Source organism: Ectopseudomonas oleovorans (assembly GCF_029845265.1).
In the GTDB taxonomy this organism is placed as follows: domain Bacteria; phylum Pseudomonadota; class Gammaproteobacteria; order Pseudomonadales; family Pseudomonadaceae; genus Aquipseudomonas; species Aquipseudomonas oleovorans.
This window is the reverse complement of sequence record NZ_JAOCLK010000014.1, coordinates 1-57,671: the sequence shown is the minus strand read 5'-3', so window position 1 is coordinate 57,671 and position 57,671 is coordinate 1. Positions and strand designations below refer to the sequence as shown.

Genomic DNA, 57,671 nt, shown 5'->3' with positions numbered 1-57,671 from the left:
GAAAGGCCACTATGGCGTTGCCCTGCTCTCGCGTCAGGAGCCACTGAGCCTGCACAAGGGGTTTCCCGGCGATGGAGAAGACTCTCAACGCCGCTTCATCTACGGCACCTTCGCCGATGCGGGTGGCAACCCGGTCACCATCATGAACGGCTATTTCCCGCAAGGCGAAAGCCGTGACCACCCGGTGAAGTTCCCGGCCAAGCAGCGCTTCTACGCCCACCTGCATCAACTGCTGGTGGAGCACTTCGATCCGCAGCAGGCCCTAGTAGTGATGGGCGACATCAACATCAGCCCGGAAGATTGCGACATCGGCATCGGCGAGCCTAATCGCCTGCGCTGGCTGAAAACCGGCAAGTGCAGCTTTCTGCCGGAGGAGCGCGAATGGCTGGCGACGCTGAAGAGCTGGGGCCTGGTAGACAGCTTCCGCCACCTCAACCCCGAGGTGAATGATCGTTTCAGTTGGTTCGACTACCGCAGTCGCGGCTTTGAAGACGAGCCCAAGCGCGGCCTGCGCATCGACGTGATCCTCGCCAGCCAGCCGCTGCAGGCGCGCTTCAAGGATGCCGGCATCGATTACGAATTGCGCGGCATGGACAAGCCATCCGATCATGCGCCGATCTGGCTGGAGCTGGAGTGAAATACCAATGCGTGAAGAGCAGGCGCCCCGTCACAAGACTGCAACCTGACTGACTTAATCTGCGCGGCACCTTATCCCACCCACTAGAAGGTGCCTGCCGCATGCCGCGCGCCCTGTCCGCCGACCGCGACCTCTGGGGTCGTACTCTGTCCCTGCTGCTGATCGGTTTCATCTGCTACGCCCTCCCTCTTTCCGTCTTCGCCGCACTACCAGCCTCCGAGGGCAACCAACCGGTACTGCGCATCCAGGGCTCCAACACCATTGGTGCCAAGCTCGGCCCGGAGCTGGTCAAAGGGCTGTTCGAAGCTCAGGGCCTGCACGATATCCACAGCGAAGAAGGTGCCCGGGAAAACGAGCAGCGCCTGCTCGCACGACGGGCCGACGGCCGCCAGGTGATAGTCGAAGTCGCCGCTCACGGCTCTGGCACCGGTTTCACCTCGCTCAAGGACGGCAGCGCCGATCTGGCCGCCTCGTCGCGGCCGATCAAGGATGGCGAAGCCGCTACCCTGGCGCCCCTTGGCGATATGCGCAGTCCGCAGAGTGAACAGGTCATCGCCATCGATGGTCTGGCGATCATCGTCCATCCATCGAACCCGATTGGAACGCTGAGTGTGGAGCAGATCGCGCAGCTGTTTTCCGGCGAGATCGGAGACTGGGCTGCGCTGGGCGGCAAACCCGGCAAGGTTCGCCCCTACGCACGCGATGACAATTCCGGCACCTACGACACCTTCAAGGAGCTGGTGCTGGCTCCAGGCGGGCGCACACTCGCCGCCGGCGCGCAACGCTTCGAATCCAGCACCCAACTGTCCGACGCAGTGAGCAGTGATGCCAATGGCATCGGTTTCATTGGCCTGCCCTACATCCGCCAGGCCAAGGCTGTCGCCGTCGCTGCGGGCAATTCTCAGCCGATGCCACCGAGCACCACGCTGATCGCCACCGAGGACTATCCCCTGGCACGCCGCCTGTTTCTCTACAACGACCCGCAACTGGCCAATCCCTGGGTACGCGCGCTGATCGACTTCGCCCACAGCCCACGCGGCCAGGCCATTGTCGACAACAGCGGTTTCATCGCCCAGACCGTCCAGGCGGTCAAGGTCGCCGCAGATGCGCAAATGCCAGCGGAGTACCAGCAACTGGCAAAGCAGGCGCAGCGCCTGTCGGTGAACTTCCGCTTCCAGGAAGGCAGCGCAACGCTGGATAACAAAGCACATCGTGATTTGCAGCGGGTGCTGGACTATCTCAAGCAACACGACAAGCTGCAGGACAAGGTGGTGCTGGTTGGTTTCGGCGATCCGAAAAGCGACCCCGAGCGCGCCGAACTGCTGTCGAAACTGCGCGCCATGGCCGTGCGCCGCGAGCTGGCCAAACAAGGCGTACTGTTTCGTGAAATCATCGGGATGGGCAGCGAGCTACCGGTGGCGGCCAATGATCAGAACAATGGCCGTATCCGTAATCGCCGTGTCGAAGTCTGGGTCTACTGACGCCTGAAAATATTTCCTTACAAAGGGCTTGGCAGAGTAAGGGCTCGGCGCTAATCTTCGCCGCGCGTGACGCCGGGCCCCTCTGGCGGTGAGTTTTCTCACCGTGATGTCGGAGTCACTGAGTCGATTTCTTTCAACTCAGGCAGACATAAGGGAGGGCTCATGGACGCTCTACTTGCCTTTTTGACATCCCCCATTTTCGGTACCCCCGGCTGGTTCTGGCTGGCCTTCCTGGTACTGATCATCACCCTTCTGGTACTCGACCTCGGCGTGCTGCATCGCGATCAGCATGAAATCGAGATGCGCGAGAGCCTGCTGCTGTATTCCGGCTACTTCAGTGTCGGCGTCGCCTTCGGCGGCTGGATCTGGTGGCAGCTCGGCGGTACCAAGGCGATGGAGTACTACACCGGTTTCCTGGTGGAGCAATCGCTGTCGATGGACAACGTCTTCGTCATGGCGATGATCCTCGGCTACTTCAACATCCCGCGTAAGTACCAGCACCGCGTGCTGTTCTGGGGCATTCTCGGGGTGATCGTGCTGCGCGCGATCATGATTGGCCTGGGCACGGCGCTGGTGCAGCAGTTCGACTGGATTCTCTACATCTTTGGCGCCTTCCTGCTATTCAGCGGCGTCAAGATGCTGCGCAGCGGTGACGAAGAGTCGCATCCAGACCTGGCGCAGAATCCGGTGATCCGTTTCGTGCGCAAGCACATTCGCGTCACCGATGAGCTGCACGAAGGCAAGTTCCTGGTGCGTCTGAAGGATCAGGTCAGTGGCAAGCCGCTGCTCTATGCCACCCCGCTGCTGCTGGCGCTGGTGCTGATCGAACTGGCCGACCTGGTGTTCGCGGTGGACAGCGTGCCGGCGGTACTGGCCATCTCGCAGGACCCGTTCATCGTCTACACCTCGAACATCTTCGCCATTCTCGGCCTGCGCGCGCTGTATTTCGCCCTGGCCGCACTGATGCACCGCTTCATCTACCTGAAGTACGCCCTGGCGCTGGTGCTGATGTATATCGGCGGCAAGATCTTCCTGCACGACCTGATCAAGGTTCCCGCCCTGCTCTCGCTTGGCGTCACCCTGGGGCTGCTGGCAGGCGGGGTGATCCTGTCGCTGCTCAATACCCGCGACCAGAAAGCCCCGGAACACTGAGAAACGGCGTAGCCGGTCGACCGAGCAGCAAAGTCGACGACAGACAAACAAAGAGGCCCGCAAATGCGGGCCTCTTTGCTTTGGCTTGCGGGATCAGCGGCTGGCTTTCATCACGTCGCGCGGCACGTACTTGCCAATCTCAAACTTGCCGATGGCTGCGCGATGCACCTCGTCCGGGCCATCGGCCAGGCGCAGGGTGCGCTGCATGGCGTACCAGTAGGCCAGCGGGAAGTCGTTGGAGACGCCCGCGCCGCCGTGCATCTGGATCGCCCGGTCGATCACCTTGAGCGCCACGTTGGGCGCCACCACCTTGATCTGGGCGATTTCACTGGCGGCGATCTTGTTGCCCACGGTATCCATCATGTAGGCCGCGTTCAGGGTCAGCAGACGCGCCTGGTTGATCTCCATGCGCGAATCGGCGATGTGATCGATATTGCCACCCAGGCGCGCCAGCGGCTTGCCAAAGGCGGTGCGCGAAACGGCGCGCTTGCACATCAGCTCCAGGGCGCGCTCGGCCATGCCTATCGAACGCATGCAGTGGTGGATGCGGCCCGGGCCGAGGCGACCCTGGGCGATCTCGAAGCCACGCCCTTCACCAAGCAGTACGCTCTCGTAGGGCACGCGCACGTTCTCGAACAGCACTTCGGCATGGCCATGCGGCGCGTCGTCATAACCGAACACCGGCAGCGGGCGCAGTACGGTGACGCCTGGCGCATCCATCGGCACCAGGATCATCGAGTGCTGCTGGTGGCGCGGCGCGTCCGGATTGGTCAGCCCCATGAAGATCATCACCTTGCAGCGCGGGTCGCAGGCACCGGAGGTCCACCATTTGCGGCCGTTGATGACCCACTCATCGCCCTCGCGGCGAGCATTGGCCTGCATGTTGGTGGCGTCGCTCGAGGCCACGCCCGGCTCGGTCATGGCAAAGGCGGAACGAATCTCGCCGGACAGCAGCGGCTCCAGCCATTGCTGCTTTTGCGCCTCGTTGCCGTAACGCACCAGCACTTCCATGTTGCCGGTATCCGGCGCGGCGCAGTTGAACGGCTCGGGGCCGATCAGCGAGCGACCCATGATCTCCGCCAACGGTGCATATTCGGTGTTGGTCAGGCCCGCGCCATAGTCGGACTCGGGCAGGAACAGGTTCCACAAACCTTCGGCTTTGGCCTTGTTCTTCAGCTCCTCCATGATCGCGGTCGGCTGCCAACGATCACCTTCGGCCACCTGCTGCTCGAACACCGCTTCAGCCGGGTAGATGTGCGCCTCCATGAATGCACTGACGCGCTCACGCAGCTCTTGAACCTTCGGGGAATAGGCGAAATCCATGGAATTACCTGTTTGTAATAAAGGGTGAGAGGTTGTGGAAATGATGCTAGAACAGCGCTTAGGATTTATCTAACCTATTTTCAGCGTGTATGAACATTCATAACCTATATATGATCGATTGATATCGACGCCCCCTGGAGCACTGCCGGCATGAACCTGACCAAGGTGGATCTGAACCTCTTCATCGTCTTCGACGCCATCTACACCGAGGCCAACCTGACCCGTGCCGGGCAGATCGTCGGCATTACCCAGCCAGCGGTTTCCAACGCCCTCGCCCGTCTGCGCGAAACCTTCAACGACCCGCTGTTCGTGCGCACCGCCCAGGGCATGGTGCCCACGCCGATGGCGCAGAACATCATCGGCCCGGTACGCAACGCCCTGCAGTTGTTGCGCGTTTCCGTGCAGGAAAGCCGAACCTTCAACCCGCAGCAGGCCGGCAAGACCTACCGCATCAGCATGACCGACCTGTCGGAGCAGATCCTCCTGCCACCGCTGTTCCAGCGCCTGCGTCGCCTGGCGCCGAGCGTATGCATCGAGAGCTTCCTGGCCAAGCGCCGCGAAACCACCAAGGAGCTGGCCGCCGGCCGGCTCGATTTTGCCGTCGACGCGCCACTCAATACCGACCCGCAGGTTCGTCACGTCAAGCTGCTGGATGATCGCTATGTCTGCGCCATGCGCCCTGGCCACCCAATGGCCAAGGAAAAGATCAGCCTCGACGAATACCTGTCGCTGAGCCACATCCACATCTCCAGCCGCCGCAGTGGCTTAGGCTATGTGGATCTGGCCCTTGGCAAGATGGGCATCCAGCGCAAGATTGCCCTGCGCTCGCAACACTATCTGATGGCCAGTAGCGTGATACAGCAGACCGACATGGTGATGACCGTGCCGGAGCGTTTCGCCCGCCGCCACAACCTGCATCATGTGACCTTACCGGTCGGTGATGTGCCGGCGCTGGAAACGCACCTGTACTGGCATGAGAGTACCGATCAGGACCCGGCCAACCGCTGGATGCGCGAGCAGATGATCGAACTGGCGCAGCAGGTCATTGCGCAGGAAAAGAAAGCTGATCAGGCCGCTACCGCCTGATCGTTCAGCGCTTGATGCAAGAAGGCCCGCATGTGCGGGCCTTCTTGCTGGTACCTGAACGCAGGATGGTGATGCCGAAGCTGGCCTGGGTGGCGGTGATGTTCTTGATCAGGTTGTTCATTACAACCCTTCCTTCGTGTGTGGAGTTGATGGCGCACAGAATATCCAATGCACTCGATTAAAAAACAGCAAAACACCGGCAATTAATATCAAATAAATATCTACTTGGCCGTCAGACGCTGCCTTTACGGTTCGAGCAGATAGCGCTCACGGTCATAAGCAAGGTAGTACTTATTCACCGCATTCACATAACTCACCACGCCCATGCCCATCTGCTCCATGGCCACACGTTCGACCTGGAAGAACCACTGATTGGGATTGAGGCCACGCCTGCGAGCCTCGGCGCGCAGGCTCTGCACCCGCTGCGGCCCCAGGTTGTAGCCAGCCAGGACGAAGGCCATGCGCTCGCGCTCGTTGAGCTGCGGGCTGTTGAAGAAGTTGCGGCGGATCATCGCCAGGTACTTGCTGCTGGCCTGGACGTTACCGTCGAGGTTCTGAATGTTGCTCACCCCGACGCTACGCGCTGCCGCCGGGGTGATCTGCATCAGCCCGGTCGCGCCGCTGGCGCCGCGCGCCGATGGGTTCAACGTCGACTCCTTGAATGCTAGCGCAGCCAGCATCAGCCAATCGAAACCCTGCTGCTCGGCATGCTGCTGCAGCACCGGGCGCACCTTCTCCAGACGCTGTCGTTCAGTGCGCCCCAGCGGCGAATGCACCTTGTATAAGCGGCGATAGACACGTTGGAACGCCGCATCCTGGTCGGCCGGGCTCTGATAGCTACTGAAGAAACGGTCGATACTGGCTCGTAGCATCGGCGCATCGGGGCGCATGAACCATTTCATGTCGCCATCACGTGCCAGGACCAGATGCTTGTCGACGCGCAACTTGGGCATCACCTTGGCCCAACGTTCGGCGATCGGCAGCTCCACCGCAGTACGCTCGAAGATGCCGGCCTGGACCATTTCCAGTACATCTTCGACGGCCAGGCTGGGGTCGACCCACTCGACCACGATGGGCGGCAGTTTGCGCTCAGCCAGTTGCTGGTTGATCAACCGTAGCGCGTCACCCACGGCGCTACCCGCTGGCAATGAAAGACTACGCCCGGCCAGCTGTTCGAGGCTGCGGTAATGCCGGTTACCCTGCTTCGACACCAGCACCAGCGGTACTCCGCGGCGAATCGCCGTACTGGCACTGACATCATGCCCGGTGCGCACATTGAGCAGTTCGCCGGGCGCAACCAGATCGCCCTCGCCGCGCTGCAATGCGCCAAGCAACTGATCCTTGGCTTTGGGGATGATCTTCAGTCTGAGGCTGCGACCATCTCGGGCATTGCGGTTGAGGTACTGCTCGAACGCCCGTAGGCGGTGATATTCGACGCCAATGCTCTGGCCCTTGACCGAGCCCGAGCTGTTGCGGCTCTGATTGACCAGCACCCGTAGCTCACCACTGCTGCGAATCGTCGGCAGATCGCGCGCACTGCGGGCCTGACTGCCGACCTCCGGCGGGCCGGCCACGCGCGCACTGACCGACAACGGCAGCGCAGCCAGTAGGCACAGGATCAGCAGCAATCGCGACATCGACTCTCCAGGGAAGGCGGTAGACCGCCGAAGCCTCATCCGGTTGGTGGCTGCTGTACGCCAATACGCGACAGGCGGCTACTGACCGTATACCCGCCAAACAAGCTCCAAGGGCGGCAGGGGCGCGGAGATTGGCACAGCAGAGCGCTGCCGCGCCACCCCACAACCTTGCATCAACCTTAAAAACAGCGACCAACTTATTGTTTTAAATCGACTTCCTGACGAACGGATAGCATCTGCTATTCTGCCCCCTCGCGTTCAACAGGTGGCACCATGCAACTCATCGATATTGCCGTCAATCTCACCCACCCCAGCCTCGCGGTGCAGGCCGAGGCGCTGCTCGAACGCGCCTATGCAGCCGGGGTGTGTCAGTTGGTGCTGACCGGCACCAGTCTGAATGAAAGCGAGGCCAGCCTCGCACTTTGCCGACAGTTGGATAGCAGCGGCCAGCGCCTATTTAGCACCGCCGGGGTCCATCCGCACGACGCCAGCTCGTGGAACGGCGCCAGCAGCGCTACCCTCAAGGCGCTATTGGCGCAACCACCAGTACGCGCCGTGGGTGAATGCGGGCTGGACTTCGATCGCGATTTCTCGCCACGCCCGGCACAGGAAAAAGCCCTGGAAGAACAACTGGCGCTTGCCGTCGAATTGCAGATGCCGGTGTTTCTGCATGAACGCGAAGCCAGCCAGCGCCTGCTGGAAATCCTGCATGACTATCGTGACCGACTGCCAGCGGCCGTGGTGCACTGCTTTACTGGCGAACGCTCTGCACTCTATGCCTATCTCGATCTCGACCTGCATATCGGCATCACCGGCTGGGTCTGCGACGAACGTCGCGGTACGCACCTGCATCCGCTGCTCAAGGATATCCCCGGCGAGCGCCTGATGCTGGAGACCGATGCGCCCTTCCTGTTACCGCGCAGCCTGCGGCCAAAGCCCAAGAGCGGGCGTAACGAGCCTGCCTTTCTCGGCGAGGTGCTGCGCGAGGTGGCGTTGCACCGCGGGCAAAGCGAGGAAACCCTGGCGGCACAGACCACAGCCTGTGCGCGAGCGTTCTTCGATATGCCAGCCATAGTCGAAGACTAAGGCGCCAGAGTATTGATTGGCGTCAAGACCCTGGCTGTGTACCGATGCATACTGCTGGCACTTGGCCAATAGCGAACGCAGCGAGACGGATAACAACAGCATGGGCGCCTGGATCAGCGATCTTTCTCTGAAGTACAAATTCTGGGCGGTCAATGCCGTTGCCTTCGTCATCAGTCTGATGCTGGTGCTGTTCGCCCTGCATACCGAACAGCAGGCACGCAGCGCCGATGCCAAGCAGGCTGCAATCGCGCAGGCGCGCCTGCTCCAGCAGTGGCCGCAGCAGGCGGCACTGCCCAGTTCGAGCAACATCCAGGTGGGCAACGGCAGCCTGCCAGGTGCTCAAGGTGGCCCCGACGCCAGTGGCTGGCAGGCCGTGCAGCATGACGCCCGGTTAGGCGACTCGCCGGTGATCGGCGCGCAGCGCGTCACCCTCAGCGATGGACGCACCCTGGCGGTCATGGCGCGCGCGCCCAGCCTGCTCGACCTGTTCGCCCAGCACGCGCTGACCTATGCCGTCGCAGTTGCCGTGTTGATGCTGTTGCTGCTGGCTGCTTCGCAGCTGTTGATCCGCTTTCTGCTCAGCCATCTCAACACCCTCAAGGACGTGATACTGCAAGCCGAGCGCAGCGGCGACCTGTCCCTGCGCGTCCCTCTGAGCAGCCGTGACGAGGTCGGCCAGATGGCCGCCGCCTTCAACGCCATGCAAGCCGGCTATCAGCGCGTGGTCGGCACCGTCGGCCAGGTGGCTGACGAGCTGAACAGTGGCACCCGCGATATGGCCGAGCGCATGGGGGCGGTGCGTCAGGGCATGCTCAGCCAGCAAAGTGAAACCGATCAGGCTGCCACCGCGATCAACGAGATGTCGGCGACCGTGCAGCATATCGCCGATCACGCTGGTACCACCCGCGATCAGTCGCTCAATGCCGATCAGCTAGCGCGCGCAGGCCAGCAGGTGGTCGAACGGGTCGAGCAATCCATCGCAGCCCTGTCGCAGGGCGTACGCCAAAGCGCCGCCAGCATCGAGCGCCTGGCCGAAGACAGCCAGCACATCAGCCGCGTGGTCGGTGTGATTCACGGCATCGCCGAACAGACCAACCTGCTCGCCCTCAATGCCGCCATCGAGGCCGCCCGCGCCGGTGAAATGGGTCGCGGCTTCGCCGTGGTCGCCGACGAGGTGCGCAACCTGGCCAAGCGCGTGCAGGACTCCACCGACGAAATCACCCAGATGATCGGCAACCTGCAGGGCGGCACCCGCGACGCCGTGGAGTTCATGCGCGAAAGCTCGGAGAACGCCAACCATTGCGTACAACTGGCGCAAGAAGCCGGCGAGTCGCTGGCGGCGATCACCGCCGCCGTGGCGCTGATGCGCGACAGCAATACACAGATCGCCGTGGCCGCCACACAGCAGAGCCAGGTGGCCGAAGAAATGAGCCGCTCGGTGGTGGGCATTCGTGACGTCACCGAACAGACCGTTGGCCAGACCCTCGAATCGGCCGCCACCAGTCAGCAACTCGCCCAACTGGCAGGCGAGCTGAACAAGGCCATCGGCCAGTTGCGCCTGTAGAGGTGGCCCTTTAGGCATAAGCCTATCTGCGCCATAGCCAGGAGCAATTCGCTCTGCATGGGCGGCGATCCTAGACTCGTCTTATCGAGTCGAGGATCGTCCCATGAGCAAACGTCACCCCAACCTGCTGGCCTGGCAATGGCGTCATTACGCCAGCCAGCATCGGCATCCCACCAATCTGCTGCTGCACCTGATCGCCGTGCCACTGTTCCTGCTGTCGCTGATACTGCTGCTGATCGGCCTATGGCATCTGCGGTTCGTGCCGTTGGCACTGGGCAGCATCGGCCTGATCGCCTCCCTGGCGCTGCAAGCTCACGGCCACAGACTGGAGCAACAGCCTGCGGAACCCTTCGCCAGCAAGAGCGATGCGCTGAAGCGCCTGCTGTTGGAGCAGTGCGTGACGTTCCCGCGCTTTCTCTTCAGCGGCGCGTGGTGGCGCGCCTGGCGCCAACGCCGGCGCCACTGAATCAGGCAAATACGGTCACGGTCTGCCGGCTCAAGGCGATCAGCTCACCTGCAGGTGTCCACATCGCCGCCGCTACGTGCCCGTAACCATCGCGGGCATATTCGATGTCCGCGCGATACAGGCACCAGTCTTCGCTGCTGAGAGTGTGTAGCGGCTGAACGAACTCGATGGTCCAGGTCAGCGAGCTGCCCGGCGCCGGGCTTTTCAGATAGGGCAGCAGCGCAGGCGGCCAGGCATCGACCAGTGCCAGCACATGCGCCTCGCTGAGCGCCTGTGGCTCGCGCTCACCACGCAAACGCACCCAGCCGCCCATCTGCCGCGATGGCGTGTTGCTGAAAGGCATACCGCCAATTCCCCAGCGCATGGCCAGAAAGCGCGTGAACTCCGGCGTGACGTTGCGCACGTAGGGCAACTCCTGGCACTGCTCCACCGGCGTGATCTGCGGCGCGGCAAGCGCCTCCACGGCAATCGCCGAAGGGCGCGATGCGCCAAAGCTGCCCTGCACCACGGTCACCACCTGTCCGTCCTGAACCGCGCGTAGGAACATCTGGCTGACCGCCTTGCCCTCGCGCAGCACCTCGGCCTGGAAACTGACAGGAACATCCGGCGCCACCGGCCCGACGAAGGTGATGGCCAGCGAGCGCACCGGTCGGTCCTGCGGCACCTTGGCGCGCATCGCCTCGAACGCCAGAGCCGCCACCAGACCACCGAAACTGGCGCGCCCCTGCCCCCATTCGGCCGGAATCACCACGGCATCGGCATCGCGGCGCACCGCCTCAAGCATTTCGGAAAAGATCATACGCACCTCGGCATTCATCGATGGCGACGATCTTAGGGGATGGTGGCAACTGAACGATAGTCCGCAAGGATGCTTATTCGGTCATATTTGCGGCGAAAATGTCGCCTTATTCCACGCTGGGAAAATCGCCATACAGTGCCAGCAGGGCTCCATCAGCGCGTTGCTCGGCCGCCTGCTGAGCCTGCAGCCAGATTGCCCGGCAAGGGCCCAGCGACGCCAGCGCATCGGCCTGCGCCAGCCACTGCAGGTGGTCATGCCAGTCGCCAAGGGCGCTTTGCGCACGTTTGAGCCTGAGCTGCACCGCCTTGCTCAAACGACTTTGTGCCGGGTAGGTTTCAGCAGCGTAGCGCACGCGTTTGATCAGCAGGCGCAGGCGATGGCGGTCATGCGCCGGATCGCGTAAGGCGCGGGCCAGTTGTCGTTGCTGGCGCCGCAGGCGGCGCCGGATGCGCTTGTCCACATCGTTCAATTGGCCTTGCCTGGCAGCTTCACGCCAATTCGCCGGCCAGCCGTCGAGCAACAGCATCAGGTCGGCCAACTCGCCACTGCTGGCAATGGCAACGTAACCTGCGGCGCGCTGCGCCTCATCGGCAGGCGCCAGATGCACCAGGCCCAGACGAGTCAGCTCGGCCACCAACACCTCACGATCACGCAGCGGCCCACTGAGGCGGCCCAGCACTGCGGCTCCCTGCTCCAGAGCATCCACAGCCGGCAAACCGCGCAGCGGACGCAACAGGCTGCGCAATTGCCGCAGGGCGATGCGCAGGTCGTGCAAGGCCTCGGTGTCAGTGCAGTCAGCCAACCGCGCCTGGCAGGCATACAGCCGCACCTGCAGAGCCAGGACACGCCCCAAACAATGTTCGATGAAATCGCTCATGCTCGATCCTCCCAAACGACGATGCATCAAGCTAACAACCCGGCCCCCACTCAAACAAGTGACCAATGGTCGCTAACGCGACAGGCGCCAGGGTAATGCTCTGCGCAAATCACTCAATGCCTGCCGCAGGGCATCACGCGACGCGGGCCCGCCGGCATAGCGCTGCTGCTCGAAGCATCGGGCAAATGTCTCGATCTGCTCCGCCTGCTCGGGCAACTGCCGCGCCGCGCGCAACGCGAAGGAGCGTGCGCCCTCACCCGCTTCCCGGCGCACGTCATGGCGCGCCAACAGCCGCTCGAACTTGCGAAACGCCTGGCGTTGCGGATCAGGCCGCTGTTGCCAGGGCTTGAGCAACCACAGCGCCAGCAGGCCAATCAGAAGCGCTCCGGTGCCCACCAGAACGAGCGCCAGACGCTGCCAATCGAGGCTGCCGAACCAGTTCTGCAGCAGTTTCAGCTGCTGCTCGCCCTGGTACCCCAGCACCCAGCGCTGCCAGCCGTAATTGAGATTCTCCCAGCTCATGCGCAGCTGATTGAGCCAGGCCAGCTCGCGGTAGCGCAGTGGCGAGAAGGGTTGATCGTCGAGAAAACCATCCTCCTCGGCCAAGGCCTCTTCCAGCCCTTGCTCGATACGCTCCGGTGCTACCTGAAAAGTCGGATCGACGCTGCGCCAGCCACGGCCCGGCTGCCAGTACTCGACCCAGGCATGGGCGTCGAACTGACGGACCTGGATGTAGTTGCCATTGGGATTGAGCTCGCCGCCCTGATAACCGGCCACCACCCGCGCGGGAATACCCGCGGCACGCAGCACGAAGGTCATGGCGCCGGCATAGTGCGCGCAAAAACCACGCCGGGTGTTGAACAGGAAATCGTCGATGCTGTCGCTGCCCAGAGGCTGCGGGCGCAGTGTGTAGACGTAGGGTTCACGGTTAAAATGCTGCAGCACTGCCGCCACTAATGCGTCGCTCTGCGGATACTGCTCCTTCAGTTCAGCCGCCCAGGCGCGACTGCGCGGGTCGCCCTGCTCGGGTAATTGCAGCGCCTGCCGGATACCTGGCGGTTCGGCCTGCGCCTCCCGCATGGCCTCCGGCCAGGAACGCACCTGGTACAGCAGGGGCCGATCCACCGGACGCAGTCTCTGCCAACGGAAGTCGTTCATCATCCGCCCGCTGTCCTGCGCCATCTCGCCGACATCCAGCGCGTACAGCCAGCGCTTACCGCTGGGCTGCATGATGATGCTGTAATCGAGCGGTTCGCCGGCCTTGCTCCACTGCGGCGCGACGGGTACATCAGCGTAACCGGACTGCGACCAGCGCCGGCCATCGAAACGCTCCAGTGTCAGGGCGCGCCAGTACAGTTGTTCGCGCGGCGGCACGTCACCTTCGAAGCTGGCGCGAAAGGCCAAGGCCGGGGAGCGACTGAGTTCGGCGATATCGGCCGGTTCCATGCTGTCCGACAGGCCAGTGACGCCCTTGTCGCTGGGCATTGGCAGTGACCACAACGGCCCCAATCGCGGAAAGAACACGAACAGCAGAAGCATCAGCGGTATCGCTTGCAGGACCAGGCCACCCGCCAGGCGCAGGGGTGGCCAGGGGCGTTCGGCAAAACCACTGTGCTGCAATCCAACCAGGGCAGCCAGCAAGGCAGTGACCGGCAACAGACTGTAGAGCGCTGCGAGGATGCCGTCCTCGAACAGGTAGGCGGTCACCACGCAGAAGAAACCGAGGAAGATCAGTACCAGCGCATCACGTCGCGTGCGCATCTCCAGCAACTTCAGAACGAACGTGGCGATCAGCAGCACCACGGCGGCATCCAGCCCCACCAGTGTGCCGCGCGAAAGCAGGATGCCAGCCACCACCAGCAGCACCAGGCCGCCCTTGGCCCAGCCATTGGGATAGCGCGCACGCATGCGGAAAATCTGCACACGCCAACCGGCAGCACCAAGCCACAGCGCGATCATCCACAGCGGCAGATGCAGCAGATGCGGCAAGATCACCAGCACCTGGGCGACCAGCAACCAGGTCAGAGCGATCCTCGGAATACCCGGCAGGCTGCTCATGCGCGCGCTCCGAACAACGCCAGGGCGCGCAGGCAAGCATCGCGATGCCCCTCACCGTAATCCGGTGCGATCACCTGCCCAGGCAGTTGCAAGCCGAATGCCTGTTGCCGCTCGGTGAACTGCAGCACCCAGTAGCAGAGCAGCGACAAACGCATTTCGCTGTCGCCACCCAGGCTGTCGAAGTCCAGCCACAGGTCGCGGCCGCTGAGCATGGCGAAATCCTTGACCAGCAGGCCCTGGCCACGTGAATAGGCCTTCCAGTCCAGACGCCGTTTCGAATCGCCCGGCTGATACTCGCGCAGGCCCTGGAAATCATCGGCGCCCTGGCCGCGGGCGCGCATGCCCTCTTCCTCCTCCTCTTCGCCCAGGCCCGCCGACAACGGCAGCTCACCCTCCAACGGCCGCGGGTAGACCAGCACCGCCTGATCCAGATCGACCCAGCTCCAGGCCACCAGCAAGCCCAGCGGGAAACGGCTCTCCACCCGTAGACGCTCGGGCCGCAGCCAGCCACGCCGCACGGCTGGCTGGCTCAGATCCACCTCGGTCTGCCCCTGGCGCGGTACGTCGCGCAGCACCAGATCAGACGGTGGCCAGCCCAGCGCCACGGCCTGGCGTTCACGCTCAGGGCTCTCCAGGCGTACGCGAAAACGCGCATGTTCGCCGACGAACACCGCACCACCGCCACCGGCCTTGAGCACCAACCCGGCCAGGTTGCGGTAGGTATGCAGGATGGTGACGACGAACACCGATACCAGCAGGAAGGTCAGGCCATAGGCCAGGCTGTTCTGGTAATTGATGCCCACCAGCAGCATCAGTAGAAGTGCCACGGCAAACACAGCCCCCACCCGGCTGGGCAGAATGAAAATACGCCGCTGATTCAGGCGCACGCTGGCCGCTGGCGGAATACGCCTGGCCAACCAGCGCCGCCAGAGCGGCTTCAGCGCTGCACGCATCAGAGCGCCGGCACTTCGCGCAGCAACCATTGCACCAGACTGCCGCCACCATGACCGGTAGGGTCGGCGCGCTCGCGCAGACGGTGCCCCACCACTGATGGCAGCACCGCTTGCACATCTTCGGGAATCACGTAATCACGTTCGGCCAGCAGCGCCCAGGCCCGCGCTGCAGCCAACAACGCCAGACTGGCACGCGGTGACAAACCCCAGGCGAACTGCGGCTGACTGCGCGTCGCCTCGACCAGGCGCAGCACATAGTCGATCAGCGCATCACTGGCACGCACCTTGGGCACTTGCGCCTGCAGACGGGCCAATTCAGCGTGGTCGAGAATGGATTCCATGCGCGGCAACAGATCGCGCCGGGCATCACCCAGCAGCAACGCCCGTTCCGCAGCCTGCGCCGGGTAACCCAGCGACAGACGCATGAGAAAACGATCGAGTTGGGATTCGGGCAAGGCGAAGGTGCCGCCGCTGCTGACCGGGTTCTGCGTGGCGATGACGAAGAACGGCTCGGGCAGCGGCCGAGTAGCGCCCTCGATGGTCACCTGCCCTTCTTCCATGGCTTCGAGCAGCGCGCTCTGACTCTTCGGCGTGGCGCGGTTGATTTCATCGGCCAGCACCAACTCGGCAAAGATCGGTCCCGGATGAAAGACGAACTGCCCGCTGTCCTTGTCGAACACCGAGGTGCCAAGAATGTCGCCCGGCAACAGGTCGGAGGTGAACTGAATACGCTGGAAACTCAGCCCCAGCACGCGCGCCAGGGCATGGCTGAGAGTGGTCTTGCCCATGCCCGGCAGGTCTTCGATCAGCAGGTGACCACGCGCCAGCAGGCAGGTCAGGGCCAGGCGCACCTGCGCCTCTTTGCCCAGCAATACCTGATTGACCGAGTCGAGACAGGCATCGAGTTTGGTTCGCATCGTTGGCTCCTTATGCAGAACACCGATGCTACTGGGGCGCCGAGGCGTGGCATAGCGCTATGCAAAGTTTGCTCACGAAACTGTGAGGGCAGACGCTATGTCATGCGAAAGTGCCCTGCCATGCCCTGCAGCTCCCGCCCCAGCTCAGCCAACTGGATGCTCGACGCGGCGGTTTCGTCCATGGCCGTGGCTGACTGATCGGCAATATCGCGGATCGAGGTGACGCTGCGGTTGATTTCCTCGGCCACGGCAGTCTGCTGCTCGGCCGCGGCAGCGATCTGCTGATTCATCTCCGAGATCAGGCTCACCGCCTCGGCAATGGCCGCCAGGGCGCCTTCGGTCTGGTTGGCGTCGCCAACCGTGAGATTCACCAGGCTGGCGCTCTGCTCCATGTCCGTCACGGCGCGGCGGCTACCCTCGCGCAAGGCCGCGATCAGCGACTCGATTTCCGCCGTGGATTGCTGAGTGCGTTTTGCCAACGCCCGCACCTCATCGGCGACCACCGCGAAACCACGCCCCTGTTCTCCGGCGCGCGCCGCTTCGATGGCCGCGTTGAGCGCCAGCAGGTTGGTCTGCTCGGCCACGCTCTTGATCACCTCGAGTACGGCATCGATACGCTGAGTGTTCTGGCTCAGGCGCTGAATGCTCTCGGTAGTGGCGTCCATGGCGCGAGCCAATTGCTCGATGCGCTGCAGGGTCTGGCGCACCACCTGGCTACCGGCACCGACACGCTGGTCAGCCTGTTCAGTGGAAGCCGCTGCGGCCTCGGCATTGCGTGCCACCTCGTGCACCGTGGCCGTCATCTGGCTCATGGCGGTGGCGACCTGATCGGTCTCCAGCTTCTGACCATTGACGCCTTGGCGCGTCTGCTCGGCAGTTGTCGAGAGGGTCTGGGCGGAGCTGGAAATCTGCGTCACACCACCCTGCAGGCGGCCGACCATATCGCGCAGGTTGGCGGACATCCCTTGCATGGCAGCCAGCAGCTGCCCGATTTCATCGCGCCGATCCTGTTCGATACGTACGCTGAGGTCGCCACTGGCAATGGATTCGGCGAGGCCGATCACGCGCTTGAGCGGACGCACGATGGCCAGGCTGATCATGATCGCCGCGCCAAGACCGAAAAGCAGCGCCAGGGCCGCTGCCAGGATGATCAGACCGCTGCTGGCCTGACGCTCGGCATGCATGGCCTGGCGTTGCGTGTCCAGGGCCAGCTCGACCCGCTGCAGCAACTGCTCGACCTGAGCGACCAGTTGCCCGTATACCTGTTTTTGTTGCTGCAACTGGGTGGCGTATTCCTTCAGGCGCTCATTGAAGGAGTCGACGTTGACCACCACCTCGCCGAGCACCGCGGCATAACCGGGATCATCCAGCGCATCGCGCAACTCGGCAGCCAGGGCTTGCGCCTCGCCTGCCTGGGCAATTTCCGCCTGCTCACTGCTATCGCTGCGCCGGCTGGCCTCCAGGCGCTGGCGTGCCTGATCCAACGCCTGCAGCAGTAGTTGATGAATCTTGCCGACCTTGCCGGCCTGCAGGACCGAATCACCGCCCTGCTCGCCTTGGGAGCTCTTGAGCAGGTCGACGCCGTCTTCGGTCAGCCCTTCCTGCAGCAGATCCAGGCTGTTGGCCGCGCTGACCACCAGCCAGTCGGCGGCTTGCAAGGACAGCTGCATGTTGTCGGTGAGTTCAACGTAGCGGGCAAAAGCGCTGCGGTAGTCGGCCAGTGCAGGCTCGACCTGCGCCAGAATCGCGGCCGTGTCGCTATCGAGCTCACCTTGCAGTGCCTGCCCGGCCTGCAGAATCGCCTCGGCCTGTTCGGCCAGACGCGCGGCGTGCTGACTATCGCCACTCAGCGCGAACGCCTGCTCGCTCTGACGCATGCGCAGCACCTGCTCACCCAGCGCGCTCATGCGCTGCTGCAGCTCAGCGCCAGCACTGACTTCACGCAACGCCAGCAAACCGGTAACAGCCACCAGAGCGGTCAGAATCAATACCAGAGCAAAACCCAGCATCAACTTGCTGGCCGTGCTCAGACTGGCCAGCCGCTTGCACAATGAGCCACCCATGACATCCCCCTGCCTACTGCAGCTAGCCCAAACAGGCCGTTGAAAAACTACCTGCGTTTTTCAACGGCCTGACAATTCTGGAACATAGGAGCGCAGCGCTACTGGCGACAAGCCAGCAGACAGCAAGATGGCCGGGAGAGTTAACTGGACGTCGTTTTCAGAACGGGTTCAGGGCCGCTGCATCTGGAAAAGATCCCGTGTGCGGCAATAGGCGCTCCCACCGAGGCGACCCACCAGATCGAGTTTGAGCGGGTCGATGCGTCCCTGCTCGTTGAGCACCGCATCATCAATGTGCGCCAGCAACACTTCGGCGAAGATCAGATGACAATTGGGTTGCTGCGCCGGATAGGGCTGGATTTGCGTCACACGGCATTCGAAGGTCACCGGGGCACCGACGACGCGCGGCACGTCGATGCGCGCGCACGGCTGGCTGGCAATGGCGCAGTGGGCAAATTCGCTGACCTCATGCGGCAGGATCGCGGCACAGGCATTCATCGCCTCGGCCTGAGCGAAGCTGACCAATTGAATCGCCAGCTCGCCGCTGGCCTGGGCATTACGCAGACTGTCCTTGAGGCTACCATCGTCGCGGGTGTTGACGTTGACCAGCAAGGTCGGGGGGTTGTCACTGATCACCTGAAAGAAGCTGAACGGCGCCAGATTGGTCACGCCCTCGGCCGAACGGGTGGAGACCCAGGCAATAGGCCGCGGGGTGACACTGGAGGCCAGCCAGCGGTAGGCCTCAAGCGGGCTCAGATCGGCGAAATCGAGTTGCATCAACGCCCCGCTCGCGATTCGCGGATGTAAAAGCGCGCACGCTCGGCCTTGCTGGTGCAGCCTTCGTAGGCTTCGAACTGCTGCTGGGTCTTGGCAGCGGTAAGCAGCGAAAGCGCCTTGGAATAGCTCACCGTACCGGCGAAGCCCTCGGCCTCGGCGATGCTCAGCTCTTTCCAGGCGGCATCCAGTTGATTGGCACAGGTCTCACGGTAAACGGTCTTGCCGGCGCAGCCGGTGAGCACCAGCGCAAGCAGCGGTAAACAGATCCAGTGTTTCATCGACCACACTCCTCGAACGGATATGACTACGTATAACAGGCTGTTGAAAACGTAGGCGAGGCAGCCAGTGCAATACCGATGGCGGCCCCGCAAAAACAGGTGAAAAACGACCGGGGTCGTGTTCGACTTTACGAGCTATAAATGAGCATTTTGATCGGGCTCGCGCACGAGCCTGTTTTTAACGCAGCAATGGCAACGCAGGTAGTTTTCAACGGCCTGCTAGGGTCTGTTGCCGTTTCGACGCGAGCCGTGCGCGAAACGGCAACAGACCCTAGGCCCAGTCTATGACGCTACGGCAGAAGGAAAGTGCCCACCTCACCCGCCGTTTCGCTTACGCAGGTATTCCACCACAGCCTGCTGCTCCCCGGCGAATTCAATCCGCCCGGATTTGCTCTCGCGCTGGAACACGTACATAGGATCGTAGTACTCGACCAGCAAGGCCTCGATCCAGCCGCGATGGGTATCGACCTGGCCGTCGCGCGCCTGCTCCTCCAGCGCCTGGTCCATGATCGCCGCCAGGCGCTGATAACGCTCGCCGCCCAGGCGACGGGTGATATTGGCCAGGCTCTCGCGCAGGCGCGCGGCGAACGCGGTGAAGCCTGCCTCGGCACCCTGGGCTGCAACGAACTCGGCACACAACTCGACCACGTAGGCCTGCAGAATCCGCTCCACACGGTTAGCCACACTGTCCTCCAGCCACACCAGGGGATGATGCTGCATCGCCTGATACAGCGGTAATGGCAAGGAGCAGCGGCCGATCAGACGCGCCTCATCTTCCAGCACGAACTGCTGCTGTCCCGCGGCACGGCGCTTGAGCAGATCGATGGCCAGAGCATTTTCGAAATCGATCTGCTCGGGCTGGCCAGTGGCGCGCTTGCCAAAGCTGGAGCCTCGGTGATTGGCGTGCGCCTCCAGGTCCAGGCTGTTGCTCAGCTGGCTGATCACCTCGGTCTTGCCGGTGCCGGTCATCCCGCCCACCAGCACGAAATCGCACGCCTGTACCGCCTCGTCGGTGGCCTGCAGAAGGAAGGTGCGCATGGCCTTGTAACCACCGACCACGCGCGGATAGTCGATGCCCGCCTCGCTTTTCAGCCATTGCTGGACGATCTGCGAGCGCAGGCCACCGCGAAAGCAGTACAGGTAACCGTCAGGGTTGGCCTTGGCAAAGGCGGCCCAAGCCTCGATGCGCTCGGCCTTGGTCTGGCCGCTGACCAGTTGATGGCCCAGCTCGATGGCCGCCTGCTGGCCTTGCTGCTTGTAGCAGGTGCCGACCCTTTGCCGCTCGATATCGGTCATCAGCGGCAGATTGATCACGCCGGGGAACGCGCCTTTGTGGAATTCGACCGGTGCACGGGTATCCATCATCGCCCGGTCATGCAGGAACAGATCGCGGTAGTCGGTGCAGTTGTCGCGCATCAGAGCACCTCGACCGCGTAACGCTGTCGCTCGACCATCTCACCGATGGGCGCCAGATCCAGCCCCAGCTCGGCGGCCACGGCGAGGAACTCGGCCTCGCCCTCCGGCGCCACGGCAATCAGCAGGCCACCGCTGGTCTGCGGGTCACACAGCAGTAGCTTGGCCAGCTCGGGCAGCGGCGCGATCTTGTCGCCGTAACTGTCGAAATTGCGCAAGGTGCCACCCGGTACGCAGCCCTGCTCCAGATAGTGTTCGACACTCTCCAGACGCGGCACTCGGGCGAACTCGACACGGGCACTCAGACCGCTGCCATCGGCCATTTCCACCAGGTGGCCAAGCAGGCCGAAGCCGGTGACGTCGGTCATCGCGCGCACGCCGGCAAGCTTGCCAAAGCGGCTGCCGGGCTTGTTCAGGGTGCACATCCAGTCACGCGCCAGGCCAACGTCCGCATCGCGCAGCTTGGCCTTCTTCTCCGCCGTGGTGAGGATGCCGATGCCCAGCGGCTTGGTCAGGTACAGCTTGCAACCCGCCGTGGCGGTATCGTTGCGTTTCATGTTGGCCTTGCTCACCAGGCCGGTCACGGCCAGGCCGAAAATCGGTTCCGGCGCATCGATCGAGTGACCGCCCGCCAGCGGGATGCCGGCTTCATCGCACACGGCGCGGCCACCGCGGATCACTTCGCGTGCCACTTCCGGGGCCAGCAGGTTGACCGGCCAGCCGAGGATGGCGATGGCCATCAGCGGGTCACCGCCCATGGCGTAGATGTCGCTGATCGCATTGGTCGCGGCGATACGGCCGAAATCGTAGGGGTCGTCGACAATCGGCATGAAGAAGTCGGTCGTAGAGACCACGCCACGCTCTTCGTCGATGGCGTATACCGCCGCGTCATCACGCGAGGCATTGCCCACCCAGAGTCTGGGGTCGAGATTCTGCGCGCCGCTGCCAGCGAGAATCACCTCAAGCACCTTCGGCGAAATCTTGCAGCCGCAGCCGGCGCCGTGGCTGTACTGGGTCAAACGGATGGGTTCGCTCATGGTTCTTCTCTCACCGCGATAACTGGCGGCGGATTCTAGCAAAGACTGCCTTGGCTAAGCCCAATTGCGCGAGTAAGGTCGAAGCTTCACTGGGGGAGTCGGTCAATGAGCAAGAAAGTGGCGCTGGTATTGGGCTCGGGAGGTGCGCGCGGCTATGCGCATATCGGCGTGATCGATGAGCTGCAGGCGCGCGGCTATGAAATCGGCTGTATCGCCGGCTGTTCGATGGGTGCGGTGGTCGGTGGCATCTTCGCGGCGGGCAAGCTGCCGGAGTACCGCGAGTGGACGGAAAGCCTGGATTATCTCGACGTGCTGCGCCTGCTCGACGTCAGCTTCCACCTGGGCGCCATTCGCGGTGAGCGGGTGTTCGGGCGCATCCACGACATAGTCGGCGAGATCAACATCGAAGAGCTGGCGATCCCCTTCACCGCCGTCGCCACCGACCTCACCAACCAGCAGGAGATCTGGTTCCAGGAAGGCTGCCTGCACCAGGCCATGCGCGCCTCGGCGGCGATTCCCAGCCTGTTCACCCCGGTCATCCAGGGCAAGCGCATGCTGGTCGACGGCGGCTTGCTCAACCCGCTGCCAATCGTGCCGGTGGTCTCCAGCCACTGCGACCTGATCATCGCGGTCAACCTCAACGCCACCAACCAGAATCACTACCAGTTGCCGGTGATTGAGCGGCCGGCGGCGCTCAAGGGGCGCATCGACCAGTTGATGACCACGCTCGGCTCGCGCCTGCCAAGCTTCCGCCGCAAGAGCGAGGACGACGTCCTGCTGCTGGCCGAGGAGCAGCAGCGCGCCGATGCCGTCAGCCCGGCCGCGGCGCCGGACCGCAGCGCCGCCGGCGCCGCGCCGAAATCCGCCAGCGGCTCGCGGGTCGCCGAGTTCAGCGGCCCGGCCTCGCTGCTGGAGCTGGTCAACCAGAGCTTCGAGGTGATGCAGACCTCGCTGGCACAATACAAGATCGCCGGCTACCCGCCGGACATCCTGATCAACGTGCCCAAGAGCGTGTGCCGTTTCTTCGAGTTCTACAAGGCGCCGGAGCTGATCATGCTCGGCCGCCAGATCGCCCGCGACACCCTCGAGCGCTACGAGCGCGAGCGCTGATCACTCACGGATCTGCACCTGCTGCGCGGTGAAGGCCAGTTGCGCCAGGCGCGCCTTGGTCTCGGCCTGGTCGAGGTGCTCGAGCGAGGTCAGCTTGCGTTCGCCCAGGTGCTGCAGTCGGCGGTAATCACGCTGGTACAACTCGGCCTTGCGGCACAACTGCTCGCGCTCGCTGCGGCGTACCTCAAGACGCGCGCAGGCCTCCTCGACCCGCGCCAGGCGGTCGTCCTGGCGCAGACGCATGAGCACCTGGCCGACCTCGACCTGCTGGCCTGCGTCGACCAGCAGCTCGCTGACCTGGCCGCCGACATTGAACGACAGCCGCGAACGGCGACAGGATTTCAGGGTACCGGCGCGGGTATTGGCGACCAGGGTTTCCACCGGGCCGCGCTCCACCGCGATCATCAGTTGCACGGGCATCGGTTGGGGCCGCTGCCACCACCACACAACCGCCAATAAACCGGCAAAAACGAGGGGAACTGACAGGCTACGCACAAGCGACTATTTATTGACACCAAACCTCGACCTAGGTCAGCCTCTCCCCATCAACAACGCGGTACGCCCGCCATTGGTCTCTTGATAGAAGCTCTTAGTTTCAACGGTTGTTACGTCTCATGCTGTTTGTCTGGCGGCAACTGGTCGAGGGCTGCCTGGTTGTCCGGTGTCTTCTGCGCCACCCAGTCGCTGAGCAGGCTGTAGGCCACCGCCAGCAGGGTCGGGCCAAGGAACAGGCCCATAAAGCCGAAGGCCAGGATGCCGCCGAACACACCGAGCAGCACCACCACCAGCGGCAGGTTGCCGCCACGGCTGATCAGGTAGGGCTTAAGGATATTGTCCACCCCACTGATAATGAAGAAGCCCCAGATACCCAGGAAGATCGCCATGCCGATTTCCCCCTGCCATACCAGCCAAGCCACGGCGGGGCCCCAGATCAGCGGCGGGATCATGATGAAACTGCAGGCGAAGGTCAGCAGGCCCAGCACCAGGGCGCCCGGCACGCCGGCGATGACGAAACCGATGTAGGCCAGCACGGCCTGCGCGGCGGCGGTACCGATCACGCCGTTGACCACACGTTGCACGGTGCCGGCGACCAGTTCCAAGTAATGATCGGCACGCTCGCCAATCAGTCGCTCCAGCAGGCTGTGCACGAACACCGCCAGGCGCGGCCCGTCACGGTAGAAGAAGAACACCAGCACCAGGCTCAGGGCCAGTTCGACCATGCCCGCACCGATCTTCGCACTACGTGCCAACAGCCAGTTGCCGACCTGGCCCAGATAGGGCCGCAGCGTGTCGAAGAAAGCAGCGCCCTGCTGGTCGATGGTGCGCCACAGTTCCACCAGGCTATCACCGACCAGTGGAATGCTGGCCAGCCAGCTTGGAGCTGGCGGCAGGCCTTCGACCTGCAGATCCTTGACCAGGGCGTTGGCATCGTTGATGTGATCGGCCAAGTTGAAGCCCAGCCAGACCAACGGCACCGCCACCATGATCACCCAGACCACAGTCAGGATGCCCGCCGCCAGCGACAGGCGCCCATTGAGCAATTGCGTCAGCAGGCGCATCAGCGGCCAACTGGCAAAGGCCAACACGGCGGCCCAGAACAGCGCCGACCAGAATGGCGCCAGCACCCATAAGCTGGCAGCCAGCAGGCCGAGCAGAAGAATCTGCACCAGCAGACGATCATTAGTGGCCATCAAGCGAAACTCCCTTCGACGAAACGACAAAGCGCCCTTGCGGGCGCTCTGTTACAGGCGATTGCGAGTGCTAGCTTAACGCAACAAACGCACGCTCAGTGTTTCATCCGAGCTCTCACCCAACTCCAGGCGCGCTTCACGCACGCGCTGCTCGATCAACGCCTCGCGCCAGGCCTCGGCCTGGCTACCGGCGAGGCTGACGCGCAAGGTGCTGTCGAGGTTCAGGCTGCGCGCCAGCACCTCGACCCAGGCGCTGTCGGCCTTGGCTTCATCGGGCAGTTTCAGTTGCCCATCGGTACGCAACTGACGCAGCAAGGTCGCCGGCGTCGGCAGCAATACGCCTAGAGGGGCTTCGGCATCCAATTGCTCGGCATGCAGGTAAGCACGGCGATTCCCACGAGTGATGCTGTATAGCGCCAGCAGGCTCTGGTGATTCGGCTCGGCCAGGCGTAACAAGGCATAGGCCTGCTGGTCGTCAGGGCCATATAGCGTGGCATTGCCGAATATCGAGTTAGCCCATAGGCTACTCGCACCACACTCACGGCCCTGGCACCAGTAGAGCAATTCGGCGCCCTGCTGCAGCAGCGTTTCCCGTACGGTGGTGAATACCTGATCGGCACTGTGGGTGCGTGGCAGCTCGTAGGTCACCGCACTGTGCTTGCCCTGCACGAGAATCTCCCGCTCATAGCGCAACCGCCCGCTGATGCGGCGAATCGAGCCTTGCGGATAGATACGCTCGACATCGGGCGCTTCCTTAAACGCGACGATGTGACTGGCAGGAAACCGCGGCAGTACCTCGAGGTCGCGACTGCCAGGTAGATCGGCCGCCAGTACGGCACCGCTGCAGACCGCGGCAAGCACCGCAGAAAAAAACTGCACAGCCCCCTTCATAAGGTGGCAGTCCACTGAAAAAACGCGACGGGTGAGCTTGCTGTACAGCGAGTGGCGACTTTTAACGGGTCGATCATGCGATCCTCCATGGCAGACCACCACACCTTTCCCCACGGCCGCAGGCAAGTCAAGGCAAGCGCAGGAATGGATTGAAACAATCCGCTACGAGCTGCGCACCGGCTTCATCATCCAGATGCAGGTGATGCCCACCGGGCAGACGGTGTACCTCGAACGGCAGATCCTGCAGCAAGGTGCGCACGGCCGCCTGCGCCCTCATCATGCCCTGCTCCGCCAACACCAGGCTGACCGGGCATTGCAGCGCGCGAACGAACGCCTGGGCATGCGCCCAGCTCAGACGCAGCGGCGACGGCAGGGTCAGGCGGCTGTCGGTACGCCAGGTGTAGCCGCCCGGCACCGGCATCAACCCACGCTGGGCCAGCAATTCGGCCGCCTCACGGCTGACCGCGCCCACGCCTTTCATCCGCGCCTCGACCGCGCGCGCCATCTCCGCGTACACCGGCTTGCGCTTGTCAGTCAGCGCCTGCCTGGCGCGCAAGGCTTCACCCAGCTTCTGCGGCGCCTGCTCGGCTTCACCGGTGTAAGGCACCAGGCCGTCAATCAGGGCCAGGCGCGCGATCCGCTCCGGCATCGCTCCCGCCAGCAACACGGCGGTGATCGCGCCCATGGAATGACCGAGGATGGAGAAACGCGCCCAGCCAAACTGCTCGGCGACCTGCAGCACGTCAAAGGCATAGTCCCACAGCGCATAACCGGCGCCTGCCGAACGATGCTCGGAATGCCCATGACCGGCAAAATCAAGGGCGACGATGCGCATTCCCTCGAGTTTCGGCGCCAGCCGCGCAAAGCTCGCTGCGTTATCCAACCAGCCGTGCAGCGCCAGAACCGGCACACCATCCTCTGGACCGTAGAGATGAGCCGCCAACTCGATATGCGGCAGGCTCAGGCGTACTTCCTCGAAATCCATGCTCATGCTCATGCACGTTGCTCCTGGCTACCAGCCCAGCGGGTGAACAGTTGACGCAGCAGGTCGGCGGTAGCCTGCGGGCGCTCCAGCGGGAACATATGGCCGCCAGGCAGATTGTGATATTCCGCGCGCGGCATGCGCCGTAGCAGGCGCGCATGATGCGGCAACACCACCCGACTGTGGCGACCGCGCACCATGGCCAGCGGCACCGCCAGCTGCTGGGGTAGCCCCGGAGAGGTGTGCGGCACGCTGCGGTAGATACTGATCTCGGTGGCCGGATCGAATTTCAGGCGCAGCCCCTGCTCACCCGGTTGCAGGCCATGGCTGACATAGGCGTCCAGGCACTCGGGGTCGAAACGGCGAAACAGGCTCTTGCCGGCGAAGTAGTCTCGCGCCTCGACGAGATCGGCAAAGGCTTCACGGCGCCCAAGAGTACGGCCGGCCGGGGTGATGCGGTCGATGAAGCCGAAGCGCTTGGCGGCGCGAATCACCATGCGGTCGGCCAGGGTCAGCACTGGCGAGTCGAGCATCACCACGCCGCGATACAACTCCGGGCGAAGCAAGGCGGCGTGATAATGCAGCACGCCGCCGAGCGAATGGCCGACGCCCCAGACCGGCTCGGCGCCGCCCTCGAGGTGATGGATCAGCTCATCGACCAGATTCGACCAGTTGTCATTGACCGGAAAACGCGGGTCGTGGCCATGCTGTTCCAGATGCTGCACCTGAAAATCCGGCGCCAGCGCGGCGAACAGCTTGCCGTAGGTGGCCGACGGAAAACCGTTGGCATGAGCGAAGAAGATCGACTGCGGCATGCATCAAACTCGAGAAAACAAATATGCCCGGATTCTCCGGCAGCCACCGACGCACGGCAATGACCGTAACGGCCATTGATGGCGGCGCAATGGTCAGGGCTATAGCAGCAGACGTCCGACGATACTGGCCGCCACCAGCAGAAATACCAGGCCGCAAACGAAGTCGATGATCGGCGCCACCTGCAGCAGCCGCTGACGCATCAGCGGGCGGCTCAGGGTCAGCCCCAGCAGGCTGAACCAGAACAGGCTCAGGCCGAACAGCAGCGCCGCACAGGCCACCTTGCCGGGCAGCGACATATCGGCGGGTACCAGACTGCTGAGCAGTGCCAGGAAGAACACCAACGCCTTGGGATTGCCCAGGTTGGTGAGCACGCCGCGTAACCAGGGGCCGAACAGCGAAGGCGTCAGCTCGCCATCCAGCCGCCTCGGACCAGCACTGCCACGCCACCAGGCACGCACAGCGCCGATACCCAGCCAGCCCAGATAGAGTGCACCACCGACCTGCACCAGCTCGAACAGCCACTCGGTACGACTGAGCAGCAAGGCCACTCCGCTGAGCACCAGGGTGCCGTGCAGAAGAATGCCGCAGGCCAGGCCCAACGCACTGAGCAAGCCGGCACGCTGTCCCTGATGCAAGGCGGTGCGCACCACCAGCGCCACATCCGGGCCGGGGCTTACAAGGGCCACCGCGAACACGGCAGCCAGCGACAGCAAGGCGGACGCCTCCTGCATGGTGATCTCCAGAAAATTGAAACGATGACGTATGGACTGATGGTCGATGCAGCGGATCTGTAGGAGCGGCGCCCCGCCGCGAATCAGGACGCCTCCGACTCGCAAGGCTTCCCCCCGGGTCGGAGCTCCTACAAAAGGCTAGCTTCGCGGTCTTGCCTGGTAACCGCTGAATCAGCCCTGACGCAGGCGCGCCGGTGGCAGACCGTAGGTGCGGCGGAACAGCCGCGAGAAATGCGCCTGGTCGTAGAAGCCCAGGCGCAGGGCGATCTCGCTCAGAGGCTCACCCGCCAGCACCAGCGGCAACGCCCGCTGCAAGCGCAGTTGCGTCAGCCACTGATGCGGTGGCAAACCGGTGTGCTGGCGGAAACGCCGCAGCGCCTGCCACGGGCTCATGGCGCAGAAAGCAGCGATTTCCTCCAGCGTGGGCGGATCGCCCAGGCGGTTCTCCAGCCAATCGCGCAGCCGCTGCCAGGTCTGCTGATCGAAGACGCGATGTGGCTCGCTGACGCGCAACGTCGAGCCCATCTCCAGCAGGTGGGCCAGCGCCTGCCAGAGCGCCTCCTCCTGAGCCAGTCTCGAGCCGCCCAGCATCGCCGCATGAAAGCGCTGCAGGTGCTGTGACAGCCGCGGGTGACGCAGACTGCTGGTGGTCAAGCGTGGCGCGCCCTGACGACCGTCACTCAGGGTACGACTGGCTTCATCCAGCCAGGATGGATCGAAGGCCATCACCCGAATACGTTAACTCTGGCCATCCAGGCCGGCACCGTCATGAATCCCTTCCAGCGCCATCAGCAGCACGTCCCCCGCTCCGACATGCCGGTGCTCACCGCCATAGGCGTAGCGATGCTGACCCTGTATCAGCAGGCCGACGTGATATTCCAGGTGAAAGTGCCGGGGAAAGGCGAAGCGATGGTACTCGGCATCGATCAGGCGCACGCCGGGCAAGCTGCTTTGGATATGAGTGATCTGGTCCATGGCGCCTACTGTAGCGCCATGGACCGGGCAAATCTTGGATGAAATTGCAGGCAGAAACTTAAAGTTTCGGGGGCTGATCACCCAGGGGAACGATGGCCATGGTCAGCCGCGAGATACAGCTGGCCTTGCCGTCGTCGCCACTGAGGCGAATGTCCCAGACGTGGGTGGTACGGCCCAGATGCACCGGCCGCGCCACCGCATGCACACGCCCGCTGCGTAAACCGCGCAGATGGTTGGCGTTGACTTCCAGGCCGACGCAGTAGAAGCGGCTGCTGTCGATGCACAGGTAGCTGGCAGTGGAGCCTAGGGTTTCCGCCAGCACCACCGAGGCGCCACCGTGCAGCAGGCCATAGGGCTGGTGAGTACGCGAGTCGATCACCATGCTGGCGCTGAGCGATTCGTCGTCGAAGGTTTCGAAACGGATGTCCAGCACCTCACCGATGCTGTTTTTCAAGGTCGCGTTGAGTGCATCGATATCGGGCGTTCGTTGCCACAGTCCCATGAAGGCGTTCCTTGTGCGTTGAACACAGGGCCGGTGAACCCGGCCAATTCGGCTCAATCGTGCCAGAGCACGGCTTCGCTGCGCTGTTGCCACTCGGCGAAACGCTCGCCATAAGTGCCTTCGATCACCGCGCGTTTGATTTTCAGGGTCGGCGTCAGGAAACCATTCTCCACTGCCCAGACCTCCTTGACCAGTACCAGGCCTTGCAGCCGCTCATGATGATCGAGACGACCATTGACCTCGGCGAGCAAGGCCTTGAGGCTGTTCTCCAGCTCATCGCGGCTGTCATTGGCCGCCTCCTGACGCCCCACATCGGATAGCACGCACAGGGCTATCGGCTGCGGCAGGCCGTCGCCGACCACGCACACCTGCTCGATACGCGAGTGCTCGCCAATGCGGTTTTCGATCGGCGCAGGCGCGACATACTTGCCCTTGCTGGTCTTGAAGATTTCCTTGATGCGTCCGGTGAGGCGCAGGTTGCCTTCGGCGTCCTGCTCGCCCTTGTCGCCGGTGCGCAGGAAGCCATCGTCAGTCAGCGTCTCGGCGGTCTTGATCGGGTCCTTGTAGTAACCCTGCATGGTCGCGCCGCTGCGCACCAGGACTTCGCCATCCTCGCCGATACGTACCTCGACGCCTGGGTTGTTCTGGCCGATCCAGCCCTGCTTGAACTTGCCCGGCAGACACACGTGGGAATAACCACAGTTCTCGGTCATGCCATAGACCTCCTGGATCTCCATGCCCAGGCGGCGATACCAGTTGAGCAGCGCCTCGGGCACCGGCGCGGCGCCGGACAGCGCATAGCGAATGGCGTCCAAACCGAGGCCGGCCAGTACCTTGCGACCGATGAAGCGGCCGATGATCGGCAGCCGCAGCAGGCGGTCGAGCTTCTGCGCCGGCATCTTGCTGTACACGCCCATCTGGAACTTGGTCCAGATGCGCGGCACGCCGAACATCACGGTCGGCCGCGCGCGCTTGAGATCCTCCAGAAAGGTATCCAGGCTCTCGGCAAAGAAGATCGTCTGCCCGGCATAGATGGACGCCAGCTCGACGAACATGCGCTCGGCCACATGGCACAGCGGCAGGTAGGAGATCAGTCGATCATCTTCACCGACGCCAAACAGCTTGATGGCGTTGCTGGCGGCGAAACCGAAATTGGAGAAATTGTGCATCACGCCCTTGGGCGTACCGGTGGTGCCGGAGGTATAGATGATGGTGGCCAGCTGGTTGGCTGCGGGCTTGGGGTCGTCCTGAATCGGCGCGCTGCGCTGCAGATCATCCCAGCTGTAGTCGAAGCTGCCCTGCGGATGCAGCGGCAGGCTGACGGTCGGCAAGCCCGGCGGCAGGCCCGGTGCCATCGAGGCCCAGTCATCGAGCTTGCCGACAAAGGCCAGGGCTGCTTCGGAATGCTCCAGCACCTGCCCCATGGAGTCGGCGGTGAGGTTGGGATACAGCGGTACCGAAACGTGGCCCGCCATCCAGATCGCCAGATCGGCAACGATCCAGTGCGCGCAGTTCTTGGAGATGATGGCGATGCGGCTGCCCTGTGGCAGTTCGCGGCTACGCAACCAGCTGGCTGCACGGCGCGCCTGCTCGCCCACGTCGGCCCAACTCAGCTCCAGCAGCTGGCCGCCCCCCAGAGGTTGCACCATGTAGCGTTTGTTCGGGTGCCTTGCTTCACGTTCATAAAACAGCTCGAGCGGCAAACGGATTGCATCAGCCACAGGGCTTCCTCCTTTGTTGTTTTTGTAGGAATCAACCAAGCACTTGCTTGGTTGAATATTCCACGCAGACAAAAGAGGCGCAAGTTAAGAAATGTTTCTCGCCTGGAACATTTGCCCCCACGGGCAATAAGTCAGGCATGAGGCACCTGCGACGCCACAAGTGGCGACACAGGGCGAAAGGTCAACGGGGGTGGATAAGCGCCAACAGCTCCATCAGCCCGGCGGCCGGGATATCGCCTTCCAGCTCAGCCAGGCTGGCGGTGCGCATGGGCAGCGGCTCCTGGCGATGCCCGTGCACCAGCAGCCCGCCCAGCGCGCCGATCAGCGGTTGATGGCTGACCAGCAGCACCTCGGCACGCTCACGCTCATCGAGATACTTCAGGGCATCACGCGGATCACTGTCCGGCGTCAGCCAGGTCACGGTGTTTATCTTGCCGCTGAACCCCAGCTCGCTGCGTACCAGCTCGGCCGTCTGCTGGGCACGCACGTAGGGGCTGGCGACGATGGCGGTCAGGGGCCGACCGGCGAGCTGGGCGGCAGCCTGCTGCACTTCCTTGCGACCATGGGCGGTCAGCTCGCGGGCAGCATCAGTGGCTGCCTGCGGCTCGGCCTCACCATGGCGCAACAGCCATAACCTCACAGCTTGGGCTCCTCGTCACGCACCGGATGCGGCGCCGGCGGGATACTGTGCGCGGTCTCGCCTTCCGGCGCCCGCGGCGTCGGCCAATCGGCGAACGGCCAGGGTTTTTCATCGGTATTGAAGGTGCCGAAACGACCGATCTGCGCCAGATACTGGCTGAGGCTGTCGCCAAAACCCAGCAGGCTGGCATTGGGCGCACCGTAGAACAGGCGGTAACCCAGTTGCAGCAGCACCACGGTGCCGAGCAGCAATTCGGCCAGTTGCCAGACGATGACGAATATCACCATCCACATAATGCGCAGCAGAATCGACTCACGCTCCAACTCCTGCTTTTCATCACTCATGACTTACGCTCCTTGATTGGCTGCCTGGTTCAGAAGCCGGCAGTGGGGATGAAATCGACGTCGGTCTTGGGCTCACCGAGCATCAACAGTTCGATGACCTGCGCCAGCGTACGCCCCTCGAAGAGAATGGCATGCAGGCCAGCGACCAGCGGCATGTACACGTCCAGTTCTTCGGCACGGGCCTTGAGTACCTTGAGCGTATTGACCCCTTCGGCGACTTCGCCAAGGCGCTGCACCGCGTCTTCCAAGCTGAGGCCTTCACCCAGGGCGTAACCCACCTGATAATTGCGACTTTTCGGTGACGAACAGGTGACGATCAGATCGCCGACGCCGGCCAGGCCAAGGAAGGTCATGGGATTGGCACCAAGCTTGACCGCGAAACGAGTCATTTCCGCCAGGGCGCGGGTGATCAGCATGCTTTTGGTGTTCTCCCCCATGCCCAGCGCCGCCGCCATGCCGGACATGATGGCGTAGACGTTCTTCAACGCGCCGCCGAGCTCGACGCCGAAACGATCGGCGCTGGCGTAGACACGGAAGGTTCTGCCATGCAGAGCCTGCTGCACGCACAGGCACAGTTGTTCATCTTCACTGGCGATCACCGTGGCAGTCAGGGCGTGATCGGCCACTTCCTTGGCCAGATTCGGCCCGGACAGCACGCCGATACGCGCGTCGGGGGCGATCTCTTCGAGAATCTGGCTCATCAGCTTGAAGGTCTTGGCCTCGATGCCCTTGGTGGTGCTGATCAGCATCTTGCCCGCCAACTGCGCCGCCACCGGTTGCAGGGCATCGCGCAGGGCGTTGGAAGGCAATGCGACCAGCACCAGCTCGGCCTGCTGCAGCACGCCGCTCAGGTCACTGGTCGGCTCGATACCGCAATGCAGCTTGACGCCCTTCAGATAGCGCGGGTTCTCGCCGCTCTGACGCATCTGCTCGGCCTGCTCGGGATCACGCATCCACTGCAGGACGCGCTGGCCGTTCTCCGCCAGCAGGTTGGCCAGGGCGGTGCCGAAGCTGCCGCCGCCGAGTACGGCAATGGGTTGGAGCTGTGTCATAGGTCTTCCGAATGAGGCCATGCGTGATGGCGGTCTGCGGGCATTATACGGAGCCGAGAGTACCCGGTCAGGGCAAAAGTTCAGTGCAGACTATCCGCAGAGCGGGGCAAACGAGAATTACCGCAGAGTGCAGGCGCCTGACGCTGGCAAAGCGCGTCGGGTCGGTTAACATGCGGGATTGACCATAATTGCCAAGGACGATGCGCCTCTCGTCAGGCAGCAGCGCCGCTTTTCAGGGATGGTGGAGCCATGAACCAGCGTCGCGGCTAGAACATTCACACCTGCACTCAGTTGATCAGTGTCGGCCCGTCCCTGCTGCTGACCGGCTTTCTCACCCATCCGCCTGCAGGACCTGCGCCTGGAGCAAGGTCATATCGGCCACTGGAAAGCCTGCTGCGTGCCACCCTTGGCCCCCCCGACGTGCGTTTCGCTGAAGTGCGTGACCGCGACGACAACATTCTGGTGTACGTCGAGCGACCCAAGGAACAAGGCCATAGCACGCCGCAAGTCGAGGTATTCCAGGCACCGATTCGCCTGCAGGGCCAGCCTGCCCATACGCAAGCGCTGCCACCCTTGGGCAAGTCACTCGGCGACAGCTACCTGGGCCGGGTTGTGGTGGGCATGTCCAACGACACCTTAAATACGCGCCAGCAGGAGATACTGTTCAAGGCCGGCGTTCTCTCATTGTTTGCCCTGCTCCTGACCTTCCTGCTCGCCCGTACCCTGGCCGAGCGCATGGGCGGCACCCTGTGCGCGGAAAGCCAACTGGACACAGGCTCGGTGTTTACCCTGGAAATACCGCTGCCCTTTCTGGCCCACAACGAACCGGTACAAAGCAGTGACACTCAAAACCTGGGTAGCGGCGAGGGTCAGTCGGTGTTGCTGGTCGAGGACAACCCGGTCAACCAGACCGTGATCGAAGCCATGCTGCGCAGCCTGGGCTACCAGATCAGCCTGGTCGGCGACGGCCAACAGGCCGTACAGAACTGCCGCGCACAGGATTACGCCGCCCTCCTCATGGACTGCAGGCTACCGCTGATCGACGGTTACGAGGCAACGCGGCAAATTCGCCAGCTCGAGGCAGACAACAACTGCCCATCATCGCCCTCACCGCCAATGCCCTGCAGGGCGACCGCGAAGCCTGCCTGGCCGCCGGAATGAACGATTACCTGGCAAAACCATTCAAACGTGCCGACCTGCAACGTATCCTGCAGCGCTGGCTGCCATCGCGACCTTGGTCAACTGGCGCCCGTGACAAGCCGGCGTTACAAGGGGAAACTGCGGCAACTGTGACAACATGGAAGCAGCAGAGTACAACTGTACTCACTGCGCTGTGACTTTCACCACAACGCAACAGTCTATGACTAGGCTGCCGGCGCCCGGTCTGATTTTCCAGACGCGCCGGCCAGGACGATTCGCCCAGCCTTAGAAGCGTGGGGACAATTGAGGAGCTCGCATGACAAGACAAAACGCCTACACCCGGGAAGATCTGCTCGCCTGCAGCCGCGGCGAACTGTTCGGCCCGGGGAACGCGCAACTGCCCGCCCCAAATATGCTGATGATCGATCGCATCGCTCACATCAGCGAAACCGGCGGCAAGTACGGCAAGGGCGAAATCGTCGCTGAGCTCGATATCAATCCGGACCTGTGGTTCTTCGGCTGCCACTTCGAGGGTGATCCGGTCATGCCGGGCTGCCTCGGTCTCGACGCCATGTGGCAGTTGGTCGGCTTCTATCTCGGCTGGCAAGGCAACCCGGGGCGCGGCCGTGCCCTGGGTAGCGGCGAAGTGAAATTCTTCGGTCAGGTACTGCCGACCGCCAAGAAGGTCACCTACAACATTCACATCAAGCGCACCATCAGCCGCTCGCTGATCCTCGGCATCGCCGACGGCACCGTAGCCGTCGACGGTCGCGAAATTTACAGCGCCGAAGGCCTGCGCGTCGGCCTGTTCACCTCCACCGACAGTTTCTGAAGGACTTGCACATGCGTCGTGTAGTGATCACCGGTCTGGGCATCGTTTCCTGCCTGGGCAATGACAAAGAAACCGTTGCCGGCAGCCTTCGCGTGGGCAAATCAGGCATCCGTTTCAACCCCTCCTACGCCGAAATGGGCCTGCGTAGTCATGTCTCCGGTTCGGTCAACCTGAACCTGGAAGAGCTGATCGACCGCAAACTGTTCCGCTTCATGGGCGACGCTGCGGCTTACGCCTATCTGTCGATGGAACAGGCGATCAAGGACTCCGGCCTCAGCGAAGAGCAGGTTTCCAATCCGCGCACTGGCCTGATCGCCGGTTCCGGTGGCGCTTCCACCGTCAACCAGATGGAAGCCATCGATACCCTGCGCGAAAAAGGCGTCAAGCGCATCGGCCCATACCGCGTAACCCGCACCATGGGCAGCACCGTATCAGCGTGCCTGGCGACTCCGTTCAAGATCAAGGGCGTCAACTTCTCCATCTCCTCGGCCTGCGCCACCAGCGCGCATTGCATCGGCCAGGCCATGGAGCAGATCCAGCTGGGCAAACAGGACGTGGTCTTCGCCGGTGGCGGCGAAGAAGAGCACTGGAGCCAGAGCTGCCTGTTCGACGCCATGGGCGCCCTCTCCACCCAGTACAACGAAACCCCGGAGAAGGCCTCGCGTGCCTACGACGCCAAGCGTGACGGTTTCGTCATCGCCGGTGGTGGCGGCATGGTCGTAGTCGAGGAGCTGGAACACGCTCTGGCCCGCGGCGCCAAGATCTACGCGGAAATCGTCGGCTACGGCGCGACCTCCGATGGCTACGACATGGTCGCTCCGAGCGGCGAAGGCGCGATCCGCTGCATGCAGCAGGCGCTGGCCACCGTCGACACCCCGATCGACTACCTCAACACCCACGGCACCTCGACTCCGGTTGGCGACGTTGCGGAAATCAAAGGCGTGCGCGCCGTATTCGGCGACAAGGCCCCGGCCATCAGCTCGACCAAGAGCCTGTCCGGCCACAGCCTCGGCGCTGCCGGCGTGCAGGAAGCGATCTACTGCATGCTGATGATGGAAGGTAACTTCATCGCCGCGTCGGCCAACATCGACGAGCTCGACCCGGAAGTGGCCGACATGCCGATCCAGCTCAGCACCGTCGAGAACGCCAAGCTCGATACCGTGATGAGCAACAGCTTCGGCTTCGGTGGCACCAACGCCACCCTGGTGCTCAAGCGCTGGGCCGGCAAGTAACAGCTGCCACGGTAAAGAAAACGGCGCCTTCGGGCGCCGTTTTCGTTTGTGCTACTTTCCTCCCCCTCCCGCTGGCGGGAGGGGAAATGGCCGTGCCTCAGACCTTGAAGCGCGCTACCAGGTTGTTCAGGTCGATCGCCAGACGCGACAGCTCCTGGCTAGCCGCACTGGTCTGGTTGGCACCCGCCGAACTCTGCAGAGACAGATCGCGAATATTGACCAGATTGCGATCCACTTCCCTCGCCACCTGAGCCTGCTCTTCCGACGCACTGGCAATCACCAGGTTGCGCTCGTTGATCGAGGAGATCGCCTGAGTGATCAACTCCAGCGCCGTACCCGCAGCCTGGGCCACTTCAAGGGTGGAACGGGCGCGACTGTTGCTGCTCTGCATCGAACCGACCGCCTGATCGGTGCCGCTTTGAATGGCACCGATCATCTGCTCGATCTCCTGCGTGGATTGCTGAGTGCGATGCGCCAGCGCACGCACCTCGTCAGCCACTACAGCGAAGCCTCGTCCCGCATCACCGGCCCGCGCCGCCTCGATGGCAGCGTTGAGCGCCAACAGGTTGGTCTGCTCGGCGATGGAGCGGATCACGTCAAGCACCTTGCTGATCTCACGGACCCGCTCGGCCAACTTCTCGACCTCACCCGCGGTGCCATTTACATCATCGGCCAGCTGACTGATCGAGCTCACGGTCTGGCGCACCTGCTCGCGCCCCTGCTGCGCCGTAGCATTGGATTCGCGCGATGCCTCGGAGGTGCTCACAGCATTACGCGCGACCTCTTCGACCGCGGCAGTCATCTCGTTGACTGCCGTAGCAGCCTGTTCGATCTCGGCGTTCTGCTGATGCAGGGCGCGAGTCGAATCTTCGGTCACCGCATGCAATTCTTCGGATGCCGATGCCAGTTGATTGGACGAGTCGGCGATGCTCTGAATGGTGTTACGCAGGCTCTGCTGCATGCTTTTCAGGGCGTTTAGCAGCCGTGCCGGCTCGTCACGGCCCTCGACGTGGATGCTCTGGGTCAGATCACCCGACGCCACTACCTCGGCAAGACGTACCGCCTCGGTCAGCGGCGCGACGATGCTACGGGTCAGCAGCAGTGCCAGGCCCACGGTAGCCAGCGCCGCCAGTGCCATCATCACCACTACCCAGGTACGCGCCGAATCGAACACCTGCCCAGCCTTGCGAGCTGCCTCCATAGCGCCCTTGCGGTTCAGCTCGGAAAGATCAGTTAGAGCACGCGCCATATCATCGGCATGTTGATTAAGCGTGCCACGGGTCACGGCAATGGCATCGTCGAAGTTACCTTGGCGAATGAAGGCAACGATCTTGCCCTGCTCCTGCAAGTAGGCCGCTTCGGCTCGGCGAAAAACCTCGTAAAGGCTACGCTCCTCACTACCGGAGATAAGCTTTTGATACGAAGAGTCAGCCGCACTCAACTCAGTACGCAGTTCATCGGCAAGGCGCAGGTTCCTCTGAAGCTCATCAGGCTCACGACTGAGCATCAGCCGCAGCGTCACGGCACGCAGACGCAGGATGTCCTGGCTGACCTCCCCCAGCGCCATCATACTTGGCAGCCAATGCTGATCGACTGCCTCGGACTGCTTGCGCATCTCGCTCATCTGCAACAGCGAAAAAGCCCCAAGCAGCAACACCAGCAAAGCCACTAGACCGAATCCCAAAGCAGCCGTGGTGCGATAGAAAGATTACGCAGCGACATTTTTGCCACTCCCATTGCGCGCAGAAATCGAGACATCCTTCGCCGCACTTGGCAAAAGACCTTCAGAGATTGTACTAGGGTCTGTTGCCGTTTCGACGCGAGCCGTGCGCGAAACGGCAACAGACCCTAATCCCTTCGTTCTTATCGACGTGATTCAGTCGCTCTTGATAAGGACATAAAGAAATTTCTAACGACGCAGAGCCTTGGCCATCGCCTGGTCGACGTGGTGTCGCCATTCGTCATCGCGCCACTGCTCCTCCCGACGCGCCTGCCAGTCATCGATGCGCTGCACGTCTTCGCATTGGCGGAAGCCATCCTCCCAGCCGCGGGCATACAGCGGCTCGGCCATGTAACGTGGCACGTCCTTGTCGAACTGACCGAGCGGGCCAACAGCCGAACGCCCACTGCTGCAACCGTCCTCGAAGCCGTCGACGAAGGTTGGCGGATAGTTCTCTGCCAGCATCTGCTCGCGCAGGCTCTGACACCCCAGCAAGACCAGCAACGACAGGCCACAGATCAGCAAACGCGCGACCTTCATGACTTCATACCCCCTCGATTACGCCGAGCAGCCGATCCTTTAGCGCGCACAGCGCCCATGCGCTGGTGCTACAGGCGCCTGTGGCCAATGCTGAACGCAACGCCGGAATGTCGGCGTCGCGCAGGTAGCGCTCGGCGTCGCCCATACGCTCTTCGCCGCCAAAACCGCCACCGCGCATTTCTGCCAATGCCTGTTCCTTGCTCCAGTTCTGGTAGATCACCCGGTACAGGGCGGCGATCAGCCCGGTACGGTTTTGCCCATGCTTGCAATGAATCAGTACCGTGCCGCGACTCTGCGCCTGGCGGATGCTGCGCAGTACCTCTATGACATCGGCGTCATCGATACGATCAGTGCGCAACGGCAGGTGTACCTGATGAACGCGCGGATCACCCAACCATTGCTCGTCGCCGCGCTGATAGAAGTTGATCACCGTGGTGATGCCGAGCGCCTGCAGTTGCGGCCAGTCCCGCGCCGCAGGCAATGCGCTGCGGTACAGATCAGGCGTCATGCGATACAGGTTGATGCGGGTGTCCAGTGGCTGTGCCCAGCTGGCCGGGCGCACGCCTTGCACGGGCGCCGCCGACGTCGTCGCGCCCCACGCCATGCTCAGGGGCAGCGCCAACAGCGCACTGACGAAAACCACGGTGGCCAACGCCAGGCGCAAGCCCTGTTGGAGTCTGTTCATCGGCAGGTTTCTCCCCAGACCACCTGATTCCCTGCGTTTTGTGCGACAGGCGCTCGGTAAAGCAGCCAGCGGTAGGTCAGCACGCAGATCACCCAGTTGATCAGCAGCGTCCACAGGTTGTGCGAGAGAAAGTGCGCGCCCTGCAACATCCGCCCCAGGGAAAACAGCGAACCCAGCCCCAACGCCACCACCAGCGCGATTCGCGCGGCACGTGGGCGGCGGTCGCGCAAGACGAAGAACAGTGCCAGCAGCGAGAACCCCGCCGAGGCATGGCCGCCCGGCCAGCAGCGGCCGGGATTGGCGGTCGGTGCGCGCTCGGCCAGCAGCGGCGTGAATTGCTCCTGGCCACCAAACTCGCTCAGGCTCCAGGGGCAGTGCATGCCGGTGAGCGTTTTCAACGGGGTGACCAGCGAAGTCGACAGCCCCAGCGCCAGCACCAGATAGCCAAGCTGTCGGCGCCATTGGCGTAGTCGCGTGGGCAGCAGGCTGAGCGCGAAGCCTGCGATAGCCAGCACACCGAGCAGGATCAGCGCCTGCTTGGCGCGGTCATGCAGGATGTCCTCGAGCCAGAAGCTGCTACGCCCGATGAAACCTTGTCCGGGTTCGTAGAACAGCCGCGCCAGGGCGAAATCCACCGGGCTGGGGTCGAACGCCAGCAGCAGCGCCATGAGCAGTACCGGTATGCCGAGCGCCAGACGAAAGTCGAAATAACGGGATGACATTTCCACTCCTTAGCGCTCACTGAGTTGCTGGCTGGATTGGCTATCTGGATGCCAGGCCATCAGATGTTTACTGAAGGCATGGCTGGCGCCCTGGTAGTAAGCGATGTCGCGACGCAGCAGCGGATCGTCGCCATCGCTGCGCGACTCATGGCTCAGCCCCAGGGCATCGTCATGGCGGCGCATGCCCCGGCGCGGGCTGAGAATCGCCAAATCCTTGCCGTCGAACAGCCCCAGGTGCTGGTAGTTGCCCAGCAGCGCACGGCCTGCTGGATGATCCGCGCGCAGCAGGTTGCGGCCGAAGAAGGTGGAGACGTAATCCAGGTTGAGCAGGCCGAGCAGCGTCGGCGCCACGTCGATCTGGCTGGCCACGTCGCGGTACTCGCCCGGCTCGATGTAGCTGGGGGCATAGATGAATAAGGGGATGTGGTAGTTGGCCACCGGCAGGTCCTCACGCCCGGCACTGCCGGCGGTATGGTCGGCGACGAAGACAAACAGCGTGTTGTCGAACCAGGGCTTGCTGCGCGCCTCGGCGAGGAACTGGCCGATGGCGTAATCGGTGTACTTCACCGCCCCTTCGCGCCCGTCGCCGGAGGCAATGTCGATGCGCCCGTCCGGGTAGGTGTAGGGACGGTGGTTGGAGGTAGTCATCAGTTGCAGGAGGAACGGCTTGCCGGCGGCGTGATCGGCATCGGCCACCTTGATCGCCTGGCGATAGAGGTCCTCGTCGGCCATGCCCCAGGCGTTCTGAAAGCTCATCTCGGCCTCGTCGACGCTGCTCTGATCGACGATGCGATAACCATTGCCGCCGAAGAAGGCGTTCATGTTGTCGAAGTATCCGCGCCCGCCATAGACGAAGACGCTGTCGTAGCCCTGCGCGCCCAACTGCTGGCCCAGGCTGGCATAGCCGGACTCGCGGCCGATGCGCTTGACGATGGAGCGCCCCGGGGTCGGCGGTACCGACAGGGTCAGCGCCTCCAGACCGCGGTCGGTGCGCGTACCCGTGGCATAGAAATTGGTGAACACCAGGCTGTGCTTGCGCAGCTCGTCCAGGTTCGGGGTCAACCCACGGGTATCGCCAAAACTGCCCAGATACTTGGCACTCAAGCTCTCGATGGTGACCAGCACCACGTTGAGCTTGCGCGCCTGGCCGGGGTTGTCGATCACCCGGCGAATGTCCTGCGGGTCACTGCCGATGAAGCGCGCATTGGGCTCGGCCACTTCGGCGCGCAACTGCTCGGCCACCGCAGCATCGGGCAAGGTGGCGTAGAACTGCTGATAGTCCAGCTCGTTGTTACGAAACGCAGCGAAGAACTGGTACGGGCCATTGCTCGCCAGCTCACGCTGGTAGGTATTGCCACCCAGGCTACGCGGCGCGTCCTGCCCCACCAGGCCGCTGCACAGCCAGACCAACAATGCCAGCATCACCAGTGCATAGACCGCACGCAGCCGTGGCAAACGTGGCGCCTGCAACGCCGCGCGCAGCGGCCGGCGCAGCGCTACGGTCAAGCCGATGGCCAAGACTGCCAACAGCGCCAGCAGCGGATAGATCGGGTAGGACTCGAGAATGTTGTCGACGACCTCTTTGGAGTACACGAGGTAGTCCACGGCAATGAAGTTGAAGCGCACGCCGAACTCGTCCCAGAACAGCCATTCGGCCACCGCGGTGAAGAACATCGCGAACAGGCTGAAGGCCGCCAGGGCGATCAACAGACGCTGGTGCCAACGGCGCTGCCACAACCAGGCAGGACACAGCAGCAGGTAAAGCGCCAGCGGCGCGGCGGCGTAGACCAGGAAGCTCAGGTCATAGATCAGACCGACGCCATACAGGCCAAGCAGGTTCGGCAGGGTGACACCGGCATCGCCCAGATGCGCAATCAGCAGCACGCTACGAGTGAGGAAGAAAACCGCCAGCCAAGCCAGCAGAATGATCGACAGATAACGAAGTTGCGCGTAATGGAGACGTGGCATCGTATGATCCTTGCAGGATGAACGAGCCGCAGTCTGCGAGGCGAGCTGTGAGCCTCTCGTCAAAGCCGTGTGAAAAAATCGTCAAACCCAGGAATAACCCGCGATGCGCATTCTGGTCATCGAAGACAACCGAGACATCCTCGCCAACGTGCTCGACTATTTGCAGCTCAAGGGCTTTTCTGTCGACTGCGCGCAGGACGGCCTGAGCGGCCTGCACCTGGCCAGCAGCGGCCACTACGACCTGATCGTGCTGGACATCATGCTGCCGGGCATCGACGGTTATCAGGTGTGCAAGCGCCTGCGCGAGGATGGTCGCAGCGAAGTCCCCATCCTCATGCTGACCGCGCGCGATGCGCTGGATGATCGCCTGCAGGGGCTCAATGCCGGCGCCGATGACTATCTGATCAAGCCTTTCGCCCTGTCCGAGCTGGTGGCGCGCATCGAAGCGATCCTGCGCCGTAGCCGCGGCAGCCGCAAACGCCAGCTGCAGGTCGCCGATCTCAGCTACGACCTCGATACCCTGCAGGTCAGTCGCGCCGGCCAACTGCTCAAGCTCAACCCGTTGGGCCTCAAGCTGCTGGCCATCCTCATGCAACGCAGCCCAGCGGTGGTACGCCGTGAAGCGCTGGAAGAAGCCCTGTGGGGCGACGATTGCCCGGACAGTGACAGCCTGCGCAGCCATGTCCATCAACTACGCCAGGTACTCGACAAGCCCTTTCCCACACCACTGCTGCACACCATCCACGGCGTCGGCTATCGCCTGGCGGAGAACCCCGATGCCGTCTAAGCAGCAGTTCGAACGGCGGATTCTGATCGCCTTCGTGCTGATGACGGTGATGGTCAGCGGCCTGTTCTCGTTGAGCATCGTCGGTGTGGTGCATTTCATCGAGGAGCATCTGGTTTCCCAGGAGATGAGTCGCGAGCTGGGTGAAACACTGAACGAGGACATCCGCCAGGGGCGCCCACCGCGCCTGGACTCCAGCACCCGCTTCTTCTCGTCGAATAATCCCGACTATGCCATCCCGCCCGAATATGACGGCCTGCGGGAAGGGTTCAACGAGGTCGTCAGCGGCAACGAGGCGTTTTACGTCTACGTACAGAAGATCAACGGCGAGACCTACATGCTGGTGCAGGAGCAACAGGAATTCGAAGCCCGCGAGAATGCGCTGTTCAATGTGGTGCTGGCGGGCTTTCTGCTGACGGTGATCGCCGCCTGGGGCCTGGGCTTGATGATGGCGCGCAAGGTCATGGCGCCGATCAGCCGGCTGGCGCAGCAGGTGCGTCATCGCGACCAGCTGCATCCGCTGGCGCCACCATTGGCACCGGATTACCCCGACGACGAAATCGGCCAGTTGGCCGCTGCCTTCGACAGCACGCTGGGCCAGGTGCGTCAGTCCCTGGAGCGCGAGCGTCTGTTCACCAGCGATGTCAGCCACGAACTGCGTACACCGCTGATGGTCATCGCCACTTCCTGCGAGCTGCTTGCCGAGGCGCCCCTGGGCCCGCGCGAGAAGGAACAGGTGGCGCGCATCGCCCGCGCCAGTGAGGAAATGCGCGAACTGGTGCAGACATTCCTGCAGCTGGCGCGCGACAAGAGCAACGAAGCCGCGTTCGTCGGCGACCGTACCCTGGCTGCCGTCGCCGATGAGCAAGCCAGTCGCTGGGGCGCGCTGATGAAAGAGAAAGGCCTGGACTTCCAGTTGATCGAGGAAGGCCAGGACGACGGCCGCTACAACGCCACGTTCCTCGGTACGGTGATGGCCAACCTGCTACGCAATGCCCTGCACTACACCGAGAGCGGCAGTGTGCGCCTGATCCTCGAAGCGGGCGCGTTTCGCATCGAGGACAGTGGTGCCGGCATTCCTGCCGAGCAGCACGAGCGGATCTTCCAGCCGTTCGTACGCGGCGCCCAGGCCCGCGGCGAGGGCCTCGGTCTTGGCCTTTCGCTGGTCAAGCGCATCTGCGCCAAACAGGGCTGGCAGGTCAGCCTGGAGAGTGAACCGGGCCATACGCATTTTCGCGTGACACTCAACAATGGCGCTTGACGAAATTTTCACGTCCCTTTGACGGGACCTTGATGCGCGGCTCTCTAAGGTGGCGAACGTAGCCATCAAGGGACGTTCATCATGCCCAAGCCAAGCCCCATCGAACTGGATTTTTCCCGCAAGTACGATTTCGAGCACGCCCAGCAATACCTGCACAAGCATCAGGACGGCCTGTTTCGGCGCCTGTCCCACTGGCGCGACGTGCAGGTGGCGCGCCGTGCGCTGCAGATGGCCGATCAGCCGAACCTGGTGCTCGACCTGCCCTGCGGCGCCGGCCGTTTCTGGCCGATGCTCTGTGAGCAGCCAAACCGGGTGATCCTCGCCGCTGACAATTCCGCCGATATGCTCGCCACCGCGCGTGCCGCACAGGCCCCCGAGGTGGTGGCGCGAGTCAACAGCTTCCGCACCTCGGCCTTCGCGATCGACCTGGGTGACAACGCGGTGGACTGCATCTTCTGCATCCGCTTGCTGCATCACATCGAGTCGGCCGAGCACCGTCTGGCCATCCTTCGCGAGTTCCACCGCGTCAGCCGCGACACGGTGATCGTCTCGCTGTGGGTCGATGGCAACTACAAGGCCTGGAAACGCCGGCGCCTGGAGGCCCGGCGCGCCGCTCAGGGCCGTGCGGCGCAGAACCAGAACCGCTTCGTCGTCCCTCGCAAGACCGTTGAGGATGAGTTCCACCAGGCCGGCTTCGCCATACTCGGCCACCTGGACTTCCTGCCCGGCTATGCCATGTGGCGCACCTACGTACTGCGCAAGGAGGCCTGAAATGGGCGTTCTCAGCGAACAAGCACTGGCCGCCCTGCCCTCTACCGAGTTCGATCGCTGGTGGCACAGCCCTGGTCAATGGGTCGAGCCGGCCAACCAGCGGCGCGGCGGCGAAAGTGGCGTGCGCCTGCTGCAGCACTGGGACGGCAGCAGGCCGCTGCTCTACTGCAAACGCCAGAACGGGCACATCTACCGCTCGCTACGCCATCCTTTGGGCAGGCCTACCATTCTCCGTGAGCTACAGGCCTATCGCGCCTTCGCCCGCCTCGGTATTCGCACACCGAACATCGTTTACTGCTCAGCGCGCAAACAGGCCGGGCAATGGCAGGCACTGCTGGTCACCGAGGCTTTACCGGGTTTCGTCAGCCTGGAGCAGTGGTACAGCGAGCCCCATGTGGCGCAGCTCAATGAGGTCATGCTGCGACGCCTGGCGGTAACACTCGCACGCCTGCACCTGGGCGGCTGGCAACACGGCTGCTGCTATGCCAAGCACCTGTTCGTCAAAGCCCGTAGCGATGGTGACGTGGATATCGCCCTGCTGGATCTGGAAAAAAGCCGGCGACGTTGGCGCGTCGCCAGCGCCTCGCGGCGCGACCTGGGCCAGCTGGACCGGCATCGTGGCGCCATGCCCGACGCCGACATGAGTTACCTGCACCAGGCCTACCAGCAGGCCCTGAACGATCCCTGGGGTGGGCTGCAACCATGAACGACAGTTCCGATCTGGACGCCCTGTCCTTCAAGGGGAGCCGCGGCCTGGCGCGCATCCTCAATGCCACCGGCTATTCGCTGGCCGGGCTGCGTGCGGCCTATCAGGGTGAAGCCGCGTTCCGTCAACTGGTCTGGCTGAATCTGCTCCTGCTGCCGCTGGCCTGCCTGGTCGATGTCGGCCGCGCCGAGCGCGCGTTGCTGATGCTGGTGCCGCTATTGGCGCTGGTGGTGGAACTGCTCAATTCCGCCATCGAGGCGGTGGTCGACCGCATCTCGCTGAACCTGCACCCGCTGTCCAAACAGGCCAAGGACATGGGCAGCGCGGCGCAAATGGTCGCGCTGCTGATGATCGCCCTGACCTGGGCGATCATCCTGCTCTGATCAGCGCACCATGAAACGCTGTTCGGCCAGCTTGCGATCGCCCTGATAGACGATGAAATGCCATTCGCCGGGCACCACTTCATGATGCTCGGTGAATTCGAAGGCCATCACGTCCTGCGGTGCACCGACCACCAGCTTCTGCTGCACTTCGAACTTGTCATGACGCTGACCATCCGGCGTGACAACGCCTGGCGTGAGGTACAACAACGTCAGGGGTGGTTCGCCCTCACGCTTGCCGGCCAGGCTGTAACGCATGCCGAACTTGGTGCCTAGCTTGGCGGGAATCTGCTCGGTACGCTCGATTTCCTGGTTGCTGCGGGTCAGTACCCGCTCGCCGGGCTGGTAGTCCTGATACTGGCTGCTGAAGATGCCGTATTCCACCAGCCCTTCGACACGGACGTCAGCCTGGCTCAGACCTGCCCAGGCGAATAGACCGGCCATCACGGCCACTCGGGTGTAATGCATGGTGCGCTCCTCGTTGAGATGAGCGCGAGCCTATGACGTGTGAATGACAGGTTGATGACATATTGCCCTTACCGCCCTTGCTTGTAAGACTGCACCGCACGGTTTAAAGGACATTACCGAGGGAACCTGATGCCGTCGCTCACGCCCCCAAGCAGCCTTACCCCGCATCACGCCAAATATTTCGCCTGGGAGCTCACGCGCCGTCGCGCTGCCAGCGAAGAGGATCGGCTCTCCCAATCGTTATTCGATGCCAGTGTCGATCTCAATCCACACCAGATAGACGCAGCCCTTTTCGCCTTGCACAACCCACTCAGCAAAGGGGTGATGCTGGCGGATGAGGTAGGCCTCGGCAAAACCATCGAAGCCGCGCTCGTCCTGTGCCAGATGTGGGCAGAACGCCGCCGTCGTTTGCTCGTCATCTGCCCGGCAGCGCTGCGCAAACAGTGGGCACAGGAGCTCTCCGACAAATTCAACCTACCGACCCAGGTGCTGGACGCACGAACCTGGAAATTGCTCCGCGAGCAAGGCATCTACGACCCATTGGATCGCGACGTCATCAGCATCATGTCGCTGAACTTTGCAGCCCGGATGGAGGAGCAGCTTGGCAACATTCCCTGGGATTTGGTCGCCATCGATGAAGCCCACAAACTGCGCAACGCCCATCGCAAAAGCAATGAAACCGGCCAGTCGCTCAAGCGTTCATTGGCTGGACGGCGCAAGCTTCTGCTGACCGCCACCCCTCTGCAGAACTCATTGATGGAGCTGTATGGTCTCAGCTCCTTGATAGACGAAGACATCTTCGGCGATGAGCGCAGCTTCCGTGCCCAGCACAGCAACATCGACGCGGACCTGGCTGCGCTACGTCGCCGCCTGCATGCATTCATCAAGCGCACACTGCGTAAAGACGTCCTTGAGTACGTGCCCTATACGCAGCGTCACGCACTGACTACGCCGTTCACCCCCAGCGATGATGAACAGCGCCTCTACGATCTCATTTCCGCCTACTTGCATCGCGACTTCAGCTACGGCTTTCCACAGCGGCAAAAGCATCTCGTCGCACTCATCCTGCGCAAGCTCCTGGCCTCTTCGACAGAAGCCGTTCTGGCTACCCTGCAAGCCATCAAAGCGCGTCTACAGAAGCTACTGGATCGCCAGAGTATTGATGAGCAATGGTTCGAGCATCTGATCGAAGAGAACGAACTCGAAGAAGACCTTCTGGAAGCCGCAGAAGCGGCAGCTAGCTACGAAGCCCAAGACTCTGCAAGCAAGATCGACTTCGAGCTGCTGAGCAAGGAAATCACCGAGCTCGATACCTACATCGAGATTGCCCACAGCATTCGCGAAGACCAGAAATCATTCGCCTTGCTCAATGCGCTGGAGCAAGGCTTTGCACGCATGTCCGGCATGGGCGCCCAACGCAAGGCCGTCATTTTCACCGAGTCACGCCGGACTCAAGAGTACCTGGCCCGTTTTCTAGAAGCCCACGGCCACCTTGGCAAAGTCGTCACCTTCAGTGGTGGCAACCAGGGTGAGGCCGCTACCGGCATCTATCAACGCTGGCTGACTCGCTACCAGGGTAGTGACCGTGTAACCGGCTCGCCAGCTATCGATCGCCGCACAGCGCTTATCGATCACTTCCGTGATACGGCCGAAATTCTGATTGCGACCGAGGCTGCCGCCGAAGGTGTAAACCTGCAGTTCTGCTCTTTGGTCGTGAACTATGACCTGCCGTGGAACCCGCAACGGGTAGAACAGCGCATTGGGCGTTGCCACCGCTATGGCCAACGGTTTGACGTGGTCGTCATCAACTTCCTCAACCAGCGCAATGCCGCAGATCGACGAGTCCTGGAACTCCTCCAGGACAAGTTCCATTTGTTCGAGGGCGTTTTTGGTGCGTCCGACCAGGTGCTCGGCAGGATCGAAGCCGGCATTGACTTCGAGAAGCGCATTGCCGAGATCTACGACTGCTGCCGCACCCCACAAGAGATCGACGCAGCGTTCACCCGCTTGCGCGCCGAACTGGACGCCGACATCCAGGCAAGAATGCTGGAAACCGAAAAGCTCCTGCTGGAAAACTTCGACGCGGACATTCACAGCCTGCTCAAGACCCACAAAGAGCGCGCCGAAAGCCAGCTAGACCGTATAACCCGCCTGTTCTGGAAGCTGACTCAGTACATCCTGGCTGAGCACGCTAAATTCGACAGCCAGAACCTGGCTTTCGATCTCCAGCTGCCACCTCTCCCACAGGTGGTCACAGGGCATTATCAGCTCATCCGCAAAGGCGAACAGGCCAAGCAGATCCAGCCTGAAAACACCCGCATCTACCGGCTTACACACCCCCTTGGTGAATACGTTCTCGATCAAGGCCGCAGCGCTCAGGCGCCCAGCGCAACGCTGCACTTCAGTTATGCGCAATGGCTTGAAGCCCGTAACCCACGTATCAGCGTGATCGAGCAACTGCTGGGTAAACAGGGCTGGCTTCAGCTCAACCTGCTGGAACTCGATAGTTTTCAGCGCGAAGAGCACTTGGTTTTCACCGCCATGACCGATAGCGGCGAGCTACTCGATCAAGAAACCTGCGAGAAGCTCTTCCAGCTTTGCGCAAATGTAGAGCCAACGCAGATCAGCCCGCCTGATGATCTGCATGGCAATGCCCGTCGCCAGATCGATGCCGCATTGAGCCAAGCACTGGAACACAATGACAAGTTCTTCCAGCAAGAACGCGACAAGCTGGATGCCTGGGCCGAAGACCGCATTCTCGCTGCCGAGCAAGCCCTACAAGACACCAAGCTCAAGCTCAAAGGACTGAAACGTCAAGCGCGAGTTTCCCAAAGCATGGACGAGGCCCGCCGCCTGCAGGATGACATTCGCAAGGTAGAGGGAGAACAGCGGCGTCAACGACAGGAAATCTTCTCCGTGGAGGACGAAATCGAGGCTCGCCGCGATGCACTCATAGAAGCCCTGGAGAAACGCCTGCATCGCGCCAGCCGTACCCAAACACTCTTCACCGTGCGCTGGGCCGTGATTTGACACGTCGCCGAAAGAGCATTTCGAGAACACGAAGAGCACACATGTCGCTACCAACGACATGAACGCAAAACGTGTCGCCGAAATCTAATAATAGCGACACGTCGCGCATACATGTTTACACTGCAACCACGAAAGGGCGCTCACCAGAGCGCCCTTGCCACTAGCAGGCCGTTGAAAAACGTAAGCGAGGCAACCAGTGCAAGGCAAAAGCAGGCGAAAAAGCGGAGTTTACGAGCTGTAAATGAGCATTTTGATCGGACTCGCGCACGAGCCTGTTTTTAACGCAGCAATGGCAACGCAGATAGTTTTTCAACGGCCTGTTAGATGGATACTAAGGATTAGGACTGCATCCATGACTGCATCCCCCCTGCCCTGGCAGGCTGACAAGCCTTATAACCAACTTCCGCCATTGCCGCCCACGGCAGAGCTGGAGACCCGTGCAGTGCTCAAGCGCTGCATCGAGGCCCGCACAGCCCTGGCGGAATTGAAGCAGGCAGCCGAGCTGATTCCGAACCAAACGGTATTGATCAACACCATCCCGTTGCTGGAAGCCAAGGACAGCTCGGAAATCGAAAGCATCGTCACTACCACGGATTTGCTCTTCCAGCATGCACAGGATGGCGACAATCACGCCGACCCGGCCACCAAGGAAGCCCTGCGTTATCGCAAAGCCCTACACCAGGGCTATCAGTCCTTAAAGGCGCGCCCACTATCGACCGTCACGGCAGTCGAGATCTGCCGCACGCTCAAGGGCGTGAATATGGATATTCGTCGGGTGCCGGGTACCCAGTTGGCCAACGACCGCACCGGCGAGATCATCTACACACCACCGGAAGGTGAAGACCATTTGCGCGACCTGCTCGCCAACTGGGAGCGCTTCCTGCACAACGAAACCGACCTCGACCCGCTGGTACGCATGGCCGTTGGGCATTACCAGTTCGAGGCCATCCATCCATTCACCGATGGCAACGGCCGCACCGGGCGCGTGCTCAACACCCTGTACCTGATTCAGGAAGGTCTGCTGAGTCTGCCGATTCTCTACCTCAGCCGTTACATCATCGCCCACCGCGCTGATTACTACCGCCTGCTGCTGGATGTCACCCGCGACCAGGCCTGGGAACCTTGGCTGCTGTACATGCTCAGCGCCGTGGAAGAAACCGCCCGCTGGACCACCGCCAAGATCGCCGCCATCCGCAGCCTCTCGGAGCACACCACCGAGTTCGTGCGCGAACGCCTGCCGAAAACCTATTCCCGTGAGCTGGTCGACGTGATTTTCGAACAGCCCTACTGCCGTATCAGCAATCTGGTCGACAAGCAGATCGCGCAGCGGCAGGCCGCCTCCCGCTACCTGAAAGAGCTGGTCGGCATCGACGTGCTGCGCGAAGTGCAGGTCGGCAAGGAAAAACTCTTCATTCATCCCAAGCTGATGCAGCTTCTGACGCGCGACAGCAACGAATTCCAGGCCTACGCCTGACCTTTATCGAGACGTACCCATGAACAAGCAAAAAGACCAATTCATCGCCCTGCTGGGCGAACTGTTCCAGCTCAACCAACCCGAGCTCGACTTTGGCCTGTACCGCATCCTTCACGCCCGTAGCGCCCAGATAAAGGCCTTTATCGATACCGAACTGGGCAGCGAGATCGATGCCCACTTTGCCGAGCAATCGCAAAGCAACGCCCACGACTCGCTCGAAGCCGCTCGGGTCAAGGTCGCTGAAACACTCGGCGAAGATGCCTTCCTGCCCACGGGTGAACTGAAACCCGAGTATCGCGGTACCAAGGTCGGCAAGGAATTCGAACTCGCCCAACAGCAAGCCCGCGACGGCGGCGGCGTGTTGGCGGACGATGCCCAGGTCTACGAGCACCTGTACCGTTTCTTCAGCCGCTACTACGACAAGGGCGACTTCATGTCCAAGCGCTACTTCGTCGCCGAGAACGACAGTCGCGCCGCACCCTATGCCGTGCCTTATGACGGCCGTGAGGTCATGCTGCACTGGGCCAACAAAGACCAGTACTACATCAAATCGAGCGAAGCGCTGAGCAACTTCACCTTCGACCTCAGCACGGCACAGGCCAAGGAACAAGGCCAGCAAAGCGGATTCGACTTCCAACCCGCACAGGCTAGCCCGCTGAAGGTGCACTTCCGCCTGGCTGCTGCCGCAGAAGGCGAGCACAACAACGTCAAAGAAAGCCAGGAGCGTTTCTTTATCATCCACGACTCGCAAGCCCTGCAGCTTGAAGTCAACGACCAGGGCCAAACGGAGCTCGTCGTCCAGTTCGACTACCGCCCCGATACTGAGAAATCCGGCCAGGCCGGCACCTGGCAGCAAAAGCGCCTGGCAGAAGCCGAACGGGTGGTAGCCGAGCAGCTAGAAAACCTGCTGTTCGCTCATCCCGAGCTTCGCCCATTCCAGGAGCTGCTGTTCGCCCTCGCGCCGACCGATAAACAGCCCAACCGTACGCTGCTGGGTAAATACCTGGGGCAGTTCACCGCCCGCAATACCATGGACTACTTTATCCATAAGAACTTGGGTGGTTTCCTGCGTCGTGAACTGGATTTCTATATCAAGAACGAGATTATCCGCCTCGACGATATCGAAGCCGCCGATGCCCCACGGGTGGATGAATACCTGAAGAAGCTGCGTGTACTGCGCAAGATTGCCCGACGCATTATCGACTTTCTCGCCCAGCTCGAAGACTTTCAGAAAAAGCTTTGGCTCAAGAAAAAATTCGTTGTCGAGACTCAGTATTGCATCACTCTGGATCGTATCCCGGAGACCTTTTATCCAGAGATTCTAGCCAACAAAAAACAACAGGAAGAATGGCTTGAACTTTTCTCAATCAATGAAATTATCACCCAAAACGAGAAAGAAAGTTTTAGCGCCTCGCTAGACATCGAATTTCTAAAAAAGAATAAAACACTTATATTAGACACCAAATGGTTTGACCCCTCATTCAAAGATCGCCTAGTTGCAGAGCTAGAAAATATTGACATTGAGTGCACAGGCCTGCTGGTTAATTCCGAAAACTACCAAGCCCTTAATCTGCTAAGAAACCAACTAGAATCACAAGTAGACTGCATATATATAGACCCACCCTACAACACAGGAAAGGATGGCTTTCCTTACAAAGATGGGTATCGCACATCCTCATGGCTGTCCATGATAAATGACAGAATATCAGAGGCTAAAAAAACACTTAAACCTACTGCAGGTTTATTTGTTAGCTGCGATGAGAACGAGCACACAAGGCTTTCGATTAGCTTAGATAGAATATTCGGAACCGAAAACTCTCTTGCCGACTTCATCTGGAAAACAGACGGAAATTTTGACAACCAAGCAAAAGTAAAAATAGCTCACGAGCATATTTTGGCGTATGCAAAATGCGAACAGAAATTCGCATCACCACCTGTCATTGAGCCTGGACTGAGCAAGGACAGCAAGGTTTTCAATTCTGAAATAGTCAATACCATAGTAAAAAATGGTCCTAAGAATCCTATTGGCACAATAAAAATACCAGCAGGCTTTCCATGCTCATTCGAATCTGGCGTTATAAGCGCCAAAAGATCAGGCAGATCCAGCTGGCCGATTTTTGACCGAGATGTCGTCGTAGAAAACTTCAGAACTCTCGAAGCCGTATGCGCCAGTAGCGGCTGGAGCTCTAAAGCTCAATGTGAAGAGTTCATCGACAATGACATGCAACCCGTTCTAGATCAGAAAGGTCAGAAAACCCGATTCCGTCTTACCGCTACTGGAGCTATAGAGTCGGTAAAAGAGCGAGCTGCAGATGGTGGATATGTCACATCTATAATTCACTCTGTTGGCACGACACAATCTACAAGCGCCCTATTGGAAGATGCAGGCCTAGATTACCCCTTCTTCCCCAAACCCGTAGAGCTCATTAAATATCTTGTATCAATGGTCAAGGATGGCAGAGTAATACTTGATTTCTTTGGCGGATCAGGTACAACCGCTCACGCCGCAATAGATCTTTTTCGCGAAGACAAGGTTGAAAGAAAATATATACTTGTAGAACAGGCAGTCCATTTCGACACAGTACTACTTCCACGAATCAAGAAAAATATCTATTCCACCAGCTGGCAAGAGGGAAAACCGATAGCTAGAGACAGCATAAGCCACTCTCTAAAGTATATTCGTCTCGAATCATTTGAGGACACACTAAACAATCTGCAACTACCAGGCAGTCCCCGTTTGAATGTCAGCGCGACCGACTCCAGTGAGATGGCCCGCGACTATTTGCTCAAATACTGGCTGGAATTCGAAACGGCTGGCAGCCCGAGCCTACTCAATGTTAGCGAATTTAGTGACCCGACTGCCTACAAGCTCAAGGTCAAACAGCCAGGCAGCGATGCTCAGGTGGAGAAAACCATTGACCTGGTGGAAACCTTCAACTGGCTGATTGGCCTGCATGTCGCCCACCTCGATCAGCCGCGCCGCTATGCCATCGAGCTGGTGCGCGAAACCGATCCCGAGCTGCCGCAGGATCAGGACACGCGCTGGCGCGCCACCTCCATCAAGGAGCGTGAAGACGGCGAGTTCTGGTTCCGCGCCGTGGAGGGCCATGTGCTGCGTGTACCGGGTGATGAACTGTCACGCGAGCGCGTGCTGGTGATCTGGCGCAAGCTCACCGGCAACTCCGGTCGCGACCAGGCGGCGCTGGAGGCCTGGCTGGGCAAACGTGGCATCAACCCACGGGAGAGCGAGTTCGCCACCATTTACGTCAATGGCAACCATGCGCTGCCCAGCGATGGGGAAGCGGCCATGCGCGTGCGCTTGATCGAAGAAACCTTCGCTCAGCGCATGTGGGAGGACGCCTGAGATGGCTCGTGCTCCACGTAAAGGCAAAGCTCAGCCGCCCTTGGTGGCCAGCCATTTCCAAGAGGCGTTGGTGCTCAATCAGTACCTGATCAGCCTGTTTGGCATCGACCCGCTGGTCACGCACAAGGACGGCACTCACAACGTTCGCCCGCTGGAGATCATCGCCAAAAGTCTGCGCGGCGCTACGGCGGGCATCGACAAGAATGGCAGGCATCATTTCCTCACCGCCCTGCTCTCGCACTTACCGCCCCATGCCGCATTGACCCCGGCCCAGTTGGAGCGCTACGACGCCAATCTGGTGGCCCATACGCGCACCATCAATGCGCGGCGCAAGCACAAAGGTGAAATTGCCTGGAAGTACTTCCAGTGGCTGACGCTGCTGTTTGTCGAAATCTACCTCGACCGCTATTTCAACGACCGCCAGGGGCTTTGTGTTGCTCTCAATGCCTTTATTGAGCGCTTCAACCAGCACCACCTCACGCAGGGGCGCGAAACCGGCATCGGCGCTTACGCCGTCGAAGACCTCAACAAGCTCTGCCTGCAGAACGCCACAGGCAGCGGTAAAACGCTGCTGATGCACATCAACCTGCTGCAGTTTGCCCACCATGCGCGGACAACCGGCCAGGCCGATGATTACAGCCGGGTGATCGTGCTCTCGCCGAATGAGCGCTTATCCGAGCAACACGAGCGTGAGCTGCGTGAGAACGGCTTCTACCCCGAGCCGCTGCGCCAGGAAAGTGACCTGATCTCGCGCGGGCAAAATGCCCTGGATGTGCCGCTGCTGACCGAAATCACCAAGCTGGCGGACGAGCAAAAGGTCAAGCAGATGGCGGTCGACAGCTTCGGCGATGCCAACCTGCTGCTGGTGGATGAAGGCCATCGCGGCATGAGCGGCAGCGACTGGAAGAGCAAGCGCGACAAGCTGGCCGCCAAGGGCTTTACCTTCGAGTACTCCGCCACCTTCAAACAGGCCGTCAAGGCAGCCAATGATCGCGCCCTGGCTGAAAGCTACGCCAAGGCCGTGCTGTTCGATTACAGCTACCGCTACTTTTATGCAGACGGTTACGGCAAGGACTACCGTATTTTCAACCTGCCCAAGGATGAGCTGGCGCACAAGGACACCTACCTCACCGCCGCCCTGCTGGCGTTCTACCAGCAACTACGCATGTACACGGAAGCCGGCAAGCGTTACGCCGGCTACAACCTGGAAAAACCACTATGGGTCTTCGTCGGCGCCAGCGTCAGCGGGCGCAAGGTCGACGAGGAAAGCGTATCGCCCTCGGACGTCGCGCAGATCCTCGATTTCCTCGCGCGCTTTCTGGCCCATCGTGAAGCCTTCACCACGCTCATCGACACCGTGCTCAACGGCAATAGCCAGCAGACCGGCCTGCTCGACGCCCAAGGCCGCGATATCTTCATACAGTCTTTCCCCTACCTGAAAAGCTTGAAGCAAAGCGCGGCGCAGCTTTATGCCGATATCTGCCAACGCCTGTTCCACGCCCCCGGTGGTGGTCATCTGGTGGTCGAGCGGGTGAAAGGCGACAGCGGCGAATTGCTGCTCAAGGTGGGCGAGGCCGAACAACCCTTTGGCGTGATCAACGTGGGTGACGCCGCAGCGCTGGCCAAACATGTGCAGAGCGAGCTGGAAGACAAACACTCCCTGGCCGAGGTGCGCCCGAGCGAGTTTGGCGAGCCGGTATTCGCGGACGTGCACAAGCCGACTTCGCCCATCCATATGCTGGTCGGCTCGAAGAAGTTCATCGAGGGCTGGGACTGCTGGCGCGTGTCCAGCCTTGGCTTGATGCGTATGGGCCAGAGCGAGGGCGCACAGATCATTCAGCTTTTCGGCCGTGGCGTGCGCCTGCAAGGCAAGGACATCAGCTTGATGCGTACCAGCCGCTATCAGCCGGTCAATCCGCCACAGGATATTCACTTCCTGGAAACGCTGAACGTGTTCGGCGTGCAGGCTGACTTCATGGCGACCTTCCGCGACTTTCTGGAAAGCGAAGGCCTGCCTCCGAACGACGCGCCGCATGTCGAGGAAATCAAGCTCAACGTCACCCATGACTTCGGCCAGAAGCTCAAGATCCTGCGCTCCAAGTTCCGCAAGGACACGCAGGAGCAGTACGACTTCCGCAAACATGGCCCCATCGTGGATCTCAGTATCGATGCCCTCCCCCCAGGCATGACCAAAGGCGCCATGCCGCTGGTGGTCGATCGCTTCCCACGTCTGCAGATGCTCCAGGCCACCGAGGTCACCGGCCAGACACCAGAGGCTATGGCCAACCCACCTCGCTACTTCGACAATCTGCGGCTGTCGATGCTGGACTGGGATCGGCTTTGGTTCGATTTGGAGCGTTTCCGTCGCCAGCGACATCTGGATAACATCATCATCAAAGCCGGGGCATTACGCTCGTTGCTGGAGACCCCGGACTGGTATCGCATCCTGGTGCCAGCGCATTGGTGGGCACCTTCGATGGCCAATCTGCGTCACTGGCAGTCCATTGCACTGGAATTGCTCTGTGGCGCTCTCGAACGCTGCTTCAATCACCAGAAGCGCAAATATCTCGACCCGCGCATGGAGCTGGTGCTGCTCACGCGTGAGCATGAAAACCTGCCAGGCGACGACGCCAGCTATCAGTTGATCGTCGAAGCAACGGAGCAATACCTGATCGACGACATCCGCAAGCTGAAGGACGAGCTCGCTCAGGTTGGCTGGCGTGACAGCGGCTATATCCAGGGTTTAAGGCTGGATGCTCACCTCTACGAGCCACTACTTTCCAGCGAGAAGGTGAAGATCCAGCCTGTCGCGCTGAACAAATCCGAATTCCAGTTCGTTGACGACCTACGCCAATGGCTGCAAGCCAACGAGGAGAATCTTGCCGAGCGTGGCGAGCGCATCTTCTTGCTACGCAACCTGGCTCGCAAAGGCGTTGGCTTCTTCGAGGCGGGTAACTTCTATCCCGACTTCATCCTTTGGTGCCTGAAGTCTGACGGCAGCCAGCGCATCTGCTTCATCGACCCGCACGGTCTTGAGCATGAAGGCCCTGGCAGCGACAAGGTTCAGCTCGCGCAAAACATCAAGGATCTTGAAGCGCGCCTGAATGATCCAGAAGTGAGGCTAGAGTCGGCCATCCTATCGCCAAGTACGAACCGCATGCGTATCGAGCATCTGTGGAGCCAGCAAGGCCTTGCAAAGCCTGATCTGAGTGATCTGCACGTCTTCTTCATTGGCGAAGAGGGCTATATGGACGAAGTGCTGAGCCTCGTATTGCAGTGAGCCACCATAGCAGCGGGCTACTCAACCCGCTGCCATGATCACTCACATACCACAGTAGTCGCGTTCGACTTCACTTCGACAGATCAGCCTGCACCCGGCGCGGCAGCACGGAGAGGAAGTTGTCGCGCGCCACCTTGTGCGCCACGTCTTCGGGCAAGGCATCGAGGAACGGGTCGAAGCCCTTCATGTAGTCGCCCAGGCTGCCGAAACGGCCGACCACATCCGAGCCCAGCATGAAACGCTCCGGGTAACTGCTGA

General features: G+C 61.8%; 47 protein-coding genes and 4 pseudogenes (1 of these 51 running past the window's edge). 20 read left to right on the top strand and 31 right to left on the bottom strand.

Features of this window, described 5'->3' with window-relative positions; all coding sequences use genetic code 11:
• The 3 genes from xthA to N5J71_RS09710 form a co-directional block, all read left to right on the top strand.
• Positions 1-637, top strand: the 3' portion of a protein-coding gene (xthA, locus tag N5J71_RS09720; protein WP_039964634.1) for an exodeoxyribonuclease III. It extends 176 nt beyond the left edge of the window; the window shows 637 of its 813 coding nt (coding positions 177-813); its start codon lies beyond the left edge, outside the window; it ends in the stop codon at positions 635-637.
• Positions 638-738: 101 nt separating this feature from the next.
• Positions 739-2,118: a substrate-binding domain-containing protein gene (locus N5J71_RS09715; protein ID WP_092375187.1), complete on the top strand. Its 1,380-nt coding sequence runs from the start codon at positions 739-741 to the stop codon at positions 2,116-2,118.
• A 162-nt stretch (positions 2,119-2,280) separates the two neighbouring features.
• The gene (locus N5J71_RS09710; RefSeq protein WP_003460498.1) at positions 2,281-3,270 is read left to right on the top strand and encodes a TerC family protein; all 990 of its coding nucleotides are present in this window, start codon (positions 2,281-2,283) and stop codon (positions 3,268-3,270) included.
• Between the two features lie 93 nt (positions 3,271-3,363).
• On the opposite strand, the gene N5J71_RS09705 is transcribed toward N5J71_RS09710, so the two are convergent.
• On the bottom strand, positions 3,364-4,593 hold the full coding sequence (locus tag N5J71_RS09705) for an acyl-CoA dehydrogenase (protein WP_003460500.1): 1,230 nt from the start codon (positions 4,591-4,593) through the stop codon (positions 3,364-3,366).
• A gap of 150 nt (positions 4,594-4,743) precedes the next feature.
• On the opposite strand from N5J71_RS09705, the gene N5J71_RS09700 reads away from it, so the two are divergent.
• Positions 4,744-5,679 (top strand): LysR family transcriptional regulator, encoded by a 936-nt coding sequence (locus N5J71_RS09700; protein ID WP_003460507.1) that lies wholly within the window; start codon positions 4,744-4,746, stop codon positions 5,677-5,679.
• A 245-nt stretch (positions 5,680-5,924) separates the two neighbouring features.
• Here the strand turns inward: N5J71_RS09700 and N5J71_RS09695 are convergent, their stop codons facing one another.
• A complete protein-coding gene (locus tag N5J71_RS09695) occupies positions 5,925-7,316 on the bottom strand; it encodes an MltF family protein (RefSeq protein ID WP_084340370.1) in 1,392 nt (463 codons plus the stop codon).
• 273 nt (positions 7,317-7,589) lie between these two features.
• Between N5J71_RS09695 and N5J71_RS09690 the strand changes: the two genes are divergently transcribed.
• The 3 genes from N5J71_RS09690 (at position 7,590) to N5J71_RS09680 (ending at position 10,432) form a co-directional block, all read left to right on the top strand.
• The gene (locus N5J71_RS09690; protein ID WP_279916771.1) at positions 7,590-8,402 is read left to right on the top strand and encodes a TatD family hydrolase; all 813 of its coding nucleotides are present in this window, start codon (positions 7,590-7,592) and stop codon (positions 8,400-8,402) included.
• Between the two features lie 100 nt (positions 8,403-8,502).
• Entirely contained in the window at positions 8,503-9,966 is a 1,464-nt protein-coding gene (locus N5J71_RS09685) for a methyl-accepting chemotaxis protein (protein ID WP_074857195.1), read from the top strand.
• 103 nt (positions 9,967-10,069) lie between these two features.
• Positions 10,070-10,432 carry an Mpo1-like protein gene (locus N5J71_RS09680; RefSeq protein ID WP_003460511.1) on the top strand — a complete coding sequence of 121 codons (363 nt, stop codon included), beginning with the start codon at positions 10,070-10,072 and terminating at the stop codon, positions 10,430-10,432.
• A 1-nt stretch (position 10,433) separates the two neighbouring features.
• Here the strand turns inward: N5J71_RS09680 and N5J71_RS09675 are convergent, their stop codons facing one another.
• From N5J71_RS09675 to selD, 10 genes are all read right to left on the bottom strand, one after another.
• Positions 10,434-11,231 (bottom strand): acyl-CoA thioesterase, encoded by a 798-nt coding sequence (locus N5J71_RS09675; RefSeq protein ID WP_279916770.1) that lies wholly within the window; start codon positions 11,229-11,231, stop codon positions 10,434-10,436.
• Positions 11,232-11,337: 106 nt separating this feature from the next.
• The gene (locus tag N5J71_RS09670) at positions 11,338-12,108 is read right to left on the bottom strand and encodes a CHAD domain-containing protein (RefSeq protein ID WP_074857198.1); all 771 of its coding nucleotides are present in this window, start codon (positions 12,106-12,108) and stop codon (positions 11,338-11,340) included.
• Positions 12,109-12,180: 72 nt separating this feature from the next.
• On the bottom strand, positions 12,181-14,166 hold the full coding sequence (locus tag N5J71_RS09665) for a transglutaminase TgpA family protein (RefSeq protein ID WP_279916769.1): 1,986 nt from the start codon (positions 14,164-14,166) through the stop codon (positions 12,181-12,183).
• Positions 14,163-15,119 (bottom strand): DUF58 domain-containing protein, encoded by a 957-nt coding sequence (locus N5J71_RS09660; protein WP_279916768.1) that lies wholly within the window; start codon positions 15,117-15,119, stop codon positions 14,163-14,165. Before N5J71_RS09660 ends, N5J71_RS09665 begins: the two co-directional genes overlap by 4 nt.
• On the bottom strand, positions 15,119-16,036 hold the full coding sequence (locus N5J71_RS09655; RefSeq protein WP_003460516.1) for an AAA family ATPase: 918 nt from the start codon (positions 16,034-16,036) through the stop codon (positions 15,119-15,121). The genes N5J71_RS09660 and N5J71_RS09655 overlap by 1 nt, the downstream gene beginning before the upstream one ends.
• Before the next feature lie 95 nt (positions 16,037-16,131).
• Entirely contained in the window at positions 16,132-18,099 is a 1,968-nt protein-coding gene (locus tag N5J71_RS09650) for a methyl-accepting chemotaxis protein (protein ID WP_279916767.1), read from the bottom strand.
• A gap of 168 nt (positions 18,100-18,267) precedes the next feature.
• Entirely contained in the window at positions 18,268-18,873 is a 606-nt protein-coding gene (locus N5J71_RS09645; protein WP_279869910.1) for a flavin reductase family protein, read from the bottom strand.
• Entirely contained in the window at positions 18,873-19,151 is a 279-nt protein-coding gene (locus N5J71_RS09640; RefSeq protein ID WP_003240752.1) for a hypothetical protein, read from the bottom strand. Before N5J71_RS09640 ends, N5J71_RS09645 begins: the two co-directional genes overlap by 1 nt.
• Positions 19,152-19,466: 315 nt before the next feature.
• Positions 19,467-20,567 (bottom strand): tRNA 2-selenouridine(34) synthase MnmH, encoded by a 1,101-nt coding sequence (gene mnmH, locus N5J71_RS09635; RefSeq protein WP_074857211.1) that lies wholly within the window; start codon positions 20,565-20,567, stop codon positions 19,467-19,469.
• Positions 20,567-21,601 (bottom strand): selenide, water dikinase SelD, encoded by a 1,035-nt coding sequence (gene selD, locus N5J71_RS09630; protein ID WP_074857213.1) that lies wholly within the window; start codon positions 21,599-21,601, stop codon positions 20,567-20,569. Before selD ends, mnmH begins: the two co-directional genes overlap by 1 nt.
• A 105-nt stretch (positions 21,602-21,706) precedes the next feature.
• Here selD and N5J71_RS09625 point away from each other — a divergent pair, with 105 nt between their 5' ends.
• Positions 21,707-22,711 carry a patatin-like phospholipase family protein gene (locus N5J71_RS09625; RefSeq protein ID WP_003460521.1) on the top strand — a complete coding sequence of 335 codons (1,005 nt, stop codon included), beginning with the start codon at positions 21,707-21,709 and terminating at the stop codon, positions 22,709-22,711.
• Here the strand turns inward: N5J71_RS09625 and N5J71_RS09620 are convergent, their stop codons facing one another.
• From N5J71_RS09620 to N5J71_RS09565, 12 genes and pseudogenes are all read right to left on the bottom strand, one after another.
• A complete protein-coding gene (locus N5J71_RS09620; RefSeq protein ID WP_003460522.1) occupies positions 22,712-23,131 on the bottom strand; it encodes an efflux RND transporter periplasmic adaptor subunit in 420 nt (139 codons plus the stop codon).
• Positions 23,132-23,316: 185 nt separating this feature from the next.
• On the bottom strand, positions 23,317-24,402 hold the full coding sequence (locus tag N5J71_RS09615; RefSeq protein ID WP_003460523.1) for an AI-2E family transporter: 1,086 nt from the start codon (positions 24,400-24,402) through the stop codon (positions 23,317-23,319).
• 75 nt (positions 24,403-24,477) lie between these two features.
• The gene (locus tag N5J71_RS09610; protein ID WP_045107744.1) at positions 24,478-25,293 is read right to left on the bottom strand and encodes a DUF4892 domain-containing protein; all 816 of its coding nucleotides are present in this window, start codon (positions 25,291-25,293) and stop codon (positions 24,478-24,480) included.
• Between the two features lie 127 nt (positions 25,294-25,420).
• Positions 25,421-26,284, bottom strand: coding sequence for an alpha/beta fold hydrolase (locus N5J71_RS09605; protein ID WP_039964665.1), 864 nt, complete (start codon positions 26,282-26,284; stop codon positions 25,421-25,423).
• A gap of 2 nt (positions 26,285-26,286) precedes the next feature.
• On the bottom strand, positions 26,287-27,090 hold the full coding sequence (locus N5J71_RS09600) for an alpha/beta fold hydrolase (protein ID WP_003460526.1): 804 nt from the start codon (positions 27,088-27,090) through the stop codon (positions 26,287-26,289).
• Positions 27,091-27,189: 99 nt separating this feature from the next.
• Positions 27,190-27,822: a LysE family translocator gene (locus N5J71_RS09595; protein WP_074857314.1), complete on the bottom strand. Its 633-nt coding sequence runs from the start codon at positions 27,820-27,822 to the stop codon at positions 27,190-27,192.
• A 171-nt stretch (positions 27,823-27,993) separates the two neighbouring features.
• Positions 27,994-28,797 (bottom strand): annotated as a pseudogene (locus N5J71_RS09590) (helix-turn-helix domain-containing protein).
• Between the two features lie 58 nt (positions 28,798-28,855).
• The gene (locus N5J71_RS09585; protein WP_003460534.1) at positions 28,856-29,299 is read right to left on the bottom strand and encodes a hotdog fold thioesterase; all 444 of its coding nucleotides are present in this window, start codon (positions 29,297-29,299) and stop codon (positions 28,856-28,858) included.
• A gap of 53 nt (positions 29,300-29,352) precedes the next feature.
• Positions 29,353-31,020: an AMP-binding protein gene (locus tag N5J71_RS09580; RefSeq protein WP_075747339.1), complete on the bottom strand. Its 1,668-nt coding sequence runs from the start codon at positions 31,018-31,020 to the stop codon at positions 29,353-29,355.
• Positions 31,021-31,201: 181 nt separating this feature from the next.
• A complete protein-coding gene (gene sixA, locus N5J71_RS09575) occupies positions 31,202-31,660 on the bottom strand; it encodes a phosphohistidine phosphatase SixA (RefSeq protein ID WP_003460536.1) in 459 nt (152 codons plus the stop codon).
• Positions 31,657-32,004 carry a DUF4389 domain-containing protein gene (locus N5J71_RS09570; RefSeq protein WP_108233777.1) on the bottom strand — a complete coding sequence of 116 codons (348 nt, stop codon included), beginning with the start codon at positions 32,002-32,004 and terminating at the stop codon, positions 31,657-31,659. The genes sixA and N5J71_RS09570 overlap by 4 nt, the downstream gene beginning before the upstream one ends.
• Before the next feature lie 29 nt (positions 32,005-32,033).
• Positions 32,034-33,056, bottom strand: coding sequence for an NAD(P)H-dependent glycerol-3-phosphate dehydrogenase (locus N5J71_RS09565; protein WP_074857229.1), 1,023 nt, complete (start codon positions 33,054-33,056; stop codon positions 32,034-32,036).
• A gap of 711 nt (positions 33,057-33,767) precedes the next feature.
• On the opposite strand from N5J71_RS09565, the pseudogene N5J71_RS22530 reads away from it, so the two are divergent.
• The 3 genes and pseudogenes from N5J71_RS22530 to fabB all read left to right on the top strand — a co-directional run.
• A pseudogene (locus tag N5J71_RS22530) lies at positions 33,768-34,393 on the top strand (response regulator); the annotation flags it as partial.
• Positions 34,394-34,512: 119 nt separating this feature from the next.
• Positions 34,513-35,028 (top strand): 3-hydroxyacyl-[acyl-carrier-protein] dehydratase FabA, encoded by a 516-nt coding sequence (gene fabA / locus N5J71_RS09555; RefSeq protein ID WP_003240795.1) that lies wholly within the window; start codon positions 34,513-34,515, stop codon positions 35,026-35,028.
• An 11-nt stretch (positions 35,029-35,039) separates the two neighbouring features.
• Positions 35,040-36,260 carry a beta-ketoacyl-ACP synthase I gene (gene fabB, locus N5J71_RS09550; RefSeq protein WP_104727525.1) on the top strand — a complete coding sequence of 407 codons (1,221 nt, stop codon included), beginning with the start codon at positions 35,040-35,042 and terminating at the stop codon, positions 36,258-36,260.
• Between the two features lie 97 nt (positions 36,261-36,357).
• On the opposite strand, the pseudogene N5J71_RS09545 reads toward fabB, so the two are convergent.
• The 5 genes and pseudogenes from N5J71_RS09545 to N5J71_RS09525 all read right to left on the bottom strand — a co-directional run bounded on the left by N5J71_RS09545 (position 36,358) and on the right by N5J71_RS09525 (position 41,895).
• A pseudogene (locus tag N5J71_RS09545) lies at positions 36,358-37,982 on the bottom strand (methyl-accepting chemotaxis protein).
• Between the two features lie 187 nt (positions 37,983-38,169).
• Complete coding sequence (locus N5J71_RS09540) at positions 38,170-38,520, bottom strand: hypothetical protein (RefSeq protein WP_003240801.1); 351 nt, start codon at positions 38,518-38,520, stop codon at positions 38,170-38,172.
• Positions 38,521-38,524: 4 nt separating this feature from the next.
• Positions 38,525-39,205, bottom strand: coding sequence for a phosphatase domain-containing protein (locus N5J71_RS09535; protein WP_279916765.1), 681 nt, complete (start codon positions 39,203-39,205; stop codon positions 38,525-38,527).
• Positions 39,202-39,927, bottom strand: coding sequence for a phosphatase PAP2 family protein (locus N5J71_RS09530; protein ID WP_116618781.1), 726 nt, complete (start codon positions 39,925-39,927; stop codon positions 39,202-39,204). The genes N5J71_RS09535 and N5J71_RS09530 overlap by 4 nt, the downstream gene beginning before the upstream one ends.
• A 9-nt stretch (positions 39,928-39,936) precedes the next feature.
• Positions 39,937-41,895, bottom strand: coding sequence for an LTA synthase family protein (locus tag N5J71_RS09525; RefSeq protein ID WP_279916764.1), 1,959 nt, complete (start codon positions 41,893-41,895; stop codon positions 39,937-39,939).
• Between the two features lie 103 nt (positions 41,896-41,998).
• Here N5J71_RS09525 and N5J71_RS09520 point away from each other — a divergent pair, with 103 nt between their 5' ends.
• The 5 genes from N5J71_RS09520 (at position 41,999) to N5J71_RS09500 (ending at position 45,800) form a co-directional block, all read left to right on the top strand.
• The gene (locus N5J71_RS09520; protein WP_092375129.1) at positions 41,999-42,682 is read left to right on the top strand and encodes a response regulator transcription factor; all 684 of its coding nucleotides are present in this window, start codon (positions 41,999-42,001) and stop codon (positions 42,680-42,682) included.
• Positions 42,672-43,940 (top strand): sensor histidine kinase, encoded by a 1,269-nt coding sequence (locus N5J71_RS09515; protein ID WP_279916763.1) that lies wholly within the window; start codon positions 42,672-42,674, stop codon positions 43,938-43,940. Before N5J71_RS09520 ends, N5J71_RS09515 begins: the two co-directional genes overlap by 11 nt.
• Before the next feature lie 81 nt (positions 43,941-44,021).
• Complete coding sequence (locus tag N5J71_RS09510) at positions 44,022-44,711, top strand: class I SAM-dependent methyltransferase (protein WP_273264559.1); 690 nt, start codon at positions 44,022-44,024, stop codon at positions 44,709-44,711.
• A 1-nt stretch (position 44,712) separates the two neighbouring features.
• Complete coding sequence (locus tag N5J71_RS09505; protein ID WP_003460553.1) at positions 44,713-45,417, top strand: lipopolysaccharide kinase InaA family protein; 705 nt, start codon at positions 44,713-44,715, stop codon at positions 45,415-45,417.
• A complete protein-coding gene (locus tag N5J71_RS09500) occupies positions 45,414-45,800 on the top strand; it encodes a diacylglycerol kinase (RefSeq protein WP_003460555.1) in 387 nt (128 codons plus the stop codon). The genes N5J71_RS09505 and N5J71_RS09500 overlap by 4 nt, the downstream gene beginning before the upstream one ends.
• Here N5J71_RS09500 and N5J71_RS09495 read toward each other — a convergent pair whose 3' ends face one another.
• The gene (locus N5J71_RS09495; RefSeq protein WP_003460556.1) at positions 45,801-46,265 is read right to left on the bottom strand and encodes a DUF3859 domain-containing protein; all 465 of its coding nucleotides are present in this window, start codon (positions 46,263-46,265) and stop codon (positions 45,801-45,803) included.
• 129 nt (positions 46,266-46,394) lie between these two features.
• Here N5J71_RS09495 and N5J71_RS09490 point away from each other — a divergent pair, with 129 nt between their 5' ends.
• The 4 genes from N5J71_RS09490 (at position 46,395) to N5J71_RS09475 (ending at position 57,413) form a co-directional block, all read left to right on the top strand.
• Positions 46,395-49,295: an SNF2-related protein gene (locus N5J71_RS09490; protein WP_279916762.1), complete on the top strand. Its 2,901-nt coding sequence runs from the start codon at positions 46,395-46,397 to the stop codon at positions 49,293-49,295.
• A gap of 352 nt (positions 49,296-49,647) precedes the next feature.
• Positions 49,648-50,769, top strand: a complete 1,122-nt coding sequence (gene fic / locus N5J71_RS09485; RefSeq protein ID WP_279916761.1) for a protein adenylyltransferase Fic — start codon at positions 49,648-49,650, stop codon at positions 50,767-50,769.
• Between the two features lie 19 nt (positions 50,770-50,788).
• Positions 50,789-54,133, top strand: a complete 3,345-nt coding sequence (locus tag N5J71_RS09480) for a site-specific DNA-methyltransferase (protein WP_279916760.1) — start codon at positions 50,789-50,791, stop codon at positions 54,131-54,133.
• Position 54,134: 1 nt separating this feature from the next.
• The gene (locus N5J71_RS09475) at positions 54,135-57,413 is read left to right on the top strand and encodes a DEAD/DEAH box helicase family protein (protein WP_279916759.1); all 3,279 of its coding nucleotides are present in this window, start codon (positions 54,135-54,137) and stop codon (positions 57,411-57,413) included.
• Positions 57,414-57,483: 70 nt separating this feature from the next.
• Here N5J71_RS09475 and N5J71_RS09470 read toward each other — a convergent pair.
• Positions 57,484-57,671: pseudogene (locus tag N5J71_RS09470) on the bottom strand (amidohydrolase family protein); the annotation flags it as partial.

Bases quoted from the DNA above. Each gene is read 5' to 3' on its own strand.
- N5J71_RS09715 (WP_092375187.1), top strand. From the start codon at position 739: ATGCCGCGCGCCCTGTCCGCCGACCGCGACCTCTGGGGTCGTACTCTG.
- N5J71_RS09710 (WP_003460498.1), top strand. From the start codon at position 2,281: ATGGACGCTCTACTTGCCTTTTTGACATCCCCCATTTTCGGTACCCCC.
- N5J71_RS09705 (WP_003460500.1), bottom strand. From the start codon at position 4,593: ATGGATTTCGCCTATTCCCCGAAGGTTCAAGAGCTGCGTGAGCGCGTC.
- N5J71_RS09700 (WP_003460507.1), top strand. From the start codon at position 4,744: ATGAACCTGACCAAGGTGGATCTGAACCTCTTCATCGTCTTCGACGCC.
- N5J71_RS09695 (WP_084340370.1), bottom strand. From the start codon at position 7,316: ATGTCGCGATTGCTGCTGATCCTGTGCCTACTGGCTGCGCTGCCGTTG.
- N5J71_RS09690 (WP_279916771.1), top strand. From the start codon at position 7,590: ATGCAACTCATCGATATTGCCGTCAATCTCACCCACCCCAGCCTCGCG.
- N5J71_RS09685 (WP_074857195.1), top strand. From the start codon at position 8,503: ATGGGCGCCTGGATCAGCGATCTTTCTCTGAAGTACAAATTCTGGGCG.
- N5J71_RS09680 (WP_003460511.1), top strand. From the start codon at position 10,070: ATGAGCAAACGTCACCCCAACCTGCTGGCCTGGCAATGGCGTCATTAC.
- N5J71_RS09675 (WP_279916770.1), bottom strand. From the start codon at position 11,231: ATGATCTTTTCCGAAATGCTTGAGGCGGTGCGCCGCGATGCCGATGCC.
- N5J71_RS09670 (WP_074857198.1), bottom strand. From the start codon at position 12,108: ATGAGCGATTTCATCGAACATTGTTTGGGGCGTGTCCTGGCTCTGCAG.
- N5J71_RS09665 (WP_279916769.1), bottom strand. From the start codon at position 14,166: ATGAGCAGCCTGCCGGGTATTCCGAGGATCGCTCTGACCTGGTTGCTG.
- N5J71_RS09660 (WP_279916768.1), bottom strand. From the start codon at position 15,119: ATGCGTGCAGCGCTGAAGCCGCTCTGGCGGCGCTGGTTGGCCAGGCGT.
- N5J71_RS09655 (WP_003460516.1), bottom strand. From the start codon at position 16,036: ATGCGAACCAAACTCGATGCCTGTCTCGACTCGGTCAATCAGGTATTG.
- N5J71_RS09650 (WP_279916767.1), bottom strand. From the start codon at position 18,099: ATGGGTGGCTCATTGTGCAAGCGGCTGGCCAGTCTGAGCACGGCCAGC.
- N5J71_RS09645 (WP_279869910.1), bottom strand. From the start codon at position 18,873: ATGCAACTCGATTTCGCCGATCTGAGCCCGCTTGAGGCCTACCGCTGG.
- N5J71_RS09640 (WP_003240752.1), bottom strand. From the start codon at position 19,151: ATGAAACACTGGATCTGTTTACCGCTGCTTGCGCTGGTGCTCACCGGC.
- mnmH (WP_074857211.1), bottom strand. From the start codon at position 20,567: ATGCGCGACAACTGCACCGACTACCGCGATCTGTTCCTGCATGACCGG.
- selD (WP_074857213.1), bottom strand. From the start codon at position 21,601: ATGAGCGAACCCATCCGTTTGACCCAGTACAGCCACGGCGCCGGCTGC.
- N5J71_RS09625 (WP_003460521.1), top strand. From the start codon at position 21,707: ATGAGCAAGAAAGTGGCGCTGGTATTGGGCTCGGGAGGTGCGCGCGGC.
- N5J71_RS09620 (WP_003460522.1), bottom strand. From the start codon at position 23,131: ATGCCCGTGCAACTGATGATCGCGGTGGAGCGCGGCCCGGTGGAAACC.
- N5J71_RS09615 (WP_003460523.1), bottom strand. From the start codon at position 24,402: ATGGCCACTAATGATCGTCTGCTGGTGCAGATTCTTCTGCTCGGCCTG.
- N5J71_RS09610 (WP_045107744.1), bottom strand. From the start codon at position 25,293: ATGAAGGGGGCTGTGCAGTTTTTTTCTGCGGTGCTTGCCGCGGTCTGC.
- N5J71_RS09605 (WP_039964665.1), bottom strand. From the start codon at position 26,284: ATGAGCATGGATTTCGAGGAAGTACGCCTGAGCCTGCCGCATATCGAG.
- N5J71_RS09600 (WP_003460526.1), bottom strand. From the start codon at position 27,090: ATGCCGCAGTCGATCTTCTTCGCTCATGCCAACGGTTTTCCGTCGGCC.
- N5J71_RS09595 (WP_074857314.1), bottom strand. From the start codon at position 27,822: ATGCAGGAGGCGTCCGCCTTGCTGTCGCTGGCTGCCGTGTTCGCGGTG.
- N5J71_RS09585 (WP_003460534.1), bottom strand. From the start codon at position 29,299: ATGGGACTGTGGCAACGAACGCCCGATATCGATGCACTCAACGCGACC.
- N5J71_RS09570 (WP_108233777.1), bottom strand. From the start codon at position 32,004: ATGAGTGATGAAAAGCAGGAGTTGGAGCGTGAGTCGATTCTGCTGCGC.
- N5J71_RS09565 (WP_074857229.1), bottom strand. From the start codon at position 33,056: ATGACACAGCTCCAACCCATTGCCGTACTCGGCGGCGGCAGCTTCGGC.
- fabA (WP_003240795.1), top strand. From the start codon at position 34,513: ATGACAAGACAAAACGCCTACACCCGGGAAGATCTGCTCGCCTGCAGC.
- fabB (WP_104727525.1), top strand. From the start codon at position 35,040: ATGCGTCGTGTAGTGATCACCGGTCTGGGCATCGTTTCCTGCCTGGGC.
- N5J71_RS09540 (WP_003240801.1), bottom strand. From the start codon at position 38,520: ATGAAGGTCGCGCGTTTGCTGATCTGTGGCCTGTCGTTGCTGGTCTTG.
- N5J71_RS09535 (WP_279916765.1), bottom strand. From the start codon at position 39,205: ATGAACAGACTCCAACAGGGCTTGCGCCTGGCGTTGGCCACCGTGGTT.
- N5J71_RS09530 (WP_116618781.1), bottom strand. From the start codon at position 39,927: ATGTCATCCCGTTATTTCGACTTTCGTCTGGCGCTCGGCATACCGGTA.
- N5J71_RS09525 (WP_279916764.1), bottom strand. From the start codon at position 41,895: ATGCCACGTCTCCATTACGCGCAACTTCGTTATCTGTCGATCATTCTG.
- N5J71_RS09520 (WP_092375129.1), top strand. From the start codon at position 41,999: ATGCGCATTCTGGTCATCGAAGACAACCGAGACATCCTCGCCAACGTG.
- N5J71_RS09515 (WP_279916763.1), top strand. From the start codon at position 42,672: ATGCCGTCTAAGCAGCAGTTCGAACGGCGGATTCTGATCGCCTTCGTG.
- N5J71_RS09510 (WP_273264559.1), top strand. From the start codon at position 44,022: ATGCCCAAGCCAAGCCCCATCGAACTGGATTTTTCCCGCAAGTACGAT.
- N5J71_RS09505 (WP_003460553.1), top strand. From the start codon at position 44,713: ATGGGCGTTCTCAGCGAACAAGCACTGGCCGCCCTGCCCTCTACCGAG.
- N5J71_RS09500 (WP_003460555.1), top strand. From the start codon at position 45,414: ATGAACGACAGTTCCGATCTGGACGCCCTGTCCTTCAAGGGGAGCCGC.
- N5J71_RS09495 (WP_003460556.1), bottom strand. From the start codon at position 46,265: ATGCATTACACCCGAGTGGCCGTGATGGCCGGTCTATTCGCCTGGGCA.
- N5J71_RS09490 (WP_279916762.1), top strand. From the start codon at position 46,395: ATGCCGTCGCTCACGCCCCCAAGCAGCCTTACCCCGCATCACGCCAAA.
- fic (WP_279916761.1), top strand. From the start codon at position 49,648: ATGACTGCATCCCCCCTGCCCTGGCAGGCTGACAAGCCTTATAACCAA.
- N5J71_RS09480 (WP_279916760.1), top strand. From the start codon at position 50,789: ATGAACAAGCAAAAAGACCAATTCATCGCCCTGCTGGGCGAACTGTTC.
- N5J71_RS09475 (WP_279916759.1), top strand. From the start codon at position 54,135: ATGGCTCGTGCTCCACGTAAAGGCAAAGCTCAGCCGCCCTTGGTGGCC.